Consider the following 43,637-nt stretch of genomic DNA (forward strand, 5'->3'; position numbering starts at 1 on the left):
TACCGAACTCAGAAGTGAAATGCCGTAATGCCGATGGTAGTGTGGGGTATCCCCATGTGAGAGTAGGTCACCGCCAAATTTATTACTTTAGTTTATTCAGTCTTGTTAGTAAACTAAAGTAATAAAAATTTTAGTAGTCATAGTGCAGTAGATCCACCTGAATCCATACCGAACTCAGAAGTGAAATGCTGTTACGCCAATGGTAGTGTGGGGTATCCCCATGTGAGAGTAGGTCACTACTAATTCTCATTCTGGAGTGGTAGTTCAGCTGGTTAGAATACCTGCCTGTCACGCAGGGGGTCGCGGGTTCGAGTCCCGTCCATTCCGCCAACTTTTATAATCTTTTCAGGTTATACATATTAGTAGGGGCGTAGTTCAATTGGTAGAGCACCGGTCTCCAAAACCGGGTGTTGGGAGTTCGAGCCTCTCCGCCCCTGCCATTATTTCATTGTAAATTGTCTTTATACATTCTAAATCTAATATTTTTAAATAAGAAAACTGCACTTTAAAATCAGATTAAAAAAGTGATCTGCGCCCTAAAAGTTGGACAGATAACTAAATCTAATTTAAATATTGAGCTCTGTACTGCGCAGGGTCCAAATCGTCTAACCCGAGCTTAATTTGCTCCTGGGTATAATAACGAATATAGCCATGTATCGTCCATTCTGATTCATCAATGTCCTTAAACTGACGGTAATCAACGTGCTGAAAAAACGCTTTATCACCGCATTATCATAACCGTCTCCCCCGTCGGCTCATGTTCTAGATGGCATAAATAAAAGGCGAACCGTTATCTCGTATCAACATCTTACGCCAACGGGCACGTCCATAAAGGCAGTCCTGGTCGGTGTGTATAATCGGTAAATCCGTTTCCTTTAAATTGCCTTAATGTCTTTTTCAACATTGATGAGACCAAACCGAATATCGGGCATCATCCCGTTGTAACGGCGACAATCTCCTGATTGGCTAAGTCCATCATGGGAGAAAGATACAGTTTCTCACGCCCCACCTGACGCTCGGTCTCACATCCGTTTTAGCTCCAGGTATTACCCATTTCTCCTTCAACTTCGTGGCGGTAAAGTTGTATTGCAGCAAATTCATCGCAATATGGCTCGTTTTCCCCACTTCCTTACGTTTTTCACTTTCACATAAGAACGAATTCCCAATGCCAACACTGTTTTACCACTGATGAATATCCCTTCTTTACGTAGTTTTATTCGAATTATTCGATATCAGTTGCCCCCTTCGTTTTGCTGATAAAGGGCGAGAATACGTCGGCGAATGTCGCCGTGGTCTTTGGCTTTTACTGTGTAATAGAGGGCCTAATGGGAGAGCCCGATAATCTTCAATAACAATGGTGTTGAATGCTGACCCTTTAACTCGTTAACGATGTTCCTTTTTTCTATCAGGCTTTTTGCTCGTCCGACTACTTGAACTTTTTTAAGGTAGTATTCTCCGCTCTTAAATACTCCAGTTTCTTAAGTAATGCCTTAATATCTTGAGGATTATTGCAAGTTGACGTTTCTGTTCACTTGGCATTTCCATTTTTCTCGGTGTGATAGTTGATGATGTGATTTTTGAATTCGATTGAATAATGTTTACCCATAATAATCTGCACCTTAATTGGTGGGCTGTAGTGCCTAGCTTTAGGGGGGGCAGATCAAGGTGCGGTTTAGTTTTCCCTTTCATTGAGAAAAAACCGACTTTCCGCTACAATACGCGCCATTCTTTTTCGCAAGCAAAGCACTATGTCAGAAATCAAACTTATCGTCGGGCTTGGCAATCCCGGTGACAAATATGCGGACACCCGTCACAATGCGGGTGTCTGGTTGATGGAGCGTTTGGCGCGCCGTTTTAATGTTATCTTAAATCCAGAAAACAAATTTTTCGGCTACACCGCGCGTGCCGTGGTGAACGGCAAGGAAGTGCGTTTTTTGGTGCCGACGACGTTTATGAATTTAAGCGGCAAAGCGGTGGGCGCGTTGGCGAATTTTTACCGCATTAAACCGGAAGAAATTTTGGTGCTGCACGATGAGTTGGATTTACCGCCCGGCACGGCAAAACTCAAGTTGGGCGGCGGACATGGCGGTCATAACGGGCTGAAAGACATCGTGGCGCAGCTGGGCAATAACAATAATTTTCACCGTTTACGTATCGGCATCGGTCACCCCGGGTATCGCGATTTGGTGGCGGGTTATGTGTTAAATAAGCCCGCGCCAAGCGAACGCGACGCGTTAGACAAAGCGCTGGACGAAGCGACGGATTGCGTGGAATTGCTTTTCAAAGACGGCATGGTGAAAGCCACCAATCGGCTAAACAGTTTTAAAGTTTAATGAACAAAAAGTGCGGTCGTTTTTACGATCGTTTTTCAATAAGGAAAAATTATGGGATTCAAATGTGGCATCGTGGGTTTGCCGAATGTGGGCAAATCGACGCTTTTCAACGCCTTAACCAAAGCCGGAATTGAAGCGGCGAATTATCCGTTTTGTACTATCGAACCGAATACCGGCGTCGTGCCGATGCCTGATCCGCGTTTGGACGCGTTGGCGGAAATCGTTAAGCCGGAACGCGTGTTGCCGACCACCATGGAATTTGTGGACATCGCAGGCTTGGTTGCCGGCGCAAGTAAAGGCGAGGGGCTGGGAAATAAATTCTTGGCGAACATTCGCGAAACCGACGCGATCGGCCATGTGGTGCGTTGTTTTGAAAATGACGACATCGTGCACGTTGCGGGCAAAATCGATCCGTTAAACGACATCGACACCATCAACACCGAACTGGCGTTAGCCGATTTGGACAGCTGCGAACGCGCCATTCAACGCTTGCAAAAACGCGCCAAGGGCGGCGACAAAGAAGCGAAATTTGAGCTTGCCGTAATGGAAAAAATCCTGCCGGTGCTGTCCGAAGCGGGTATGATTCGTTCCGTGCCGTTAGACAAAGACGAATTATTGGCGATTAAAAGCTACAACTTCTTAACCTTAAAACCGACCATGTACATCGCCAACGTGAACGAAGACGGGTTCGAAAACAACCCGTATCTCGACAAAGTACGTGAATTCGCCGAAAAAGAAAGCTCCGTAGTGGTGCCGGTGTGTGCCGCAATCGAAGCGGAAATCGCCGAACTGAACGATGATGAAAAACTGGAATTCCTGCAGGATCTCGGCATTGAAGAACCGGGCTTAAACCGCGTGATTCGCGCCGGTTACGCCTTATTGAATTTACAAACCTACTTCACCGCCGGCGTGAAAGAAGTCCGCGCCTGGACGGTTTCCGTGGGCGCCACCGCCCCGAAAGCCGCCGCCGTGATTCACACGGATTTCGAAAAAGGCTTTATCCGCGCGGAAGTGATCGCTTATGAAGACTTTATTCAATACAAAGGCGAAAACGGCGCGAAAGAAGCAGGAAAATGGCGTTTGGAAGGGAAAGATTACATCGTGCAGGACGGCGATGTAATGCACTTTCGCTTCAACGTATAAAACATTTCAAAAAACCGACCGCACTTTTTAAGTGCGGTATCTTTTTATTTCATTTGAGGAAAGCAAAATATATCAAATATTACAATTCTCGACGGTGCTTAGACAACAATCCGCGATGATCTCAACCCGCAGCAATGCCTCGCCTGGGCACAAAAATGGATCGGCAACGATGCGACTATTGTCGGCGGTTGTTATGGTATCAGACCGGAGCATATCGCGGCGTTGTCGGAAGCGTTTGAATAATTGAAGCAAATCTCCCCTAGTCCCTCTTTACAACAGAGGGGAATGTTCTTCAGATATTTATGTACCGTGATAAAACTACTGTTAGGAGAAATCCATGACTACCTTCACCCAAATTAAACATGACATCATGTCCGATCCGCAAAATGCATCCTTTACCGAGCGCGGTATTGAACCGTTGTTTGCAGCACCGACAGGGGCGCGCATTAATGTTGTCGGACAAGCACCCGGAGTGAAAGCGGAGCAAACCTGTTTGTACTGGAACGATAAAAGCGGCGACCGATTGCGTGAATGGTTGGGTGTGGATCGTGAGACCTTTTATCATTCCGGGCTATTTGCCGTGATCCCCATGGATTTTTATTATCCGGGTAAAGGTAAATCGGGGGATTTGCCGCCGCGTAAAGGTTTTGCAGAAAAATGGCATCCATCGATTTTAGCGGGTTTGCCTAATATCGAACTGACCATTGTAATCGGGCAATATGCGCAGCAATATTACCTGCCGCAGAATAAACGTAATGTCACGGAAACGGTGAAAAATTACCGGGAATTTCTACCGCACTTTTTGCCGTTGGTGCACCCCTCACCGCGTAATCAGCTTTGGCTGGCAAAAAATCCGTGGTTTATGCAGGATGTAGTGCCAACCTTGCGACAACTGATCAAACAAATTCTCTCCCGTTAATTTTCTCTTTCTTAAGGCAAGCATATGTCGCTTTCATTAACCGTATCGGCAAATAAGTAAAAAACATTATGCTCATCACGTTGTGGGTGTTCATCGGTGTGAGACCGCCTTGTGTTATCTACACACGCTCAAAAATGAGCACGATGTGAGTTTGGTAACTGTGCCGGACAGCGCCATTACATTAAATTTATACGCCGCCATTACCATGTTATTCCTCGGTATTCCCGCGTGATTGTAAAAATGCCCGATATGTCCATGGCGGGCTGAAGCTATAAACAGCAGTGAGTGTGAATCAAGGAACACTTCCGCTCCCAAAGAGGCCGGCTTATTCGTAATCCGGGGTAACTTTTACCCCGGATTACATAGCATTGGTTTGCTAGACGCTGAGAAATAAAAGTGCGGTCATTTTCACGAACGTTTTTCAACAGGCAAGGCCGTTAATTAACGATGCATTAAACCTCAATTCCATTAAAAAGTGCGGTACTTAAATAGCGTTCGGCAGCAGACGGTAGGATAACAACGATCAGCTTGTCTTTAAATTCAGGCAGGTTCGCTAAGCGGTCAGCAGCCGCTACAGCAGCACCGGAAGAAATCCCGGCAAGAATCCCTTCTTCCGCCATCAAACGGCGGGCAGTGGCAATGGCGGTGTCGCTATCCACGGTTTCCACGCGATCCACTAAAGAAAGATCTAAGTTTTTCGGAATAAAGCCTGCGCCGATACCTTGAATTTTGTGCGGACCCGGTTTCACTTCTTCGCCCGCGAGCGTTTGAGTGATAACCGGAGACTCTGCCGGTTCCACGGCAACGGAAGTGATTTGTTTACCGTGATCTAATTTAATTGCGCGGGAAATGCCGGTAATCGTACCGCCTGTGCCTACACCGGCAACCAATATGTCAATTTTGCCCTCGGTGCCTTTCCAGATTTCTTCACCGGTGGTTTTGCGGTGAATATCCGGGTTCGCCGGGTTTTCAAATTGTTTTAACATTACATAACGATTCGGATCGGACGCCATGATTTCTTCTGCTTTAGCAATGGAGCCTTTCATTCCTTTGGCACCTTCAGTCAGCACTAAATTTACACCGAGACCACGCAACAAACGTTTACGTTCGGCACTCATGGTCTCCGGCATGGTAAGGGTGATTTTATAACCACGCGCTGCCGCAACATATGCCAATGCAATCCCGGTATTACCGCTGGTGGCATCAACGATTTCTTTGTCTTTCGTCAGCCGGCCGTCTTTTTCCGCCTGCCATATCATGTTAGAACCGATACGACATTTCACGCTGAAACTCGGGTTGCGTCCTTCAATTTTCACGACAATATTGCCGTTGCCGAAATGTTTTAAACGTACTAACGGGGTATTGCCGATAGAATAAGAATTGTCACTGTAAATAGTCATAATATGTTCTCCTGAGGATAAAATAATGAAGTGGCGTTAGTTTTAGCATGAGAACCGCCGATAAAACAATAGCTATTTTTTATAAATCATATAATCAAAAGCTATTTCGTGACGATAACACCGTCGCCGGAAGAGCGACAATTTATGCTCATTTCAGTGCCTGTTTGTTCTTGTTGCGGGCGCTTAAATAACATGCGGTATTCGCTCACCCACATTGCCGTTGCACCACACACTGCCACGGGAATAATCACCAGATTAACCACCGGCACGAAAGTACAAAGCGTCACCAAACCGCCGAAGGTTACCGTCACATTGCGCTTAATCGCCAGTTCGTTTTTCATTATGCCGAAAGGGATTTTGTGGTTATCAAAAGGATAGTCGCAATATTGAATCGCCATCATCCATGCGGTGAATAAAAAAGTCACTACGGGAATCGCGGTTTGTCCCAACAAAGGCGCAAATCCCAACAAAAACAAGGCGATGATTTTCGGCAAACTGTAAACCAACTTTTGCCATTCACGCGCCAGCATACGCGGCACATCTTTCATAAAATCCCACAGAGACATATCCTGCAAATTTTCCCCCGTCAGCATTTTTTCCACCTTTTCCGCCAGCAAGCCGTTAAAAGGCGCGGCGATGAAGCCCGACAGCGTGGTAAAGATGAAATAAAACAGAACGAGAATCATGAGAATGGAAAGCAGCAACAAAACGCCGCTCAACCAACTCAGCCAATCGGGAATGTAGGACATAATGCCGTCAATATAACCGCCGATTTGGTTCACAAAAAGCCAAAACAAACCGCCTAATAACAGCACATTTAACAGGATCGGCATGATCACAAAACGGCGCAGCCCTTTCTGTAAAACCAAATGCCAGCCCATCACAAAATATTCAAAACCGGATTTCATTTCCGCGTGTTTTAACATAGCGTTATCCCTAAGACAAAAAGAGGTTCAGGATACAAAGTGCGGTGAAAAAAATCAAACTTTGTCTATCATCAATTTTGCAAAAATATGATAAGCTTACGACCAACTTGCGTGAATTTTGTATGATTGGAGAGTCGGCAATGGATTTAAATACAATTTTGATTATCTTGGGCGTTATTGCATTATTGGCATTAGTTGCGCACGGAATTTGGTCAAACCGTCGCGAAAAATCCCAATATTTCAAAAACGCCAATACCTTTGCACAAAATCGGCAGCCGAACCGTTTTAATGCGCCGAACCCAACGGCGCGCCCTGCTACAGACGCGCCCATTGCCGCAAAACAAAAACATTCCTTTGTTGAAGGTACGCCGCAGCCACAACAGCAAGCCTTAGATTTTGAAGAAGCAACCGTGCCAAGCCCGACTGAAAACAAATCCATCGAACGCGCCGTAGATGAAATTAAAATCACGCTGCCGAGCGGTATGTCAAACGCATTCCATCAGGCGGAACCTGTGCCGCAATACGCACAAAGTGAACAAGGGCTACAGCAGCCATTACAACCTTCGCAACCGATCCCAAGCATGCCAAACGACACGCCGTTTAAACCTTACGGCGAGCCGTCGCCTTACGCCGATCCGAACCGCGTTTCCATCACGCAAATGGAGGAAGAATACACCACGCCGACAGTTTCATTAACGCCGTTGGAACAGGAAAGCCACGAACCGACTGCAGAAACGCAAGTGGCGCCGCAACCGACGGCAAACAAAGGGGAAAATCCGGCGAAACCGTCTTTCATTATGTTGTATGTGGTGGCGCCGGAAAATCGTGAATTCAACGGCGGACGCTTGGCGCAAGCCCTGGACGGCTTAGGCTTTATTTTCGGCGATCAGCACATTTATCACCGCCATCTGGATTTAACCTCTGCCAGCCCGGTGCTATTCAGCGTCGCCAATTTACAACAGCCCGGCACTTTTGATCCTTACGACATGGACAACCTGTTCACCGTGGGCATTGCGCTGTTCATGCAATTACCTTCCCCGGGCAACGACACCGTCAATTTAAAAACCATGATTCGCGCCGCCCGCAATTTGGCGGACGAACTGGGCGGCTTCGTGTTGACCGACAAACAGGAAATTTTCAACGACCACGCCGAACAGGAATATTTAGCCAAAGTGGCTTAATCATGGCGGCGGCTTAAAAACGTTTTCAAAAACGACCGCACTTTTCGCTCACCGAGCACCTCAAAAGTGCGGTCATTTTTTTCGGTATTTTTTACGGAATCACAATGACAACCTCAATTCAACAACAGATCGACGACCTCAGAAAAACCTTACGTCACCACGAATATCAATACCACGTTTTAGACGATCCGCAGATTCCCGACAGCGAATACGATCGCCTGTTTCATCAACTCAAAGCTTTGGAACAACAACATCCCGCACTGGTCACCGCCGATTCGCCGACTCAACGCGTGGGCGCGCGTCCGTTGTCCGAATTTGCACAAATTCGCCATGAAATTCCCATGTTATCCTTGGATAACGCCTTTTCCGATGAGGAATTTTTCGCCTTCGTCAAACGCATCCAGGATCGCCTGGCACTCGTGCCGGAACCGCTGACCTTTTGCTGCGAACCGAAACTGGACGGTTTAGCCGTCAGCATTTTGTATGTGAACGGCGTCCTCAGCCAAGCGGCAACCCGTGGCGACGGCACTACCGGCGAAGACATCACGCAAAATATCCGCACCATTCGCAACATTCCGTTGCAACTGCTGGCGGATAATCCACCGGCGCGTTTGGAAGTGCGCGGTGAGGTGTTCATGCCGCACGCGGGCTTTGAACGGTTAAACGAACGCGCGTTGGAACACGGCGAGAAAACCTTTGCCAATCCGCGTAATGCGGCGGCGGGCTCATTACGCCAGTTGGATCCGAAAATCACCAGCCAGCGCCCGTTAATGCTCAATGCGTATAGTATCGGTATTGCCGAAGGCGTGGAACTGCCGCCGACCCATTTTGAACGCCTGCAGTGGCTGAAATCCGTTGGTATCCCGGTGAACAATGAAATTCAGTTGTGCGACGGCATTGAAAACGTTTTAAATTTCTACCGCACGATTATGGCAAAACGCAGTTCCCTAGGCTATGACATTGATGGCGCGGTGCTGAAAATCAACGATATTGCGCTGCAACAACGCCTCGGTTTTATTTCCAAAGCGCCGCGTTGGGCGATTGCCTATAAATTCCCCGCACAAGAAGAGCTGACCGTGCTCAATGATGTGGAGTTTCAAGTAGGGCGCACCGGGGCGATTACACCGGTTGCCAAGCTCCAACCGGTTTTCGTGGCAGGCGTAACAGTAAGCAACGCGACCCTACACAACGGCGACGAAATCGCCCGCCTGACCATTGCCATCGGCGACACCGTAATAATCCGTCGCGCGGGCGATGTGATTCCGCAAATTATCGGCGTGGCGCATGATCGCCGTCCGGCGGATGCGCGCCAAATTGTTTTTCCGACACACTGCCCGGTATGCAGTTCCTTAATCGTTCGCATTGAAGGGGAAGCCGTTGCACGCTGCACCGGCGGATTATTCTGCGCGGCGCAACGCAAAGAAGCGTTAAAACACTTCGTGTCACGCAAAGCCATGGATATCGACGGCGTGGGTGGCAAGCTCATTGAACAGCTGGTGGATCGCGAATTGATTCATACCCCGGCAGATTTGTTTAAATTAGATTTAACCACTCTCACCCGCCTTGAACGGATGGGGCCGAAATCCGCCGAAAATGCTTTAACCAGCTTAGAAAAAGCGAAAAATACCACCCTTGCCCGTTTCATTTTCGCCCTGGGCATTCGTGATGTGGGCGAAGCCACTGCGTTAAATCTGGCAAATCATTTCAAGACTTTGGAAGCGTTGCAAAATGCCGATTTGGAGCAGTTACAACAGGTGCCCGACGTGGGTGAGGTGGTAGCGAATCGCATTTTTGTATTCTGGCGTGAAGCGCATAATGTCACCGTGGTGGAAGATCTCATCGCCCAAGGCGTACATTGGGAAACCGTTGAAGTGCAGGAAGTGAAGGAAAATCCGTTCAAAGATAAAACCGTGGTGCTCACCGGTACCCTCTCGCAAATGGGACGCAACGACGCCAAAGCCTTGTTACAACAACTCGGCGCCAAAGTCAGCGGCAGCGTTTCCGCCAAAACCGACTATGTTATCGCCGGTGAAGCTGCCGGCTCGAAACTGAGCAAAGCGGCGGAATTAGGCGTACAGGTGTTGAGTGAAGAAGAATTTTTGGCATGGCTCAACGAATAATAAACGGGACAGGCTTGATGTATGCCCTCATAAAAAACATTTGAAAAAACGACCGCACTTTTCCGCCGTTACTCCGCCATTTTCTCCTTATAATGCAAACGGCACACGGAAAGGTAGCTGTCGTTGCCGCCGATTTGGATTTGATCGCCTTGTTTAACCACTTCGCCCCGTTCGTTAATACGCAACACGAAATTAGCTTTGCGTCCGCAGTAACAAATGGTTTTGAGTTCTTCCAGCTGATCCGCCCACGCCAGTAAATAGCGGCTGCCTTCAAATAATTCCGCTTGGAAATCGGTGCGCAAACCATAGCACAACACGGGAATGTGCAGTTTATCCACCACATCACTCAGTTGATAAACCTGTTCTTTGGTTAAAAACTGGGCTTCATCCACCAAAATGCAATGGAGCGGTTCCTGCGCCAAATGTTGTTCGATTTCAGCGAACAAATCCGTATTGCGGGCAAAGGTATTCGCCTGTTCGCTAATCCCGATGCGGGAAGTCACCTGCCCTACACCGAAACGATCGTCTATCGCCGCCGTATAAACCAGCGTGTTCATGTTACGTTCGCGGTAGTTATAGGAAGATTGCAGCAATGTGGTGGATTTTCCCGCATTCATGGTGGAATAGTAGAAATACAATTTAGCCATGTTTATTTAAGCACCCAGCGCCAGAAATGATAGCAAATAAAGCCCGTCACCGGCGGCAGCGCGGCTAAAATAAGCACGCCGATGGTGGTGCGCCCGCCCGCCATTTTGCCGACTTCCGTTAAGAAATCGATCAGCACGTCCGTGGGCGTGGTAAACACGAAAAAGGCGATAATCGCTAACATAACGAAACAGCCGATGCCGGCGGCACGCATTGCTCTGAATTTGATTTTGTCCATTTGTTTTCCTTTTTATTGAAAGTGCGGTCGAAAATTTATGTGTTTTTTCCACCGCACTTTTGGGTTAAATCGCGGTTAATTCGGTCATCGCCCAACGAGGACGGACTTCAATTGCCAATCCTTGTTGCTGCCCCTGTTTTAAACGTAAAAAACCGGCATAGGCGATCATGGCACCGTTGTCCGTGCAAAATTGCGGCTGCGGGTAAAACACCTCACCGCCCAGTTTTTGCATAAGCTCCGCCAAGGTTTGACGCAACTGTTTATTGGCACTCACGCCGCCGGCAATCACTAAACGCTGCAAGCAGGTTTGTTTTAACGCACGCTTACATTTGATTGCCAGCGTGTCCACCACTGCTTCCTGGAAGGCGTAGGCAATATCCGCCTTGCTTTGTTCGCTCAGTTCGCCCTCTTCCTGTAACACCTGATGAAGGGTGTTGGCGGCGAAGGTTTTTAGACCGGAAAAGCTGAAATCCAAGCCGGGGCGATCGGTCATCGGGCGCGGAAAGGCAAAACGATTCGGTGTGCCATAAAGCGCCAAACGTGCCAACGCCGCCCCGCCCGGGTAATCCAAACCGAGCAATTTGGCGGTTTTATCAAAGGCCTCGCCTGCCGCGTCGTCGATGGATTCACCCAACAATTCATAACGCCCTACACCGTCCACCCGCACCAATTGGGTATGCCCGCCGGACACCAACAGCGCCACAAAGGGAAAGTGCGGTGGATTTTCCTCAAGCATGGGCGCCAACAAATGCCCTTCCATGTGATGTACGCCGATTGCCGGCACATTCCACGCGTAAGCCAAGGCGCGCGCAACGGTAGAACCCACCAACAACGCGCCGACCAAGCCCGGACCGCTGGTATAAGCCACGCCATCAATGTCTTCGGGGGTTAAATTCGCTTCTTTTAATGCGGCTTGTAATAGTGGCGCCAGTTTGCGGATATGATCGCGCGACGCCAGTTCCGGCACCACGCCGCCGTAATCCGCGTGCAAGGCGATTTGGGTATGAAGTTGGTTGGCGACCAAGCCTTTTTCTTCGTCATAAATGGCAACGCCCGTTTCATCACAGGACGTTTCAATGCCTAAAATTCGCATTTGAGTTCTCTTTTTTATGGGTTTTATTGGCGCCAAATTTTACCCGCTTTACATGATTTTAACCAGTTTTCCGATGCGGATTTCAGGAAACCCTCAATCTGCCCTTTACTTTCATGCGTAATTTGGATTAAAATTGCGTCCTTTATTGAATCTGCCGCAGGCGCGGCAACAAATAAAAATTTAAATTGCAATTAAATTAATTAAACTCATTGAGGTGATTGGCTTATGCCTGTAATTAAAGTTCGTGAAAATGAATCCTTTGACGTAGCATTACGTCGTTTCAAACGCTCTTGCGAAAAAGCTGGTATTTTAGCAGAAGTTCGTGCTCGTGAATTCTACGAAAAACCAACAACCATTCGTAAACGTGAAAATGCAACCCGTGCAAAACGTCACGCAAAACGCTTAGCCCGTGAAAACGCACGCAACACACGTTTATACTAATTAACAGCATTTTTAACTCGAGTTATAAAAACCGTGAATCTTTCCAGGCTCACGGTTTTATTTTCTCTCAATCTCATCAGTTAGGCTCATATTTCGTTCACAATAAGAGGCAGAATACTCGATGAAAGGCTCCATCCCACGTACCTTCATAGACGATATTTTAACCAAAGTTAACATCGTCGATTTAATCAATTCCCGCGTAAAACTGAAAAAAGCCGGTCGTGATTATCAAGCCTGCTGCCCGTTTCATCACGAAAAAACGCCGTCTTTTACGGTGAGCGACAAAAAGCAGTTTTATCATTGTTTCGGTTGCGGCGCGCACGGCAACGCCATTTCCTTTTTGATGGAATATGACAAGCTGGAATTTGTGGAAGCGGTGGAAGAACTGGCGGGCTTTCTCGGCTTGGAAATTCCCTACGAAAAACGACCGCACTTTAACGACGGCGGCAAACAGATCGGTTTCCAAACCAAGCGAAATCTGTATGAGTTAATGCAGGAAATCGCCAAATTTTACCAACAGCAACTGCCGTTAAATATTCCCGCGCAAAGTTATCTGCAACAACGCGGGCTGTCGGCGGAGGTGATTGAGCGCTTTCAAATCGGCTATGTGCCGAACGCCATGGATGCCGTCTATCGACAATTCGGTAAAACCCGTGAGGAACAGCAAAAACTGTTCGATTTGGGCATGCTGTCGCGTAACGATCGCGGTAATGTATACGATAAATTCCGCAATCGGATTATGTTTCCCATTCGCGATCGGCGCGGTCGCACCGTTGCTTTCGGCGGACGGGTTTTAACCGATGAAAAACCGAAATACCTGAACTCGCCGGAAACCGTGACCTACCACAAAGGGAGCGAGCTTTACGGTTTATATGAAGCCTTACAAGCGGACGCTTCACCTCAAAAATTGCTGGTCGTCGAAGGCTATATGGATGTGGTGGCGTTGGCGCAGTTCGGTGTAAATTATGCGGTGGCGTCTCTCGGCACCTCTACAACGTCGGAACAAATTCAGTTACTTTTCCGCGCCACGGAACAGGTGGTTTGCTGTTATGACGGCGACCGTGCAGGACGGGATGCGGCTTGGCGCGCCTTAGAAAATGCCCTGCCGTATTTGGAAGACGGTCGTCAGCTGAAATTTATCTTTTTACCCGACGGCGAAGATCCCGATACTTTTATTCGTCAATACGGCAAACAGGGCTTTGAAGAATATCTCGACAATGCACAGTCTCTAAGTGAATTTTTATTCGCTCATTTAACGCCGCAAGTGGATTTTTCCTCAAAAGAAGGCAAAGCCAAACTTGCCGCACTGGCAATTCCGTTAATTAAGCAAATTCCCGGCGATGTGCTACGTTTGGATTTACGCAATACGCTCGCTAAAAAATTAGGGATTTTGGATCCCGCGCAGCTGGAGAGCATGATCCCGAATCAGGCAAAAACGGAAGAAGCTGTCGCATCAACCATTCAATTTAAACGCACCCCAATGCGTATTCTGATTGCATTGCTGTTACAAAATCCGGAATTGGTGAAATTTGTGCCGGATTTGGAACCTTTAAGAAATCTTAATGAACCGGGTTACGATTTGCTCGCAGAATTGACCGCACTTTGCCGTGAAAAAGTAGGGATTAGTTCGGGACAATTGTTGGAACATTGGCGCGATACAACACAGCAAAACACGCTTGAAAAATTGCTCGCGTGGAACCATTTGATTGAAGACGATAAGATTGAAGACACGTTCCGCGAAACATTACGTTATTTCTATCTGCAACTCGTTGATAAACGAATAAATTGGCTCATCGCTAAAGATCGCGCGAATGGCTTGGATCTGAACGAGAAAAAAGAACTTTCACATTTGTTAGTAAAAAAACAAGAAAAGAGATAGTTAAACCATGTTAACGATGATAAAATCCCCGGCATTTTATCTTTTCCAAATAAGTAAGCAAGGCGGATATTAAATATGGATCAAAATCCACAGTCTCAATTGAAACTACTCATCGCACAAGGGAAAGAGCAAGGTTATTTAACCTACGCCGAGGTAAATGACAGCCTCCCCGAAGAATTAGTCGATGCAGATCAAATTGAAGATATTATTCAGATGATCAATGATATGGGAATTCAGGTGTTGGAGACCGCACCAGATGCCGATGATCTGATGCTCAATGAAAATATCACCGATGAAGATGTCGTTGAAGAAGCAACCCAAGTATTATCCAGCGTGGAAGCAGAATTAGGGCGGACTACCGACCCTGTACGTATGTATATGCGTGAAATGGGTAGCGTAGAATTGCTTACCCGTGAAGGCGAAATTGATATTGCCAAACGCATTGAAGAAGGTATTAACGAAGTACAAAGCGCCATTGCCGCTTACCCTGAAGCCATCACTTACTTAATTGAGCAATATGATTTGGTAGAAAACGGCGGTGTACGCTTAGCCGACTTAATCACCGGTTTCGTTGATCCTAATATGCTAAGCGAATCCGAGACTGAAGAATTGGCAGAAGATTTTAATTCCGAAGAAGATGGCGGTATTGATAATGAACACGAGGAGGAAGAAGATAACGAAGAGGTCAGTAGCGATGACAGTGATAGTGATAACAGTATTGATCCTGAAATTGCACGGGAAAAATTTACCGCACTTAAGCAGCAACATCAAAAGACCTTAGAAAGCATTGCCAAACATGGTCGTACGGCGAAAAAAGCAAAAGATGAAATTCAAGTGTTATCAGACATCTTCACTCAATTTCGCTTAGTACCAAAACAATTCGATATGCTCGTGCTATCTATACGTGGCATTATGAAACGTGTTCGCAGCCAGGAACGTTTCATTCAACGGATTGTGGTGGAAAATGCTAAAATGCCAAAATCCGGTTTCCAAAAAAGCTTTATAGGACATGAAACAACTGATACGTGGTTGGTGAAGGCCTTGTCTGCCGGTAAATCCTGGTCGGAAAAGTTGGCACAATATGAAAACCAATTACGCCAAGCCATCACCAATTTTGTGCAAATCGAACAAGATACCCATCTGACGATTCCACAAATCCGAGAAATCGGCGAGCGCATCACACAAGGTGAATTAAAAGCCCGTCGTGCAAAAAAAGAAATGGTAGAAGCAAACCTGCGCTTGGTGATTTCTATTGCTAAAAAATACACCAATCGCGGATTACAATTTCTTGATCTTATTCAAGAGGGTAATATCGGCTTAATGAAAGCAGTAGATAAATTTGAATACCGGCGCGGCTATAAATTCTCTACTTATGCCACTTGGTGGATTCGTCAGGCAATTACCCGTTCTATTGCCGACCAAGCCCGTACCATTCGTATTCCGGTACACATGATTGAAACTATTAACAAACTCAATCGTATTTCTCGTCAAATGCTGCAGGAAATGGGGCGCGAAGCCTCGCCGGAAGAACTGGCAGAACGTATGGGAATGCCGGAAGATAAAATTCGTAAAGTGCTGAAGATTGCGAAAGAGCCGATTTCGATGGAAACCCCAATTGGCGATGACGATGATTCCCATTTGGGGGACTTCATTGAGGACTCAACCTTAGAGCTTCCGTTAGATTCCGCGACCGTGCAAAGCCTGAAAGCAGCAACGCATGAAATACTGGAAGGTTTAACCCCACGGGAGGCCAAAGTCTTGCGTATGCGCTTTGGTATCGACATGAATACCGATCATACTTTAGAAGAAGTGGGCAAACAATTTGACGTAACCCGTGAACGTATTCGCCAAATCGAAGCCAAAGCATTACGTAAACTGCGCCATCCAAGCCGTTCCGAGACTTTACGCAGCTTTCTGGATGAGTAATTCATAATACAATAACAATCCGCACGTACAACGTGCGGTTTTTAGGCTACCCTATAAGGGCCTAGTACTTCACATGCCCTTCAAAGGGCATGTGAAAACCAACAACCGTGAAATAACTCTATGACCTACCCCTTAAAGGGGTCCACATATTCTTTCTTCGATAAATTATCCTGAATCATGTCTTCCTTTTCCTGATTCCTTATATACTCCTACACTACCTTTGTATTTGGCCCTACCGTGCTTACATAATAGCCTTTCGACCAAAAATGTCGGTTACCATATTTGTATTTTAGGTTTGCGTGCCTTTCAAAAATCATTAACGATGATTTTCCCTTTAAATACCCCATAAAACTTGATACCGATAATTTCGGCGGAATTTTTAGAAGCATATGAATATGCTCTTTCATTGCACATGCTTCTATTATTTCCACATTTTTATAGTCGCATAATTGCCTTAATATGCTACCTATATCCGTTCTAAGCTTTCCATAAATAGCTTTTCTTCTATATTTCGGTGTGAAGACAATGTGGTACTTACAGCTCCATTTGGTGTGTGATAGACTTGAATCATCATTGGCTTTACTTACCATTGACTTATCCTCCTATATCTTCAATTTTGGTTGTCAGCCTTATTCATTATATAGTGAGGATTTTTTATGTTGACCGCTTAAGCTCTTTGATTCCATACGCATAGCGTACGGTTTTTATAGCTAGACATTGTCTAGCTATAATAAAAAAAGCCAAATTATTCGATGATAATTTGGCTTATAAAAAACACGTAATTAATTGACCGCACTTCTGGAAACGGTTTTCTTACGACGGCCGGTTTTTACCGCCGAAATCGGCTCCAGTTTGACAAACTCAACGCCCAACGGCGGATTTTCCAACGCGAGACCTAACACTTCGTCGATGGTTTCCACCGCATGAATCTTCAGATCACGTTTCGCATTTTCCAGAATATCTTCCAAATCCTTTACGTTATCTTTCGGAATAATCACAGTTTTAATTCCGCCACGGTGTGCCGCCAACAATTTTTCTTTTAAACCGCCAATCGGCAATACTTTGCCGCGCAGACTGATTTCACCGGTCATCGCCACTTCCGATTTCACCGGATTGCCGGTTAAACAGGAAACTAAGGCGGTGCACATTGCAATCCCCGCACTTGGACCATCTTTCGGTGTAGCACCATCTGGCACATGGATGTGAATATCGCGTTTTTCGTGGAATTCAGGGTTAATGCCTAGTTTATCCGCACGGGAACGCACTACGGTCATTGCCGCCTGAATGGATTCTTTCATCACATCGCCAAGAGAACCGGTGTAGCTGAGTTTGCCTTTGCCCAGCACCGACGCGGTTTCAATAGTGAGCAAATCACCGCCCACTTCCGTCCATGCCAAACCAGTGACTTCACCGACGCGGTTTTGCGTATCGGCACGACCGAATTCAAAGCGTTTCACACCCAGGTAATCGTGCAGGTTTTTCGCATTGACTTTGATGGATTTTAATTTCTTATCTAACAGTAAGGTTTTTACTGCCTTACGACAGATTTTTGAAATTTCACGTTCCAGATTACGTACCCCGGCTTCACGTGTGTAGTAGCGGATAATATCCACAATCGCACTTTCATCAATGGTTAATTCGCCCGTTTTTAAGCCGTTACGCTCCATTTGTTTGGCGATTAAATGGCGGATGGCGATATTCAGTTTTTCATCTTCCGTATAACCGGATAAACGAATCACTTCCATACGATCCAATAACGGCGTCGGAATATGCATGGAGTTGGACGTCGCCACAAACATCACATCGGATAAATCATAATCCACTTCCAGATAATGATCGTTAAAGTGGGCATTTTGTTCCGGATCCAATACTTCCAATAAAGCGGACGCAGGATCACCACGCATATCGGAGGACATTTTATCAATTTCATCTAACAGGAAGAGCGGATTTTTCACGCCGACTTTCGCCATTTTCTGAATAAGTTTGCCCGGCAGCGATCCAATGTAAGTTTTGCGGTGACCGCGAATTTCCGCTTCGTCACGTACGCCGCCCAGCGCCATACGCACATATTTACGCCCTGTCGCATTAGCGATAGATTGCCCTAAAGAGGTTTTACCTACCCCTGGTGGTCCCACCAAACAAAGAATCGGACCTTTCAACTGATTTAAACGGGTTTGAACCGCAAGGTATTCCAGAATACGTTCTTTCACCCGCTCCAAACCATAGTGATCGGCATCTAAAATTTCCTGCGCCTTGGCAAGATCTTTTTTCACTTTGCTACGTTTGTGCCAAGGCACTTGTAACATCCAATCAATATAACTGCGCACTACCGTTGCTTCCGCCGACATCGGTGACATCATTTTTAATTTTTGCAATTCGGCTTCGGTTTTCTCACGCGCTTCCAGCGGCATTTTCGCCTCTTCAATTTTTTGGCGTAGCTGCTCGATTTCACTCACGGTATTTTCTACTTCACCGAGCTCTTTTTGAATCGCTTTAATTTGTTCATTCAAATAGTAATCGCGTTGGCTTTTTTCCATTTGTTTCTTCACGCGACCGCGAATGCGTTTCTCGACCTGCAATAAATCCGCTTCCGATTGCATTAAACCAAGCAAATATTCAAAACGCTCCACTACATTGTTCATCTCCAGCACTGCCTGTTTTTGTGCGACGGAAACCGGCAAATGAGACGCCAAGGTGTCGCTTAATTGTTCAAGATTTTCAATTTGTTGTAATGCGGAAAGAATATCAGGCTGAACTTTTTTGTTTAAATTCAAATAGTTTTGAAATTCATCCAACGCCGCTTTATGGACGACTTGTAATTCTTTCTTATTGCCAAGTGTACTGTTCAACGGCTCAATTTGCGCCTGAAAATGTTCACCGGAATCTTCAATATGATAAATTTTGGCGCGTTGTTGCCCCTCCACCAACACTTTCACCGTGCCGTCCGGCAACTTTAACAGCTGAATAATGTTGGCAACGGTGCCCACATCATACAAATCTTCAATGTCCGGCTCTTCCAATTCCGCCTGTTTTTGTGAAACCAACAACAGCTGTTTTCCATTATTCATGGCTTCGTCAAGACTGCTAATGGATCGTGGTCTGCCGACAAATAACGGCATCACCATGTAAGGAAACACGACAACATCGCGCAATGGCAATACCGGTATGGTTTGTAATTCTGATTTTTTTGCTCTCATCATGTACTCTCTTATCTAAATTCCGCTGGTTTGGCTCTATATTGGGATGGATTATGTAAATTCAAGACCTAAAACAGATATGCCGGCACAGAAAAGTGCGGTCGTTTTTTTCAGTGTTTTTTATTATTGGAACGGTTGTCAGTATAACCGAAATCGATTGGGGTAAGGCAAAATAAAAAGAAAATTCATTAAGAATGGCGGAGAGGGAACATCAATCTTTTACGCGCTTCCCTTGTCGTTACTGCATTCTTATATCGTTATGATCCCTCACTGGGAGTTAAACGGGGAGTTAAATTAGGTACTTGATTGTATTTCATACCACAAAATAAGCAAGTAAATTATCGCATTTCATTTAGTATAGTTTCAGGTTTACCATCTTTGCTTGAATACCTGCGGCTACAAGTTTTTCCGGATAGAGAATGATCCATTAAAGCGTTCGCTTTGTTCACTCATATCTACTCCTTTGGCTAACTTACCAATTTATGAACAATATTGAATCCATTTGGATTCAAATAGATCAGCTAAATAGTAATTAGATTAGGTAGTTAAAGCATTAGAATTGAGGTGTGATAATCGACATAACACCACTAGAGAAATGTTTGTATATTTATTGTGCAATCCACGTTAAAAAGCCACGTAAAATTTCACGTCACGGAAAATCCACTTCCCTCCCCGCCGGATTTGCAAAAAAAGCTTGCGTTTTTTCAGTTAATTTCAGGAGTTTAAAACATTTAACCAACTGATATATAATAAAAATATTGGATTCATGCCAAATTTCTTAACTGTAAAAATTTCACTAAATTTCAGTATTTTTCAGTTAAGAAAAAAGAGAAAACACCACAAATCAAATATAATTGATTGATATATAACAAAATAGTTAATTTTACGTGAGCAAAAATAAGGATTTTCTTTTCAGTTAAGAGGAGAATTGAAGTGAAAACAGCCAAGATACTGTATAATGTCTGTGGAAGTGATTCTATTATCAAAAGAACAGAAAGAGTTCATACTGATCTAAGTCGCCTTTACTGCATATGCAAAAATAAAGAATGTAATCATCGCTTTGTTATGTCAATGGAGTTTAGCCATTCAACGCGGGCAAGCGATCTAAAAAAAGATGAAATACTAAAAACACTTTTAGACCAGTTGCCCGAAACAAATAAACGGGAAATAATCCAATTTCTACAAGGTACTATGAATGAGCATAGCCGGACTTAATCGCCTCTATTTTGCATTGTTCTACATAATTTCCCCACGATTGCATAATTTCTTGTCTTGATCGCCACTTTTTGGATTTATCATACGCCGCACGCACTTTTCCGCGGTTTTCATGCGATAAACAAAGCTCAATTGATTCCGATGAGAATATATCCAATTCATGAAGATAGGTGCTTGCAATTGAACGCAAGCCATGAGCGATCAATAACCCCTTAAAGCCCATTCGTTTTAACGCTACATTAGCCGCTTGGGTACTCATCGGTTTGTTATAAGGAGCGGAGTAAGTTGCAAAAATATACTTACGATTAAAAGTGTATTGCTTCATCTGTTCTAGTATGTGTAACGCTTGAGTTGAAAGAGGAACACTGTGAGGACGTTTACCGCCCTTCATTCGCTCAGCAGGTATATGCAACGTTTTTGTTTTCCAATCAATATCCGTCCATTCCACCTGAACAGCCTCGGCAGGGCGCAAAATAGTTAATAATTGCCATTCAATTAAAAGTGCGGTCGGCTTCTGCACATTTGCGCTATTCAACACCCGGAAAAGTGCCGGCAATTCTTCCGGCTTTATAGTCGGCTGATTCTTTGATTGAATATAGTTAAATTCATCATGAACCTTCCGAAACGGATTTTTAATGATCAATTCTTCATCTTCTGCTAACTGAAAAATCTGCCCTAAAGCAATATTTATCTTATACAGTGTATTAGAATTTTTTAAAGGCAAAAGCGTAGGTAAGAATGACTTTAAATTTGCTTCCGTAATCGGCATAGATGCCAAAGTAGGGAATAAATGCAATTCTACCCGCCTAAATGCCTCATTAATGGTCTCTGCCTTAAATTTCCCCTGTATTAAGCGTTTATCACGCCATAGCCGCGCTAAATCTGCAAAATTCATAACATCTTGAGGCGGTTTGTTTTGCTCACTGCGATAAATATTAGGGTCAATATTACGCAATAGTAAACGGCGATATTCTTGCGCCATTTCTCGCGCATAAGAAAGGGATAAATCCAGATAACTTCCTAAACTGATTTTCTTATGTTTACCTAAAAATTTATAAGAAAAATACCAAATTTTAGCCCCGTGGGTGAAAACTCGAATATACAAGCCTTTACCATCTGATTTTGTATATTCTTTATCCAATGGTTTAAGATTTTTTAGGGTGGTATCGGTTAAGGGTTTAACAATTTTGCTCATAATCTTCTAACTAACTGATTTAATAGTGAATATCACCGTTTTAGATCCCACCTAGAAGAATAAAAATTTTACTGGGTGTTAAACTGGGATCTAAAAAGTACGAATATAAGCAATCAAAAATGAATGATAATGAACAATAACAAATAGTAATTTATTGAATTTATTAGTGTTTTTATCTAAAGATGAACGTTGGCGAACGTAAAAGAATTGATAAATGGCGGTGAGAGGGGGATTCGAACCCCCGATGCAGTTTCCCACATACACGCTTTCCAGGCGTGCTCCTTCAACCACTCGGACATCTCACCGTGATTAGGACTTGCGCACTATAAGGATTTCATTGAGCCTCGTCAAGTATTTTTGCAATTTGTATGATTAGAAGATAAAAATTTTACCAACAATCGGGTAAAATTAGCGCGAGTTAAAGGGCTATTCCATTCACTCTCACATCTTATTTTCATTATGCTAAAAAAATGGTTTCTTTCTAAAAATGTGTTCTTGGCGGTTAAACCTTTCAGCGCGCTAAAAGACAGTTTCCGTGCGGGCTACAGTTCCCGTCATTTGATCAAAGACATTATCGCCAGTCTTACCGTCGGGATTATCGCCATTCCGCTTTCTATGGCGTTGGCAATCGCCAGTGGCGTGCCACCGCAGCACGGGTTATATACAGCAATTGTGGCGGGGATTATCATCGCCCTTGCCGGCGGTTCCCGTTTTAATATTTCGGGGCCGACCGCCGCCTTTGTGGTGATTTTATATCCCGTCACTCAACAATTCGGGCTAAGCGGATTATTGATGGCAACCCTGCTGTCGGGCATTATTTTGGTGTTAATGGCGCTTTTCCGTTTAGGGCGATTAATCGAATATATTCCGCTGCCGGTCACGCTCGGCTTTACATCGGGTATCGGCATTGTTATCGCCACCTTGCAAATCAAGGATTTTCTCGGTTTAGACATTGCACAAATGCCGTCCCATTATCTTGAAAAAATACAAGTCATTTTGACCGCACTTCCAAGCATCAACTGGGCGGATACCGCCGTCGGCGTCGTCACCCTGTTCGTCTTAACCCAATGGCACAAACTGCGCCTGCCGATTCCGGGGCACTTGCCTGCGGTGATTATCGCCACCTTATTATCTTTAGGGCTGACCCATTTCGGCTTTTCCGTCGCCACCATCGGCTCACAATTTCAATATACATTATCCGACGGCAGCACCGGTTTTGGTATTCCCAGCATTCTACCGGAATTTGCTTTGCCGTGGAACATTCCCGATGCCCAAGGCAACCTGATTAACTGGAACTTCGACACCATTCAAAGTCTGCTTCCCGCCGCATTTTCCATGGCGGTATTAGGCGCCATTGAATCCTTATTGTGTGCGGTCGTGCTGGATAACATGACCGACACCAAACACCATTCCAATAATGAACTGTTGGCGCAAGGTTTAGGCAATATCGCCTCCCCGTTTTTCGGCGGTGTCACCGCCACCGCCGCCATCGCCCGTTCCGCAGTGAACGTAAAATCCGGTGCGGTCTCGCCGCTTTCCGGTGTGGTTCATGCGTTATTGGTGCTTTTTGCCCTATTATTCTTCGCACCGGCACTTTCCTATTTGCCGTTATCTTCCATGGCGGCGTTATTATTGGTCGTCGCCTGGCACATGGCGGATTTACCGCAAATCATTCAACTGATTCGCCGCTCAGGACGCAATGAAATCACGGTGTTATTGGTCTGTCTGGTGCTTACGGTGCTCTTTGACATGGTTATCGCCATCTCGGTAGGCGTCTTACTGGCAAGTTTATTATTTATCCGTACCATCGCCGAAATGACCAAATCCATCAGCATTGCCGTGCCGGAAGATTTAGACGACGTATTAATTTACCGTATCAGCGGACCGCTCTTTTTCGCGGCGGCGGATAATCTCTTCGCCGACCTGCACGACAAAACCGTGCACACGGATCACGAAATCAAACACATCGTTTTACAATGCGATGCCGTAACCGTGCTGGACACCGGGGGCATCCACGCCCTCACCCGTTTCGTGCAGCATATGCTTCCGCACCAACAACTTTATATGTGCAATATGCAATTCCAACCGCTGCGGACTATCGTTAAATCCGGTAGCCTGCCGGAAATCAAAAAAATCAACTTCGCCACCGATTTGCCGGAAGCATTGAATAAAATTCGGGAGTTTGAGGGAATTGAGGTTAAGAGTGAGAGTTGAATAATTCATTAAAACTAGCATACTTTTAATAAAACATATGTTTATTTTTTCTCCGTTTTAACATCCTTGGGAAACGGTAAACAATAAGCACGCTTAAAATCAGAATACAATCTAACATTTTTTGCCTGCTCATAGACTCATTCATAATCATACTAAAAACTATTGTCCAAATAGGCTCTAATAACATGATAATAGCTGCGTTATTAATATCACAATGCTTTTGCGTGACTGTTTGTAAAAATACTCACAGATTGGTAGCTATAAGAATACTACCGAAAAACCAAAACCAGGTATTTTCGGGAATAGGGAAATAGCATTTTTCAAAAATTAATGAGTAACTTCCAACTAAGAAACCAACAACACCTAATTGAATCGTAGTTAGAGATAAAGTCGGGATATTTTCAGAAAATTGATTATTTAAACAAAATATAAGGCTACAGAACATAAAGCAAGTAAAAAGAGTATATTATCATACGAAAAATGTAATCCCTCTCCTTCTTCATTTGAAAGCAAATATAAACCAGAAATTGCAAGTGGTAAAGAAAACCCAAAAATATATTTAGGCCGATATTGAAATAATATCTAGGATATCGCAGGCGTAATCAGCATTGCCAAGCTATGTAAAAAAGCACCTTCCCCCAAATAATCACTATGAGTTAAGTCTATAATCCATAAAAGCATATTTAAGATATAAGCAACTAACACTTACTGCCTTGACTATTTTGATATATTCTAACTTTCGAATAATAATGTAGGAAAATAGTGAAAAAATAAGAAATACCAGTGTAAAAAGCAGCCTGATAAACTCATATAAGCGGTATACTTTCAGAAAAAAACACCCTGAAGTAGTAATAAATTTTACAAAAGATAAAATTATCCCCCGAAATATTTACACATAAATAATCTATACATAGAAATCTGTACTTACCTAATAAAGTACAGCCCAAGAATTTTTATTTAGATTTATAAATTAAAACGACTCTATCATCAAAAGTATAATTCCCTTTTATAACACCTTTCGTCGATGGATTTTCAATACGCAATGGATCTGACTGTAATTCAGATTTTAGTTGATTTTCATAGCCTTCAATCGCTGCTTCTTTAGGATAGGTTTCATATCCATCTGAAGATAATTCAATCACTTTTGGTTTTTTATCAAACTTCCAAGTTTTTAATTCATTTTCAGGAATAGTAAAGCCATCTATTGCCCAATATTGAAATGCTTTTGGCGCATTTGGGTTGTTTTGAAATTCTGATTGTCTTTGTAATAATGGCATAATATAGAAACGACCGAGGTCATTTTCTTCTATTTGTTCAGGTGTAAGCTTAAGATCTTTCAGAATTTTTACTCTTAACGCGCTATTTAAAACATCTACATATTTAGCTTCATCATTGTAATTCACGCCATCAATTCTGGCTTTTGAATCGCCAATTGCAACAAGTTCATTAGAATCTAAGTTATACCAAATTAAAGTTGCAGTTGGTCTAAACAATGGATTTTTCTCAAAATCTACATCTGAATTTTGGTTATAGAACTCTTTGAATTTCTCATTAATTTTCTGTAAAACTACCTTTTTATCAGTATTAGGAGGCAACGATTGAAAAACATCTTGAATTATATCTCGGCTAACGCGTCCACCTTTTTTGCCATCATATTTCTTGCCTGATTTATCAGTAGCACCATCAAAAACTGCAAGATAATGATCATTAAAGAATAACCCATCTTCACAAATTTGATTATTTTTCTCACCTGGACCACCTTTCCCTTGAATAAAATAATCAATAGAGCCACTTTTAATCATACTTTGGACAGGTTTATCATAAGTCAGATTATCCTGTGCTAAAGTAACTAATGGTAGAAGTGGTAGAATAAACAATACTTTTTTCATAGTTTCCTCCTTGATAGAAACAATGTTATTTATTGAAATACATTTTTTTTAATGCCGCTTCCAAACCACGAAATTCAGCTAAGCCTTTTAATCGGCCAATAGCAGAGTAGCCTGGATTGGTTTTTTTATGTAAATCATCTAACATTTGATGACCATGATCCGGACGCATTGGGATTAAACGTGTTTCTCCCTTGTCTAATCGGCGATACTCTTCGGTTAATAAGGCTTTCACTACGTTAAACATATCTACATCGCCCTCTAGATGAGCTGCTTCGTGGAAGCTTAAAGGATTGTCTTCATGTTGGGTTGAGCGCAAGTGAGCAAAGTATATACGGTTTGCAAATTGTTCGGTCATTTTCACCAAATCATTATCAGAACGGACACCATAAGAGCCGGTACACATTGTAAAGCCATTAGCCGGTAATGGTTGGGTTTCTACAAACCATTGCATATCGTCAATAGTTGAAACAATGCGCGGTAAGCCTAAGATTGGACGCGGTGGATCGCCATTCTAATGCCGACTTCTTGCGCAACAGGGACAATTTCATTTAAAAAATGAGCCAAATGCGTACGAAATTTTTCTGGCGAAATATCTTTGTAACGATCTAATTGACCTTGAAATTCATCTAAGGTGTAGCCTTCCTCTGTCCCAGGCAGCCCGGCAATAATATTACGAGTGAGCTGTTGAATATCTTGTTCAGTCATTTTTTCGTAATAGACTTTTGCCGCTGCGATTTCATCTTTGGTGTAAGTTTGTTCTGCGCTCGGGCGTTTTAAAATATGAAGCTCAAAGGCAGCAAAAGCGATCTGATCAAAACGCAATGCTTTAGAACCGTCCGGTAATTCATAGGCCAAATCTGTTCTTGTCCAGTCCAAAACCGGCATAAAGTTATAGCAAACCGTATCAATACCACATTGTGCTAAATTGCGTAATGTTTGTTTATAGTTATCAATCCATTTTTGATAATTACCTGTTTGGGTTTTAATTTCTTCATGAACCGGTACGCTTTCAACCACCGACCATGTTAAGCTGGCATTTTCTACTTCTTTTTTGCGTTTTTCGATTTCTTCAATACTCCAAATTTCACCATTTGGAATATGATGAAGTGCAGTCACAATACTGGTTGCCCCGGCTTGTCGAATATCTGATAAAGAAACAGGATCTTTAGGACCGTACCAACGCCATGCTTGTTCCATTTTTTAACTCCTATTTATTTCTAACGTTCTACAACAATTGGACTCATATTAAACAAATAACCATCAAAATTAGGATCATCCACATCAGATAATTCAAAAAGTTTTTGTTTAACATTTTCTAAGTGTTGCCACATTGCTTTCTTGGCCATTGCAGGATCTTTTCTCTGTAAGGCCGTAATAATATTCTCATGATCTTGCAACCAAAGATGTCTATGACTTTGATTTGGAATATGAAGATGAAGCCCTTTCCACATTTGGCTGTTTACGCGAAGATCCCATAATGCTTTTTGCATTTGCACGATCACTTCATTTTGCGTAATTTCCGCGATAGTGCGGTGAAAATCTTCATCAGCAACGTAATCTTCGTCACCTTGCTCAAGTGTTGCCCGTTCTGTCGCTAAAATATCTTTTAGTTTCGTAATGTCAGCCCTTGTTGCTTGTAATGCAGCAAATTCAGCTATACTGCTTTCCAATAATTGACGCGCTTGCAGTAATTCAAATGGCCCGACATCTACCTTATCTAGCAAATCATCGTTACTTGCAGATCGTTGCGGTAATGCTATCACATACACACCAGAACCTTTTCGCACTTCAACAAGGTTCTCGATTTCAAGCATGATTAATGCTTCTCTAATGACAGTACGACTGACATTAAAATATTCGGCCAAATCACGCTCAGCAGGTAACTTATCACCTACTTTATATTGATGATTAGCGAGTTGTTCTTTTAATTCATTTCCTATTTTTTTGTAGGATCGTAAGTCATCTAAGTTCATAAGTTTTTCCTAAATTTAGTTTGATAAACTCAATTTATAATTTGAGTTAGCTAATTGACCATTAATAATTAATTTTCTTCTTTCTTGTTCAGGAAGACGGAAATTAATTTCTGTATACTTAGGTAAATAGTTGCCTGATCTTTCTAAAGTGAGTTCTATTGTTTGGCTAGTACATTTTAGATGAATATCAAGTTTTAAATACTTACCTTTCAAATAATCAAAACTTTCACCATCATCATCAAATATCGTGATTTTTCTTTCTCCCTGATTAATAAAAGGCATAATCAATAATTCTCGATAATTATCAGACAATATATTTTTCTGACCTTTTCTTGCCATTGGAACAACGCATCCCGCTCTTAAGAATAAAGGAATTCTCTCTAATAGTGCATCCACCGTGATTTTTTCGCCGCCATTAAACCACTCATGAGTATAAAAGTCATACCAACCCGTAAAATTTTGTGGAAGATAAACATCACGTACTCGTTGATCAGGCTCAACGATAGAAGCAATCAATAAATCCTCCCCAAAAAGATAATCATCATTTTCTTCAAATGTGTTTTTATCATGTTCATGATCAAGGAAAGTTGGGCGTAACATTGGTTCGTTATCATGGTGTGCTTTCCAAAGTGTATTATATAAATAAGGCATTAATACATAACGCAGTTCGATAGCATCACGGATAATATTTGTCACTTGTGGGTACATCCATGGCTCATTGACAGTTTTATCATCATTCCAAGAATGGATAGTAAAGCGTGGATGCATTACACCATTTTGAACCCAGCGAACAAATAACTCCGGATCTGGCTTCTCGCCTGAAAAACCACCAACATCATGACCGACGTTATAAAGGGCTGAGAGACTCATCCCTAATCCCATTTTGATGTTATAGCGTAATGTATTCCAGCTTGTACGGTTATCACCAGACCAAGTTTGAACATAGCGATTCATGCCTGGAGAACCTGAACGAGAAATTAAATATGGACGTTTATTTGGTGCATGCTCTAATTGCGCTTCATAAGATGATTTCATCATCAATAGTGGTTGTAATGGGCGTAATAAGTTAATTGGCATACCTTTTCCAAAATAATGGCATTTGGCATAGTTATCCCACACTTCAAATTCATTATTATCATTCCAAGTTGAATCAATGCCATAATCCAGCAATTGCTGTTTTACATTTGATTTCCACCAATTCACTGTATCTATGTTAGTAAAATCTAAATGTGAACCTTCATCATCCCAAAACATCGATCTTTCCGGATTATCAGATTCAGAATCTTTAATAAATAATCCCAATTTTTCCACTTCTTGATAACGTGGATGATCTCGCAATAAGCAGGGCTTAATATTAGCGGCTAGTTTTATTCCTGCATCATGGAAATGTTTTGTCATTTCTTTTGGTTGTGGAACTTTGTAATAATTCCAGTTAAAGACATAACGTTTCCCATTAATAGATGTATAACCTGATGAGAGCTGGAATGAATCACAGGGAATGTTGTATTCATCGCATAAATCTACGAATTTTTTAAGTTGCTCTTGTGCATCAGGTGCATCGGTGTAATGCATTGTAGAACCGCTATAACCCAAGCTCCATTTGGGTCCGAAGATAGTGCCACCGGTTAATTGGCAATATTTTTTCGTCACATCTAAAATTTTAGGGCCTAAAATGACGTAGTAATCAAGGTTTCCGTCTTCTGCTTTGTAAGTGCGGTAATAAGCGTGGTAGTTATCAATTTCACTACCTAAAATAAACCAGCAAGGAGCAAGGTTGTCATAATACAAGCCATAGCTAACATTGTCGGTATGGGTGATATAAAACGGAATATGTTTATAAAGTGGATCGGTATATTCTGCGTTATATCCCATTGCATCAAGATTACGCATTTCGAAGCGGCGACCGTGACGGTTGAGATTGCCTGTCTTCTCTCCTAGGCCATAATAATGATCTTGAACACTTCTTTGTAAATAATGAGAGACTTCAGTATTTGATATTCCCATTAAATAAGCACCGGTTTTTCTATCAGCAAAGAGTTTTTTCCATTCCCCATCTTGTTTATATTCCCATTCTAAATAGAGTGGTTGATGAATAGTTACCCTTAAAAGTGCGGTTGAAATTTCAAGTGTTTTTTCTGTTTGTTTGATTTCATAATCAGGACATGAGAAACCAACTAATGACCATTTATCACGGCCTCGCCAATCAACATCGGTTTGATTTGGTGTAATTGCCCAAGTATGTGGCACTTTAAATTCATTATTTTTCGTGAAAGCAACTCGCAATATGTCATTTTCTAATACAAAAATATGAAGTTGGTAGCCATGATCACAAGAAATATCAATGCGATGATTATGGTTTTCTACAAAAAGCCAATTTTTAATCGTTTTCATCTCTATTTTTCCCAGTCAATAAATTAATAACCTAGCAACATTCGTGGTAACGCTAAACTTAATGATGGAACATAAGTCACCAATAATAACGTCATAATGAGGGCAAAATAAAATGGTAACAATGGATTAATAACCTGATTAATTTTTATGCCGCCAACAGAACAACCGATAAATAATGCACTACCAACCGGTGGAGTACAGATACCGATAGAAAGGTTGAATGCCATTAACACACCAAAGTGAACGGGATCCATACCTAATTCTGTCACGATAGGTAAGAAAATTGGTGTAAAGATAAGTAATGCCGGGGTCATATCCATAAATACACCAACCACTAATAAAATGATATTAATGATTAATAGAATAACAATCGGGTTATCTGAAATATTTAATAATGCATCACTAATTGTGTAGGGAATATCAGCATTTGCCATTGCCCAAGACATCCCCATAGATGTGCCGATTAGGAGGAGAACGATGGCGGTTGTTACAACAGAGTCTAAAATAATTTTTGGTAATTCTTTGATTGTCACTTCACGATAGAAAACAACTGCAAGAATCAAGGTATAAACAACTGCGAAGGCGGATGCTTCAGTTGCCGTGAAAATACCACCAATAATCCCCCCCATAATCACAATGATTAAACCAAGGCTTGGTAAGGCATCCAGTGTTTTTTTCATTGCTTCAGAACGAGTTGGTTTTGGTGAAACCGGGTATTTTCTTTTTTTCGCAATAACAGCGACGATAACCATGATCGATAGTCCCATCAAAATACCCGGAATGTAACCAGCAAGGAATAATGCGCCGATAGATGTGCCACCTGAAATCAAGGAATACACAATGAAGGTATTACTTGGTGGAATTAATAATCCGGTTGGGCAAGACGCTATATTAACAGCTGCAGAAAAAGACGGGTCATAACCTTCTTTCCTTTGTAATGGGGACATAATCCCGCCCATTGCTGCACCTGATGCTACTGCGGAACCTGAAATTGAACCAAACATCATGTTAGCCAATACGTTTACGTGAGCAAGAGAACCAGGTAGGCGACCTCCGATAACTTTAGCAAATTCAATTAATCGCATTGCAATGCCACCACGGTTCATAATGTTACCGGCTAAAATAAAGAATGGAATAGCAAGTAAGGAGGAACTATCTAAGCCAGATGCCATTTTTTGAGAAATTACAGCAATAGCCGCATCAAAAGGAATTGATAGCATAATGGTAAGAAGTGATGCGATACCGATAGAAAATGAAATTGGTACACCAATAAATAACAGCATAAAGAAACTAGAGCAAAGTATAATGATATTTGACCATTCCATTTTATTCTCCTTGGTGAACTGCATTCATGCTGTGGATGTTATTAATGATATCTCTGAGAAGGTAAAGGAGCATAAAGCATCCGCTTAGTGGAATTGCCAGATAAACAAGCCCCATTTGAATGCCTATCACTGGTGATATCTGTCCGTTATTTACCGTATCTATAACGAGTTTGAATCCACCATAGCACATAATAACGGCTGCAAATGAGACACTGATAAGGTTAATGATAAGTTGTAAACGATTTTGATTAATTGGAGAATTTTCAAATTTGTTGACTAAAAGATCAATGGCAAGGTGTTTCTTCCGACCTAATGCATAGGCGGCCCCCATTAATCCAACCCAAATAAAGAGAAAGCGCGCGATCTCATCAGTGTAAGTACTTGGCGTGTTAAGAATATAGCGAGACAAGACTTGCCAAATTACGCAGATAACTAAAAATGAACTTAATGCAACACAGAGTGTTGATAAGACCCAATTTATGACAGATATGAACTTATTCATTACGACTCCTTTTTGCCATTAAAGTTAAATTGGTAAACCAATTATGCTTTAAAATTTCTTTTCTGCAAGTTTTTTTGTTTAAAAGTGTGATCTGGCTCACCAATTATAAATAATTGGATTGACCACTTGATTTTTTTGAGTCTATTATCTTCACAACCGCCTAGTTGTTAGATGGTTATTCTTTAATTTACTTACTATGGGAGATGCGTTATGCAAATCAAAAAAATGTTTTTTCTTATGCATTGGTCTTGGCGTTATCAGCTGGGATTGCGTTTTCAGCTTGTGCTAAAACCGTACTAAAATTAAGTCATAATAATGATAAAACTCACCCTGTGCATATTTCGATGCAATATATGGCAGATGAAGTTAAAAAATTAACAAATGATGAAGTGGTGATCCGAATTTATCCAAATAGCCAGCTTGGTAGTCAGCGTGAATCAATGGAATTATTGCAATCCGGATCACTAGATATGGCAAAATCAAACGCAAGTGAATTAGAAGCATTTGAGCCATCTTATGGGGCATACAATATTCCGTATCTTTTCCATAATGTTGATCATTATTATCGTGCTCTACTTGATCCTGAAATTGGGCAAAAAATTCTTGATTCATCAAAAGGCAAAGGTTTCATTGGGTTGACTTATTATGATGGTGGTGCGCGTAGTTTCTATGCGGGTAAGCCAATTAAATCGCCTGCGGACCTCAAAGGGATGAAGATTCGCGTTCAACCAAGTCCAACAGCCGTTGAAATGATTAAATTAATGGGGGCATCTCCAACGCCCTTAGCATATGGTGAACTTTACACAGCTTTGCAACAAAAAGTGGTAGATGGCGCTGAAAATAACCAAACTGCGTTAACCTTAGCGCGTCACGGTGAAGTGGCGAAATTTTTCAGTGAAGATGAACATACTATGATCCCCGATGTGCTTGTGGTTGGTCAAAAATCTTGGGACAAATTAACCCCAGAGCAACAAAAAGCACTCAAAAAAGCAGCTGACGATTCAATGATGTATAACAAAGAGTTATGGCAAAAAATGATTGCTGAAACTGCTCAAGAAGCCAAAGATAAATTGGGTGTAGAATTTGTGAAAGTCGATAAACAACCGTTTATTGATGCAACAAAAAGTATGCATGATGCAGCAAAAGCAAATCTTTTGCTTAAGGAGTATATTGAACGTATTGATAACTTAGCAACCAAATAGTTATAGTTAATGTAGGAAGGATACGCCTTCGCGTATTTTTTCATTCTGGGGCAAATATGAAAAAAATTGCATTTATCGGCGAATGTATGATTGAACTGAATGGGAAACCTTTCGGTGAAATGTGGCAAAGTTATGGTGGAGATACATTAAATTCGGCCACTTATCTTAGCCGAATGAGTTCGCCAAATGACATTCAAGTTTACTATGTTTCTGCGTTAGGCTCGGATAATTTAAGCGAGCAAATGCGTGTACATTGGCAAGCCGATGGTATTAATACAGACTGGGTGTTGAAAGATGGACAACACCAACCCGGTTTATACTTTATCCAGCTTGATGAACAAGGAGAGCGTACTTTTCTTTACTGGCGTAATCAATCTGCAGCACGTTATATGGTACAACATATTGATTTCAAAAAGTTTTTATCTTATTTTGAAAATGTGAATATGATCTACCTTAGTGGTATATCACTTGCAATCTTACCAAAAACTGACCGCACTTTTTTAGTTGAACAACTAGTGAAATTGGCTCAAAAAGGCGTGCAAATTGCTTTTGATAGTAACTTCCGACCTAAACTATGGGATTCATTAAAAGATGCTCAAGAGAGTTATTTGCAATTACTACCTTATGTCAGTCTTGCTCTTGTCACTTTTGATGATGAACAATTATTGTGGGACGATGAAAATGAACGAGCTACTTTAACTCGCTTGCATCAGATTGGCATACCAAAAGTAATTGTCAAATGTGGGCGAAATGGAGCCGTTTTTTCAGATTCTCAAACATCTGAACATGGCCAAGTTGTGCCGGAACCAATATTAAATGTTGTAGATACTACATCAGCAGGAGATTCTTTTAATGCCGGATTTTTAAATGGTTATTTACGAAATAAACCTTTAGAGATTTGTTGTTGGCAAGGTAATCGTGTCGCGGGCATTGTGATTCAACATAAAGGCGCGATTATTGATAAACACGCCACTTCTCATCTTCAATCTGAATTTAATTAACGGAGTACAGTATGAATATTGCAGCTAACCATAATTTAGAAAATAAATTGATCGTCATTACTGAAGCGGGTGGGGTGTTATGCGCATTCTTAGCTAAACAACTCGCACACACTAAAGCAAATCTTGCTTTATTGGATATTAATTTTGAAGCGGCCGACAAAGTCGCACAAGAGATTAATCAAGCGGGCGGTCGTGCAAAAGCCTATAAAACAAATGTGTTAGAACTTGAAAATATTAAAGAAGTCAGAAATCAAATTGAAGCCGATTTTGGTACTTGTGACATATTAATTAATGGTGCCGGTGGCAATAATCCAAAGGCCACAACAGATAATGAATTTCACCAATTTGATTTAAATGAAAGTACAAAAACTTTCTTTGATTTAGATAAATCTGGTATTGAATTTGTATTTAATCTCAACTATTTAGGTACATTATTACCAACACAGGTTTTTGCGAAAGATATGATTGGTAAAAAAGGTGCAAATATCATCAATATTTCAAGTATGAATGTCTTTACACCACTAACAAAAATTGCAGCTTATTCCGGTGCTAAAGCTGCAATTAGTAACTTCACGCAATGGCTCGCCGTTTACTTTTCTAAAGTAGGTCTTCGTTGTAATGCCATTGCACCTGGCTTTTTAGTGATGAGTAATCAAAACCGTGCATTATTGTTTGATGCGGAAGGCAAACCAACCGCTCGCGCCAATAAAATTTTAACCAATACACCAATGGGACGTTTTGGTGAACCGGAAGAATTACTTGGCGCATTGCTCTTCTTAATTGATGAGAACTATTCAAGTTTTGTGAATGGAGTGATTGTGCCGGTTGATGGTGGGTTTTCTGCTTATAGCGGTGTATAAGGGGATAAAAATGAAACAATTTATGGACGAAGATTTTCTTCTTTCAACAAACACAGCCAAAACGCTTTATCACGACTATGCAAAACATCAGCCTATTTTTGATTACCACTGTCATTTAAGTCCAAAAGAGGTAGCTGAAAATCGCCAGTTTAAAGATCTGGCTGAAATTTGGTTAGAAGGTGATCATTATAAATGGCGTGCTTTACGTACAGCGGGCGTTCCGGAGGAATTAATTACAGGTAAAGCAGATAATTATCAAAAGTATCTTGCGTGGGCAAAGACCGTTCCGCTTTGTATAGGTAATCCAATTTACCACTGGACTCATTTAGAACTACGTCGCCCTTTTGGTATTACCAACACATTATTTAATCCGCAAAACGCAGATAAAATTTGGCATCAATGTAATGAAATGTTGCAACAGCCTGAATTTTCAGCGCGTGGTATTATGCAGCAAATGAATGTGAAATTGGTCGGAACAACGGATGATCCAATCGATTCCTTAGAATATCACCAAGTGATAAAAAATGATGGTAGCTTTGACATTGATGTTGTACCAAGTTGGCGTCCGGATAAAGTCTTTAAAATTGAATTGCCACAATTCAATGATTATATCGCCCAGCTTGACCAAGTCGCCGATGTTGAGATTCGTTCATTTGCTGATTTACAAAAAGCATTAGTAAAACGCTTAAACCATTTTGATGAACAAGGTTGCAAATCGGCTGATCATGGTATGGAAATTGTCCGTTTTGCACCGATTCCTGATGAGTCGATACTTGATGGAATTCTTCAAAAACGTTTGCAAAATCAACCGCTCTTAGAAGAAGAAATTGCGCAATTTAGTACAGCAATTTTGGTATGGTTAGCTTCTGAATATTGTAAACGTCAGTGGGTGATGCAAATGCATATTGGGGCAATTCGTAACAACAATAGTAGAATGTTTGCGTTGCTTGGCAACGACAGTGGGTTTGATTCTATTGGCGATCACACTTATGCCGAACAGCTTTCTCACTTATTGGATGCTATGGATCGTCAAAATCAATTGCCAAAAACCATTTTATATTGTTTAAATCCGCGTGATAACGAGGTGATTGGCAGTATGATTGGTAATTTCCAAACCGGTGGAGTAGCAGGCAAAATCCAATTTGGTTCTGGCTGGTGGTTTAATGATCAAAAAGATGGCATGGAGCGTCAGTTACAACAACTTTCACAGTTGGGTTTATTAAGTCAATTTGTAGGAATGCTCACTGATTCTCGTAGTTTCTTATCTTACACTCGCCACGAATATTTCCGCCGTATTTTATGTGAAATGGTAGGCAATTGGGTAGAAAATGGTGAAGCGCCAAATGATATTCCATTATTGAGTAAAATGATTGAAGATATTTGCTTTAATAATGCAACACGTTATTTTAAATAGGAAAAATTATGTCATACACAACCAGCCAAATCATCGAAAAACTTCGTCAATTAAAAGTCGTGCCGGTCATTGCCTTAGATCATGCGGAAGATATTTTACCCCTGGCGGATACCTTGGCACAAAACGGTTTACCGGTGGCGGAAATTACCTTTCGCTCTGAAGCGGCGGCGGAAGCGATTCGTTTGTTACGCGCCAATAAACCAGATTTTTTAATCGCAGCCGGAACCGTTTTAACGGCGGAACAAGTGGTGTTAGCCAAAAACAGCGGTGCAGATGTGGTCGTTACACCGGGATTTAATCCTAAAATCGTGCAATTATGTCAGGATTTAGCGTTGCCCATCACACCGGGGGTAAACAATCCGATGGCAATTGAAGCCACGTTGGACGTCGGTATTGACACCGTGAAATTCTTCCCGGCGGAAGCTTCCGGCGGTGTGAAAATGATCAAAGCCTTATTGGGCCCTTACGCACAATTACAAATTATGCCGACGGGCGGTATCGGTATGCAGAATATTAAAGATTATCTGGCGATTCCCAATGTGGTGGCATGCGGCGGTTCCTGGTTTGTGGAAAAGAAACTCATCAGCGAAAAAAACTGGCAGGAAATCGGGCGATTGACGAAAGACGTGGTGGAATGGGTCAACGCTTAATCATGAATTAAGCAATAAACTGAACCGCACCTCAACATCAAAGTTGAAGTGCGGTCGTTTTTCAGCGCGTTTTTTAATGCGCTATTATTTTGCCGCTTTATAGGGTTGACGATAGAATTTCAAATAATAGTCGTTAACCATTTTATCCAAATCCACATCGCTAAAAAGCGTCGGATAAAGCACTTTGGCAAGCCATACCTCGCCTAGCACTATCGCTTCAGGCATCGGATAGCCCCACGCCTTGGCGTATTCGGGCATTAACCAAACGCGATGATTTTTAACCGCATCAATGGTCGCCCACACGTTATCGGTTGTAATGTCGTTCACCACGTTCGGATAACGGTCCTGCACCAAAATAACGGCAGGATCCCATTTTAAAACTTCTTCCATGGAAACCGTCTGAAAACCTTTTACGCTTTCCGCCGCCACGTTGTATGCGCCCGCATGTTCCAGCATTAAACCGGTATATTTGCCGGAACCGTAAGTCCCGAGATTCGGATTGGCAATATAAGTGCGAACGCGTTTTTCTGGCGGAATATTGCCCAAACGCGCCGCCAACATTTCACGATTAGTAAAGGTGGCTTTGATTAATTCCTCGCCTTGTGCTTTTTTCTCGAAAACCTCGGCAATAATCTCAATCCCGCGTTTCAACCCTTCGTTGTAGGCATTGTTTTTATCGGCAATCGTCGGGTTAAGTTTACTTTGCTCCGTTTTATCACCGCTACGTAACGAAATGGCAATCACCGGCACATTCATTTGTGCTGATTTTTTCAATCATTTCTTTCGGCGCATAATTGGTCACAAAAACAACATCAGGTTTGATTTCCATTAGGCTTTCGATATTGACCGTATTTAAATCGCCCGGCATCGGTAAATCCGCCAATTCCGGCGCAAGACGCACAAAATCCTTGCCAAGCTGCTTTTGCCAGTTGGAAAGCACGCCCGCAATTTGCTTGGTCGCGTCCAGCTGTACTGCAAGATTTAGGGTTTGGTGCTGCAATATCACCGCACGATGAATATGGTCGGGAATGGTCACTTGTCGGTCAAGTTGATCGGTAATCACGCGATCAGCCCAAACAGAAGTGGAAAACACGCTCAATAAAAGTGCGCCAAGTAGCATTTTAAACGTCATAAAATATCCTTTGTTGATGTGAAAGGGAGTGTTGGTACAAAAAAACAAGAAGAAAGTGCGGTGATAAAAAACCACGTTTTTAAATGTTCGAAATTCTACCAAAACGCTATATATTTTTGAATATAATCGTTGGAATTTATGGGCGCAATATTGCCATAGAATGAGTAACGCGATTGCTATCGGGACGTGATATTGAGAAAGCGGGAATATTTTGCGAATCAAATATGTCGTTTTTAATTAAGCGTATTAAAAAAAGTGCGGTGAAAAAACACAATGAATTTCCACCGCACTTTTTATTTATGGAAGATTAAAACAACACCCGTGCGCGAATGGTGCCGTCGATTTCGCGTAATTTTGCCAATAACGGCGCGGTGTCTTCCGTTTCCACGTCAATGACGACGTAACCGATTTTCGGGTCGGTTTGTAAGTATTGCGCGGCGATGTTCACGTTGGCTTCCACGAAAATCTGGTTAATGCGATTAAGCACGCCCGGACGGTTTTCATGAATATGTAACAAGCGTTTGGAACCTTCGTGTTCCGGCAGGGAAACTTCCGGGAAGTTGACGGAGGACAGGGTTGAGCCGTTGTCGGAATATTTCACGAATTTGCCCGCCACTTCAAAACCGATATTTTCCTGCGCTTCGGCAGTTGAACCGCCGATGTGCGGGGTTAATAACACGTTGTCGAATTGGCGTAACGGCGAGACGAATTCTTCATTAATGGACGCCGGTTCTTTCGGGAACACGTCAATTGCCGCACCACGTACTTTGCCTGCTTCCAAGGCTTTTGCCAGTGCGTCAATATCCACCACCGTGCCGCGTGCCGCGTTAATTAAAATGGAGCCCTGTTTTAACTGCGCAATGCGTTCCGCGCTAATTAAATTACGGGTGGAAGGCAAATCCGGTACATGCAGGGAAATCACATCGCAGGATCCGAGCAATTCCTCCAGGCTACGCACCTGTTTTGCGTTACCGAGCGGCAGTTTGTTTTCAATGTCGTAGAAATGCACATCCATACCCAAGGATTCGGCAATAATGCTTAACTGGGAACCGATATGACCATAACCCACGATGCCCAGTTTTTTGCCGCGCACTTCGTGTGAACCCACGGCGGATTTATTCCATAACCCACGATGCACTTCGGCGTTGGCTTGCGGAATGTTGCGCATTAATAACAAAATTTCGCCCAGCACCAATTCCGCCACGGAACGGGTATTGGAGAACGGTGCGTTAAATACCGGGATACCGCACGCTTTGGCAGCGTTTAAATCCACTTGGTTGGTACCGATACAGAAACAGCCCACCGCGATAAGTTTCGGCGCGGCGGCAATCATCTCGGCGGTAAGGTTGGTGCGCGAACGCAAGCCGATGAAATGGGCGTCTTTAATGGCGTCTTTCAAATCGTCGCCGTCCAAGGCTTTTTTGTGATAATCAATATTGGTGTAACCTGCGGCGTGCAAGGTGTCCAAGGCGCTCTGGTGAACGCCTTCCAGTAACACGAATTTGATTTTGGATTTATCCAATGAAACTTTGACTGTCATGTTTGCTCTCCAGTTATTTTTAAATTATTTTTGCGCCGCTCTGGGTGCCGACAATCACCGTGTCCGCCGCCCGCAAAGCGAAAATGCCGTTGGTTACCACGCCTGCAATGTTGTTTAATTCTTTTTCCATCGCTACCGGATTCATAATCTCAAAATTATGCACATCCAAAATGATGTTGCCGTTATCGGTCACCACGCCCTCACGATATTCCGGTGCGCCGCCTAATGCCACCAATTTACGCGCCACTTGCGAGCGCGCCATGGGGATCACTTCGATTGGCAGCGGGAAAGTAGAGCCTAACACATCAACCTGCTTGCTACTATCCACAATGCAGATGAAATTTTTTGCTAGTGCAGCCACAATTTTTTCACGTGTCAACGCCGCGCCGCCGCCTTTAATCATCATTTTTTGCGGATTGATTTCATCGGCGCCGTCCACATAAATATCCAACTCGGAAACATCATTGGCGCTGAACACCTCAATGCCTTGTCGGCGCAATAATTCTTCCGATTTTTTGGATGCCGCGACCACGCCTTTAATTTGATTTTTTAGCGCGCCCAAGGCTTCAATAAAACAATTGACGGTGGAACCGCTGCCCACGCCGACGATCATCTCCGGCTTTACAAATTGCAAAGCCGCTTGCGCGGCGATTTTCTTCATTTTAAGTTGATCCATTTTTGCTCCTTAATAACAAAATTACGCGATGTTATTTCGCGTAAACGTTTGCTTTTACTTTAATCAGTTTTCCGCGGATAAACAAGTGGCAGGCAAATTTTATTCCGGCAAAAAGTGTTCCAACAGTTCATTTAAAAACAGTTTGCCGTGCTCGGTGATCTGCCAAGTGCGGTCGGTTTCCGTGATGAATTTCTGTTCCTGCGCCCAAAGAACGTCATTTGCTACCGCACTTAAAGGCAAGCCTGTCAGTTGCTCAAAGTCGCTTTTCGGGACGGGTTCGAGCAAGCGGAAGCGATTCATAAAGAACTCGAACGGGCGATCCTCGGCGCTCACCGACCGTTCTTCATACAAATACTCTCCGCGCATATAGCCTTTCGGGTGTTTGGTTTTGCTGTAACGCAGGATACTGCCATTGGGAAAACTGAGCTTGCCGTGTGCGCCGCAACCGATGGCAAGATAATCGCCGAATCGCCAATAATTTAAATTATGTTGGCACTGAAAACCCGCTTTGGCGTAGGCGGAGGTTTCGTATTGTTGATAACCGGCGGCGGTGAGTAATTGATGTCCCCGGTCGAAAATATCCCACAATTCGTCCTCATCAGGCAACTTAGGCGGGCGGTAAGCGAACATGGTGTTCGGTTCGATGGTGAGCTGATACCAGGACAAATGCGGCGGCGCAAGCGCAATGGCTTGACGTAAATCGTCCAGCGCTTCGTTTAAGGTTTGATTCGGCAAGCCGTGCATTAAATCCAGATTGAAGCTGCGTAGGTGAGAAACGTTGGCAAAACCCACCGCACTTTTGGCTTCTTCGGCGTTATGAATGCGTCCCAGTTTTTGTAATTTTTCATCGGAAAAACTTTGAATGCCCATGGAAATACGGTTCACGCCCGCCTGCACATAACCGCGAAAACGCGCTGCTTCCACCGTGCCGGGGTTGGCTTCTAAGGTGATTTCAATATTCGGCGTAAAAGGAAGGCGTTGTTCGATCTGGGCTAATAAATCCCCAATGGTTTCTTCGGAAAACAGGCTTGGCGTACCGCCGCCGATAAAAATGGAATGAAGCGGACGCTGTTGCACGCTTTCCTGATAACGCGCCAAATCCGCCGTTAAATCCGCCAGCAGATGCCGCACATAATCCTGCTCGGGAATTGTGCCTTTTTGCGCGTGCGAATTGAAATCGCAGTACGGGCATTTCTGCACGCACCACGGAATATGAACGTATAAACTCAGCGGAGGCAATACAAACGGGTTCAACATCGCCGCCGACATGTTAGCGTACAACCACGGCGGTGCCGCTTGCCACAATCATGAACATGCTTTTGGACTCGGAAGTGATGGTGGTGTAATTCACTTCCACGCCCACAACCGCATTGGCGCCTAAGGCTTTAGCATTTTTCGCCATTTCGTCCAAGGCGTCTTTGCGTGACTTGGTAATACGCGATTCATACATCCCGGCGCGTCCGCCGATGATGTCGGTGATGCTGGCAAAGAAATCACGAATAAAATTCGATCCGGCGACCACTTCGCCGAAGACCAGCTGTTTGTATTCCACGATTTGTTTGCCTTCAATGTGAGGTGTGGTGGTGATAATCATGTTACTTCCTTAAATTCGTTACCAAAAACGACCGCACTTTATGCGCTTAATTTCGTTTTAAGCACCGCTAACGCGCGGGCGCGGTGGGAGATTTTCTTTTTCTCGACGGTGTCCAGTTCGGCAAAAGTGCAACCCTGTTGCGGGCTGAAAAATAATGCGTCGTAACCGAACCCGTTTTCACCTTTTTCCTCAAAAGCGATGACGCCATGGCATTCCCCTTGCGCGATAATCGGTGACGGATCGGCGGGATGTTGCAAGAGCACGATGGTGCTGACGAATTTGGCTTTACGCTGTTCCGCCGGCACATGGGCTAACTCCGCCAATAATTTGGCACGATTTTTGGCGTCATTGCCCTCTTCACCGGCATAGCGTGCGGAATACAGCCCCGGCGCACCGTTCAACGCCTCAACCACCAATCCGGAATCATCGGCAATGGCAGGCAAACCGGATTTTTCGGCGGCATAGCGCGCTTTTAAAATGGCATTTTCAACGAACGTCAGCCCCGTTTCTTCCGGGCTGTCGATACCTAAATCCGTTTGTGCAATCACGTCAAAACCGAAATCCGCCAACACATCCGTCATTTCTTTGACTTTGCCTTGGTTGCCGGTCGCCAATACAATTTTTTGCTTCATTTTTGTTCTCTCAAGTGCGGTTGAAAAATGCCCCGTATTATAACTGCGCCCAATAAAAAAGACGAGGAACATTGCCTCGTCTTGCATTAAAACAACAACTAAAGGAAAAAATTATAAGGCGATACGGTCGCGATTTTTTTCTAAGGTCGCTTTGCCGATGCCTTGCACTTCCAACAACTGCTCCACCGCGCTGAAATTACCGTGTTTTTCACGATACTGCACCACCGCTTCCGCTTTTTTTGCGCCGATGCCCACAAGGGCTTTTTGAATTTCCGTTGCCGTGGCAGTGTTAATATTCACTTTCTCGCCCACTGTTGCCGTTGTCGTCGGTTGCTCCATTTGCACCGCCGGTTCAGCCGCTTTTTCCGCCGCCGCGGCAGAACCCGCGAACACCGAACCTAACACGAACAGCGAAGCCAAAAGATGTTTCATTGCTTTCATAGTGATTCCTTTTCTGACTAAAGTTAAACAAACGTTGAATCAATCAACGGGCGTACTTTGCCGAAAAGGGAAAAAACGCGCGAGAAAATGACCGCACTTTTGGGATCCTGGTCGCAAAATCAAGAAAAGTGCGGTGGGAATTTGGGGTGTTGGTGTTTTTGAGGTATAGTAGACAAAAGGGGTGGTTTTACCAACTCTTTCCATTTAGAAAATCCTTAATAAGCACTATGTTACGCCTCCTTGTTAAACCACGATGCACGGATAATTTTTGTTCTTGAATTTACAATCCAAGTGCAAAAAAGAAGAGTTCATAATAGTGTATAATTTTTGTTCCCAAACAAAAAACAAAC

35 protein-coding genes, 3 tRNA genes, 2 rRNA genes and 4 pseudogenes are annotated in these 43,637 nt (G+C 43.1%); 21 read left to right on the forward strand and 23 right to left on the reverse strand.

Annotation, left to right across the window (positions count from 1 at the left end; all coding sequences use genetic code 11):
• The 4 genes from rrf (DK423_RS11700) to DK423_RS09295 form a co-directional block, all read left to right on the forward strand.
• Positions 1 to 79 (forward strand): 5S ribosomal RNA (gene rrf / locus DK423_RS11700); the annotation flags it as partial.
• Between the two features lie 50 nt (positions 80 to 129).
• Positions 130 to 245 (forward strand): 5S ribosomal RNA (gene rrf, locus DK423_RS09285).
• Between the two features lie 8 nt (positions 246 to 253).
• Positions 254 to 330, forward strand: a tRNA-Asp gene (locus DK423_RS09290).
• 34 nt (positions 331 to 364) lie between these two features.
• Positions 365 to 440, forward strand: a tRNA-Trp gene (locus tag DK423_RS09295).
• Positions 441 to 561: 121 nt separating this feature from the next.
• Here the strand turns inward: DK423_RS09295 and DK423_RS11670 are convergent.
• Positions 562 to 684, reverse strand: a pseudogene (locus DK423_RS11670) (IS3 family transposase); the annotation flags it as partial.
• A 1,064-nt stretch (positions 685 to 1,748) separates the two neighbouring features.
• Here DK423_RS11670 and pth point away from each other — a divergent pair.
• The 5 genes from pth to DK423_RS11535 all read left to right on the forward strand — a co-directional run bounded on the left by pth (position 1,749) and on the right by DK423_RS11535 (position 4,627).
• Positions 1,749 to 2,333, forward strand: coding sequence for an aminoacyl-tRNA hydrolase (pth, locus tag DK423_RS09305; protein WP_005557430.1), 585 nt, complete (start codon positions 1,749 to 1,751; stop codon positions 2,331 to 2,333).
• Between the two features lie 51 nt (positions 2,334 to 2,384).
• Positions 2,385 to 3,476, forward strand: a complete 1,092-nt coding sequence (gene ychF / locus DK423_RS09310; protein ID WP_005557427.1) for a redox-regulated ATPase YchF — start codon at positions 2,385 to 2,387, stop codon at positions 3,474 to 3,476.
• A gap of 108 nt (positions 3,477 to 3,584) precedes the next feature.
• The gene (locus tag DK423_RS11530; protein ID WP_080567487.1) at positions 3,585 to 3,719 is read left to right on the forward strand and encodes a homocysteine S-methyltransferase family protein; all 135 of its coding nucleotides are present in this window, start codon (positions 3,585 to 3,587) and stop codon (positions 3,717 to 3,719) included.
• Positions 3,720 to 3,813: 94 nt separating this feature from the next.
• Positions 3,814 to 4,395, forward strand: coding sequence for a uracil-DNA glycosylase family protein (locus DK423_RS09320; RefSeq protein WP_005557425.1), 582 nt, complete (start codon positions 3,814 to 3,816; stop codon positions 4,393 to 4,395).
• Between the two features lie 109 nt (positions 4,396 to 4,504).
• Entirely contained in the window at positions 4,505 to 4,627 is a 123-nt protein-coding gene (locus DK423_RS11535; protein WP_005557423.1) for a hypothetical protein, read from the forward strand.
• A 220-nt stretch (positions 4,628 to 4,847) separates the two neighbouring features.
• Here the strand turns inward: DK423_RS11535 and cysK are convergent, their stop codons facing one another.
• Both cysK and cysZ read right to left on the reverse strand, forming a co-directional pair.
• Positions 4,848 to 5,795, reverse strand: coding sequence for a cysteine synthase A (gene cysK / locus DK423_RS09325; RefSeq protein ID WP_005576095.1), 948 nt, complete (start codon positions 5,793 to 5,795; stop codon positions 4,848 to 4,850).
• Between the two features lie 101 nt (positions 5,796 to 5,896).
• Positions 5,897 to 6,721, reverse strand: coding sequence for a sulfate transporter CysZ (gene cysZ / locus DK423_RS09330; RefSeq protein WP_005557419.1), 825 nt, complete (start codon positions 6,719 to 6,721; stop codon positions 5,897 to 5,899).
• 140 nt (positions 6,722 to 6,861) lie between these two features.
• On the opposite strand from cysZ, the gene zipA reads away from it, so the two are divergent.
• The gene (gene zipA / locus DK423_RS09335; RefSeq protein WP_032996677.1) at positions 6,862 to 7,902 is read left to right on the forward strand and encodes a cell division protein ZipA; all 1,041 of its coding nucleotides are present in this window, start codon (positions 6,862 to 6,864) and stop codon (positions 7,900 to 7,902) included.
• Between the two features lie 104 nt (positions 7,903 to 8,006).
• Complete coding sequence (gene ligA, locus DK423_RS09340; RefSeq protein WP_005557416.1) at positions 8,007 to 10,022, forward strand: NAD-dependent DNA ligase LigA; 2,016 nt, start codon at positions 8,007 to 8,009, stop codon at positions 10,020 to 10,022.
• Positions 10,023 to 10,090: 68 nt separating this feature from the next.
• Here ligA and DK423_RS09345 read toward each other — a convergent pair whose 3' ends face one another.
• The 3 genes from DK423_RS09345 to tsaD all read right to left on the reverse strand — a co-directional run bounded on the left by DK423_RS09345 (position 10,091) and on the right by tsaD (position 11,998).
• Positions 10,091 to 10,669: a thymidine kinase gene (locus tag DK423_RS09345; protein WP_005557414.1), complete on the reverse strand. Its 579-nt coding sequence runs from the start codon at positions 10,667 to 10,669 to the stop codon at positions 10,091 to 10,093.
• A gap of 2 nt (positions 10,670 to 10,671) precedes the next feature.
• Positions 10,672 to 10,905 carry a hypothetical protein gene (locus DK423_RS09350; RefSeq protein WP_005548460.1) on the reverse strand — a complete coding sequence of 78 codons (234 nt, stop codon included), beginning with the start codon at positions 10,903 to 10,905 and terminating at the stop codon, positions 10,672 to 10,674.
• Between the two features lie 64 nt (positions 10,906 to 10,969).
• Complete coding sequence (gene tsaD, locus DK423_RS09355) at positions 10,970 to 11,998, reverse strand: tRNA (adenosine(37)-N6)-threonylcarbamoyltransferase complex transferase subunit TsaD (protein WP_005557411.1); 1,029 nt, start codon at positions 11,996 to 11,998, stop codon at positions 10,970 to 10,972.
• A 225-nt stretch (positions 11,999 to 12,223) separates the two neighbouring features.
• Between tsaD and rpsU the strand changes: the two genes are divergently transcribed.
• The 3 genes from rpsU (at position 12,224) to rpoD (ending at position 16,244) form a co-directional block, all read left to right on the forward strand.
• Entirely contained in the window at positions 12,224 to 12,439 is a 216-nt protein-coding gene (gene rpsU, locus DK423_RS09360) for a 30S ribosomal protein S21 (protein ID WP_005537983.1), read from the forward strand.
• A gap of 121 nt (positions 12,440 to 12,560) precedes the next feature.
• A complete protein-coding gene (gene dnaG, locus DK423_RS09365; protein ID WP_005557407.1) occupies positions 12,561 to 14,318 on the forward strand; it encodes a DNA primase in 1,758 nt (585 codons plus the stop codon).
• A 75-nt stretch (positions 14,319 to 14,393) separates the two neighbouring features.
• Positions 14,394 to 16,244, forward strand: coding sequence for an RNA polymerase sigma factor RpoD (rpoD, locus tag DK423_RS09370; protein WP_005557405.1), 1,851 nt, complete (start codon positions 14,394 to 14,396; stop codon positions 16,242 to 16,244).
• 125 nt (positions 16,245 to 16,369) lie between these two features.
• Here the strand turns inward: rpoD and tnpA are convergent.
• Positions 16,370 to 16,834 (reverse strand): annotated as a pseudogene (tnpA, locus tag DK423_RS09375) (IS200/IS605 family transposase).
• 192 nt (positions 16,835 to 17,026) lie between these two features.
• Positions 17,027 to 19,441 (reverse strand): endopeptidase La, encoded by a 2,415-nt coding sequence (gene lon, locus DK423_RS09380; RefSeq protein WP_032996680.1) that lies wholly within the window; start codon positions 19,439 to 19,441, stop codon positions 17,027 to 17,029.
• A gap of 933 nt (positions 19,442 to 20,374) precedes the next feature.
• On the opposite strand from lon, the gene DK423_RS09385 reads away from it, so the two are divergent.
• The gene (locus DK423_RS09385; RefSeq protein ID WP_080567486.1) at positions 20,375 to 20,656 is read left to right on the forward strand and encodes an ogr/Delta-like zinc finger family protein; all 282 of its coding nucleotides are present in this window, start codon (positions 20,375 to 20,377) and stop codon (positions 20,654 to 20,656) included.
• Here the strand turns inward: DK423_RS09385 and DK423_RS09390 are convergent.
• Both DK423_RS09390 and DK423_RS09395 read right to left on the reverse strand, forming a co-directional pair.
• Positions 20,631 to 21,851 (reverse strand): tyrosine-type recombinase/integrase, encoded by a 1,221-nt coding sequence (locus tag DK423_RS09390; protein ID WP_005557400.1) that lies wholly within the window; start codon positions 21,849 to 21,851, stop codon positions 20,631 to 20,633. The genes DK423_RS09385 and DK423_RS09390 overlap by 26 nt on opposite strands.
• A gap of 215 nt (positions 21,852 to 22,066) precedes the next feature.
• Positions 22,067 to 22,156: transfer RNA gene (locus DK423_RS09395), tRNA-Ser, on the reverse strand.
• A 154-nt stretch (positions 22,157 to 22,310) separates the two neighbouring features.
• On the opposite strand from DK423_RS09395, the gene dauA reads away from it, so the two are divergent.
• Entirely contained in the window at positions 22,311 to 24,065 is a 1,755-nt protein-coding gene (dauA, locus tag DK423_RS09400; RefSeq protein ID WP_109043964.1) for a C4-dicarboxylic acid transporter DauA, read from the forward strand.
• Positions 24,066 to 25,018: 953 nt separating this feature from the next.
• Here the strand turns inward: dauA and DK423_RS09410 are convergent.
• The 6 genes and pseudogenes from DK423_RS09410 to DK423_RS09435 all read right to left on the reverse strand — a co-directional run bounded on the left by DK423_RS09410 (position 25,019) and on the right by DK423_RS09435 (position 32,145).
• Complete coding sequence (locus tag DK423_RS09410; protein WP_005557395.1) at positions 25,019 to 25,954, reverse strand: hypothetical protein; 936 nt, start codon at positions 25,952 to 25,954, stop codon at positions 25,019 to 25,021.
• A 25-nt stretch (positions 25,955 to 25,979) separates the two neighbouring features.
• Positions 25,980 to 27,151, reverse strand: a pseudogene (gene uxuA, locus DK423_RS09415) (mannonate dehydratase).
• Positions 27,152 to 27,171: 20 nt separating this feature from the next.
• Positions 27,172 to 27,927, reverse strand: a complete 756-nt coding sequence (locus tag DK423_RS09420) for an FCD domain-containing protein (RefSeq protein ID WP_005557388.1) — start codon at positions 27,925 to 27,927, stop codon at positions 27,172 to 27,174.
• 15 nt (positions 27,928 to 27,942) lie between these two features.
• On the reverse strand, positions 27,943 to 30,318 hold the full coding sequence (locus DK423_RS09425; RefSeq protein ID WP_005557386.1) for a glycoside hydrolase family 31 protein: 2,376 nt from the start codon (positions 30,316 to 30,318) through the stop codon (positions 27,943 to 27,945).
• A 23-nt stretch (positions 30,319 to 30,341) separates the two neighbouring features.
• Positions 30,342 to 31,643 carry a TRAP transporter large permease gene (locus DK423_RS09430; RefSeq protein WP_005557384.1) on the reverse strand — a complete coding sequence of 434 codons (1,302 nt, stop codon included), beginning with the start codon at positions 31,641 to 31,643 and terminating at the stop codon, positions 30,342 to 30,344.
• A 1-nt stretch (position 31,644) separates the two neighbouring features.
• Entirely contained in the window at positions 31,645 to 32,145 is a 501-nt protein-coding gene (locus DK423_RS09435; RefSeq protein ID WP_005557382.1) for a TRAP transporter small permease, read from the reverse strand.
• Between the two features lie 203 nt (positions 32,146 to 32,348).
• Between DK423_RS09435 and DK423_RS09440 the strand changes: the two genes are divergently transcribed.
• From DK423_RS09440 to DK423_RS09460, 5 genes are read left to right on the forward strand one after another with little or no spacing between them, the layout of a single operon-like run.
• Positions 32,349 to 33,347, forward strand: a complete 999-nt coding sequence (locus tag DK423_RS09440) for a TRAP transporter substrate-binding protein (protein WP_061886705.1) — start codon at positions 32,349 to 32,351, stop codon at positions 33,345 to 33,347.
• A gap of 56 nt (positions 33,348 to 33,403) precedes the next feature.
• Complete coding sequence (locus DK423_RS09445) at positions 33,404 to 34,348, forward strand: sugar kinase (RefSeq protein WP_005557378.1); 945 nt, start codon at positions 33,404 to 33,406, stop codon at positions 34,346 to 34,348.
• Between the two features lie 11 nt (positions 34,349 to 34,359).
• Complete coding sequence (locus DK423_RS09450; protein WP_061886704.1) at positions 34,360 to 35,208, forward strand: SDR family oxidoreductase; 849 nt, start codon at positions 34,360 to 34,362, stop codon at positions 35,206 to 35,208.
• A gap of 10 nt (positions 35,209 to 35,218) precedes the next feature.
• Positions 35,219 to 36,622, forward strand: a complete 1,404-nt coding sequence (gene uxaC / locus DK423_RS09455; RefSeq protein ID WP_005557375.1) for a glucuronate isomerase — start codon at positions 35,219 to 35,221, stop codon at positions 36,620 to 36,622.
• A gap of 8 nt (positions 36,623 to 36,630) precedes the next feature.
• Entirely contained in the window at positions 36,631 to 37,272 is a 642-nt protein-coding gene (locus tag DK423_RS09460; protein WP_005557373.1) for a bifunctional 4-hydroxy-2-oxoglutarate aldolase/2-dehydro-3-deoxy-phosphogluconate aldolase, read from the forward strand.
• An 84-nt stretch (positions 37,273 to 37,356) separates the two neighbouring features.
• On the opposite strand, the pseudogene DK423_RS09465 reads toward DK423_RS09460, so the two are convergent.
• From DK423_RS09465 to DK423_RS09495, 7 genes and pseudogenes are all read right to left on the reverse strand, one after another.
• Positions 37,357 to 38,404: pseudogene (locus tag DK423_RS09465) on the reverse strand (ABC transporter substrate-binding protein).
• 307 nt (positions 38,405 to 38,711) lie between these two features.
• The gene (gene serA, locus DK423_RS09470) at positions 38,712 to 39,944 is read right to left on the reverse strand and encodes a phosphoglycerate dehydrogenase (protein ID WP_005557364.1); all 1,233 of its coding nucleotides are present in this window, start codon (positions 39,942 to 39,944) and stop codon (positions 38,712 to 38,714) included.
• 19 nt (positions 39,945 to 39,963) lie between these two features.
• Positions 39,964 to 40,620, reverse strand: a complete 657-nt coding sequence (gene rpiA, locus DK423_RS09475) for a ribose-5-phosphate isomerase RpiA (protein WP_005557363.1) — start codon at positions 40,618 to 40,620, stop codon at positions 39,964 to 39,966.
• A 99-nt stretch (positions 40,621 to 40,719) separates the two neighbouring features.
• A complete protein-coding gene (gene hemW / locus DK423_RS09480; RefSeq protein ID WP_032996674.1) occupies positions 40,720 to 41,889 on the reverse strand; it encodes a radical SAM family heme chaperone HemW in 1,170 nt (389 codons plus the stop codon).
• 1 nt (position 41,890) lies between these two features.
• Positions 41,891 to 42,214: a YbjQ family protein gene (locus tag DK423_RS09485; protein ID WP_005557359.1), complete on the reverse strand. Its 324-nt coding sequence runs from the start codon at positions 42,212 to 42,214 to the stop codon at positions 41,891 to 41,893.
• A gap of 38 nt (positions 42,215 to 42,252) precedes the next feature.
• A complete protein-coding gene (rdgB, locus tag DK423_RS09490; RefSeq protein WP_032996673.1) occupies positions 42,253 to 42,846 on the reverse strand; it encodes an RdgB/HAM1 family non-canonical purine NTP pyrophosphatase in 594 nt (197 codons plus the stop codon).
• A gap of 111 nt (positions 42,847 to 42,957) precedes the next feature.
• Positions 42,958 to 43,287, reverse strand: coding sequence for a ComEA family DNA-binding protein (locus tag DK423_RS09495; protein ID WP_005557355.1), 330 nt, complete (start codon positions 43,285 to 43,287; stop codon positions 42,958 to 42,960).
• Between the last annotated feature and the right edge of the window lie 350 nt (positions 43,288 to 43,637).

It is taken from the genome of Aggregatibacter actinomycetemcomitans (assembly GCF_003130205.1).
Classification (GTDB): Bacteria; Pseudomonadota; Gammaproteobacteria; order Enterobacterales; family Pasteurellaceae; genus Aggregatibacter; species Aggregatibacter actinomycetemcomitans_A.

Excerpts from the sequence above, each read along its gene's own strand:
- lon (WP_032996680.1), bottom strand. The coding sequence starts at position 19,441 with ATGAGAGCAAAAAAATCAGAATTACAAACCATACCGGTATTGCCATTG.
- uxaC (WP_005557375.1), top strand. The coding sequence starts at position 35,219 with ATGAAACAATTTATGGACGAAGATTTTCTTCTTTCAACAAACACAGCC.
- DK423_RS09445 (WP_005557378.1), top strand. The coding sequence starts at position 33,404 with ATGAAAAAAATTGCATTTATCGGCGAATGTATGATTGAACTGAATGGG.
- cysZ (WP_005557419.1), bottom strand. The coding sequence starts at position 6,721 with ATGTTAAAACACGCGGAAATGAAATCCGGTTTTGAATATTTTGTGATG.
- dnaG (WP_005557407.1), top strand. The coding sequence starts at position 12,561 with ATGAAAGGCTCCATCCCACGTACCTTCATAGACGATATTTTAACCAAA.
- DK423_RS09485 (WP_005557359.1), bottom strand. The coding sequence starts at position 42,214 with ATGATTATCACCACCACACCTCACATTGAAGGCAAACAAATCGTGGAA.
- zipA (WP_032996677.1), top strand. The coding sequence starts at position 6,862 with ATGGATTTAAATACAATTTTGATTATCTTGGGCGTTATTGCATTATTG.
- rdgB (WP_032996673.1), bottom strand. The coding sequence starts at position 42,846 with ATGAAGCAAAAAATTGTATTGGCGACCGGCAACCAAGGCAAAGTCAAA.
- DK423_RS09350 (WP_005548460.1), bottom strand. The coding sequence starts at position 10,905 with ATGGACAAAATCAAATTCAGAGCAATGCGTGCCGCCGGCATCGGCTGT.
- DK423_RS09320 (WP_005557425.1), top strand. The coding sequence starts at position 3,814 with ATGACTACCTTCACCCAAATTAAACATGACATCATGTCCGATCCGCAA.
- pth (WP_005557430.1), top strand. The coding sequence starts at position 1,749 with ATGTCAGAAATCAAACTTATCGTCGGGCTTGGCAATCCCGGTGACAAA.
- cysK (WP_005576095.1), bottom strand. The coding sequence starts at position 5,795 with ATGACTATTTACAGTGACAATTCTTATTCTATCGGCAATACCCCGTTA.
- rpoD (WP_005557405.1), top strand. The coding sequence starts at position 14,394 with ATGGATCAAAATCCACAGTCTCAATTGAAACTACTCATCGCACAAGGG.
- DK423_RS09345 (WP_005557414.1), bottom strand. The coding sequence starts at position 10,669 with ATGGCTAAATTGTATTTCTACTATTCCACCATGAATGCGGGAAAATCC.
- rpiA (WP_005557363.1), bottom strand. The coding sequence starts at position 40,620 with ATGGATCAACTTAAAATGAAGAAAATCGCCGCGCAAGCGGCTTTGCAA.
- DK423_RS09495 (WP_005557355.1), bottom strand. The coding sequence starts at position 43,287 with ATGAAAGCAATGAAACATCTTTTGGCTTCGCTGTTCGTGTTAGGTTCG.
- DK423_RS09450 (WP_061886704.1), top strand. The coding sequence starts at position 34,360 with ATGAATATTGCAGCTAACCATAATTTAGAAAATAAATTGATCGTCATT.
- hemW (WP_032996674.1), bottom strand. The coding sequence starts at position 41,889 with ATGTCGGCGGCGATGTTGAACCCGTTTGTATTGCCTCCGCTGAGTTTA.
- DK423_RS09410 (WP_005557395.1), bottom strand. The coding sequence starts at position 25,954 with ATGAAAAAAGTATTGTTTATTCTACCACTTCTACCATTAGTTACTTTA.
- tsaD (WP_005557411.1), bottom strand. The coding sequence starts at position 11,998 with ATGCGAATTTTAGGCATTGAAACGTCCTGTGATGAAACGGGCGTTGCC.
- DK423_RS09390 (WP_005557400.1), bottom strand. The coding sequence starts at position 21,851 with ATGAGCAAAATTGTTAAACCCTTAACCGATACCACCCTAAAAAATCTT.
- DK423_RS09460 (WP_005557373.1), top strand. The coding sequence starts at position 36,631 with ATGTCATACACAACCAGCCAAATCATCGAAAAACTTCGTCAATTAAAA.
- ligA (WP_005557416.1), top strand. The coding sequence starts at position 8,007 with ATGACAACCTCAATTCAACAACAGATCGACGACCTCAGAAAAACCTTA.
- DK423_RS09420 (WP_005557388.1), bottom strand. The coding sequence starts at position 27,927 with ATGAACTTAGATGACTTACGATCCTACAAAAAAATAGGAAATGAATTA.
- DK423_RS09440 (WP_061886705.1), top strand. The coding sequence starts at position 32,349 with ATGCGTTATGCAAATCAAAAAAATGTTTTTTCTTATGCATTGGTCTTG.
- serA (WP_005557364.1), bottom strand. The coding sequence starts at position 39,944 with ATGACAGTCAAAGTTTCATTGGATAAATCCAAAATCAAATTCGTGTTA.
- DK423_RS09430 (WP_005557384.1), bottom strand. The coding sequence starts at position 31,643 with ATGGAATGGTCAAATATCATTATACTTTGCTCTAGTTTCTTTATGCTG.
- ychF (WP_005557427.1), top strand. The coding sequence starts at position 2,385 with ATGGGATTCAAATGTGGCATCGTGGGTTTGCCGAATGTGGGCAAATCG.
- DK423_RS09435 (WP_005557382.1), bottom strand. The coding sequence starts at position 32,145 with ATGAATAAGTTCATATCTGTCATAAATTGGGTCTTATCAACACTCTGT.
- rpsU (WP_005537983.1), top strand. The coding sequence starts at position 12,224 with ATGCCTGTAATTAAAGTTCGTGAAAATGAATCCTTTGACGTAGCATTA.
- dauA (WP_109043964.1), top strand. The coding sequence starts at position 22,311 with ATGCTAAAAAAATGGTTTCTTTCTAAAAATGTGTTCTTGGCGGTTAAA.
- DK423_RS09425 (WP_005557386.1), bottom strand. The coding sequence starts at position 30,318 with ATGAAAACGATTAAAAATTGGCTTTTTGTAGAAAACCATAATCATCGC.